This window comes from Leptospira noumeaensis (assembly GCF_004770765.1).
GTDB classification, from domain to species: domain Bacteria; phylum Spirochaetota; class Leptospiria; order Leptospirales; family Leptospiraceae; genus Leptospira_A; species Leptospira_A noumeaensis.
Window position 1 is genome coordinate 115,344 of sequence record NZ_RQFK01000028.1, and the last position, 57,671, is coordinate 173,014.

At 38.7% G+C, this 57,671-nt stretch carries 52 protein-coding genes (2 of these 52 cut by a window edge); 15 read left to right on the forward strand and 37 right to left on the reverse strand.

The genetic code is table 11. The features are described 5' to 3' along the window. Positions 1 to 27: the 5' end (the start) of a hypothetical protein gene (locus EHQ24_RS15780; protein WP_135602589.1), read on the reverse strand. It extends 438 nt beyond the left edge of the window; only the first 27 of its 465 coding nucleotides appear in the window; its start codon is at positions 25 to 27; the stop codon falls past the left edge of the window. A 189-nt stretch (positions 28 to 216) separates the two neighbouring features. On the opposite strand from EHQ24_RS15780, the gene EHQ24_RS15785 reads away from it, so the two are divergent. Then, positions 217 to 1,056 carry an SGNH/GDSL hydrolase family protein gene (locus EHQ24_RS15785; RefSeq protein ID WP_135602590.1) on the forward strand — a complete coding sequence of 280 codons (840 nt, stop codon included), beginning with the start codon at positions 217 to 219 and terminating at the stop codon, positions 1,054 to 1,056. A 77-nt stretch (positions 1,057 to 1,133) separates the two neighbouring features. Here EHQ24_RS15785 and EHQ24_RS15790 read toward each other — a convergent pair whose 3' ends face one another. From EHQ24_RS15790 to EHQ24_RS15800, 3 genes are all read right to left on the reverse strand, one after another. Further along, positions 1,134 to 1,616 carry a hypothetical protein gene (locus tag EHQ24_RS15790; RefSeq protein ID WP_135602591.1) on the reverse strand — a complete coding sequence of 161 codons (483 nt, stop codon included), beginning with the start codon at positions 1,614 to 1,616 and terminating at the stop codon, positions 1,134 to 1,136. A 219-nt stretch (positions 1,617 to 1,835) separates the two neighbouring features. Next, on the reverse strand, positions 1,836 to 3,245 hold the full coding sequence (locus EHQ24_RS15795) for an NHL repeat-containing protein (protein ID WP_135602592.1): 1,410 nt from the start codon (positions 3,243 to 3,245) through the stop codon (positions 1,836 to 1,838). 84 nt (positions 3,246 to 3,329) lie between these two features. Continuing rightward, the gene (locus EHQ24_RS15800) at positions 3,330 to 4,088 is read right to left on the reverse strand and encodes a response regulator (protein ID WP_167483092.1); all 759 of its coding nucleotides are present in this window, start codon (positions 4,086 to 4,088) and stop codon (positions 3,330 to 3,332) included. Positions 4,089 to 4,262: 174 nt separating this feature from the next. Here EHQ24_RS15800 and EHQ24_RS15805 point away from each other — a divergent pair, with 174 nt between their 5' ends. The 4 genes from EHQ24_RS15805 (at position 4,263) to msrA (ending at position 8,449) form a co-directional block, all read left to right on the forward strand. Beyond that, positions 4,263 to 5,843 (forward strand): methyl-accepting chemotaxis protein, encoded by a 1,581-nt coding sequence (locus tag EHQ24_RS15805; protein WP_135602594.1) that lies wholly within the window; start codon positions 4,263 to 4,265, stop codon positions 5,841 to 5,843. 112 nt (positions 5,844 to 5,955) lie between these two features. After that, positions 5,956 to 7,143, forward strand: coding sequence for a diguanylate cyclase (locus EHQ24_RS15810; protein WP_135602595.1), 1,188 nt, complete (start codon positions 5,956 to 5,958; stop codon positions 7,141 to 7,143). Positions 7,144 to 7,340: 197 nt separating this feature from the next. Continuing rightward, positions 7,341 to 7,721 (forward strand): hypothetical protein, encoded by a 381-nt coding sequence (locus EHQ24_RS15815; protein WP_244310475.1) that lies wholly within the window; start codon positions 7,341 to 7,343, stop codon positions 7,719 to 7,721. A gap of 47 nt (positions 7,722 to 7,768) precedes the next feature. Beyond that, entirely contained in the window at positions 7,769 to 8,449 is a 681-nt protein-coding gene (gene msrA, locus EHQ24_RS15820; RefSeq protein WP_135602597.1) for a peptide-methionine (S)-S-oxide reductase MsrA, read from the forward strand. Between the two features lie 19 nt (positions 8,450 to 8,468). Here the strand turns inward: msrA and EHQ24_RS15825 are convergent, their stop codons facing one another. Both EHQ24_RS15825 and EHQ24_RS15830 read right to left on the reverse strand, forming a co-directional pair. Next, the gene (locus EHQ24_RS15825; RefSeq protein ID WP_135602598.1) at positions 8,469 to 9,989 is read right to left on the reverse strand and encodes an HDOD domain-containing protein; all 1,521 of its coding nucleotides are present in this window, start codon (positions 9,987 to 9,989) and stop codon (positions 8,469 to 8,471) included. 196 nt (positions 9,990 to 10,185) lie between these two features. Then, positions 10,186 to 10,812 carry a trimeric intracellular cation channel family protein gene (locus EHQ24_RS15830; protein WP_135602599.1) on the reverse strand — a complete coding sequence of 209 codons (627 nt, stop codon included), beginning with the start codon at positions 10,810 to 10,812 and terminating at the stop codon, positions 10,186 to 10,188. An 82-nt stretch (positions 10,813 to 10,894) separates the two neighbouring features. On the opposite strand from EHQ24_RS15830, the gene EHQ24_RS15835 reads away from it, so the two are divergent. After that, positions 10,895 to 13,972, forward strand: coding sequence for a beta strand repeat-containing protein (locus EHQ24_RS15835; protein ID WP_135602600.1), 3,078 nt, complete (start codon positions 10,895 to 10,897; stop codon positions 13,970 to 13,972). A gap of 60 nt (positions 13,973 to 14,032) precedes the next feature. On the opposite strand, the gene EHQ24_RS15840 is transcribed toward EHQ24_RS15835, so the two are convergent. The 17 genes from EHQ24_RS15840 to EHQ24_RS15920 all read right to left on the reverse strand — a co-directional run bounded on the left by EHQ24_RS15840 (position 14,033) and on the right by EHQ24_RS15920 (position 33,564). After that, positions 14,033 to 15,073: an SMP-30/gluconolactonase/LRE family protein gene (locus tag EHQ24_RS15840; protein WP_135602601.1), complete on the reverse strand. Its 1,041-nt coding sequence runs from the start codon at positions 15,071 to 15,073 to the stop codon at positions 14,033 to 14,035. After that, positions 15,070 to 15,948 (reverse strand): acetyltransferase, encoded by an 879-nt coding sequence (locus tag EHQ24_RS15845; RefSeq protein ID WP_135602602.1) that lies wholly within the window; start codon positions 15,946 to 15,948, stop codon positions 15,070 to 15,072. Before EHQ24_RS15845 ends, EHQ24_RS15840 begins: the two co-directional genes overlap by 4 nt. 14 nt (positions 15,949 to 15,962) lie before the next feature. Next, the gene (locus EHQ24_RS15850) at positions 15,963 to 17,195 is read right to left on the reverse strand and encodes a PP2C family protein-serine/threonine phosphatase (RefSeq protein ID WP_135602603.1); all 1,233 of its coding nucleotides are present in this window, start codon (positions 17,193 to 17,195) and stop codon (positions 15,963 to 15,965) included. A gap of 3 nt (positions 17,196 to 17,198) precedes the next feature. Continuing rightward, a complete protein-coding gene (locus tag EHQ24_RS15855) occupies positions 17,199 to 17,573 on the reverse strand; it encodes a cupin domain-containing protein (protein ID WP_135602604.1) in 375 nt (124 codons plus the stop codon). Positions 17,574 to 17,575: 2 nt separating this feature from the next. Next, positions 17,576 to 18,433 carry an SDR family oxidoreductase gene (locus tag EHQ24_RS15860; RefSeq protein ID WP_135602605.1) on the reverse strand — a complete coding sequence of 286 codons (858 nt, stop codon included), beginning with the start codon at positions 18,431 to 18,433 and terminating at the stop codon, positions 17,576 to 17,578. After that, positions 18,430 to 20,211 carry a sensor histidine kinase gene (locus EHQ24_RS15865; protein WP_135602606.1) on the reverse strand — a complete coding sequence of 594 codons (1,782 nt, stop codon included), beginning with the start codon at positions 20,209 to 20,211 and terminating at the stop codon, positions 18,430 to 18,432. The genes EHQ24_RS15860 and EHQ24_RS15865 overlap by 4 nt, the downstream gene beginning before the upstream one ends. Before the next feature lies 1 nt (position 20,212). Continuing rightward, entirely contained in the window at positions 20,213 to 20,581 is a 369-nt protein-coding gene (locus EHQ24_RS15870; RefSeq protein ID WP_002974586.1) for a bactofilin family protein, read from the reverse strand. Between the two features lie 5 nt (positions 20,582 to 20,586). Further along, positions 20,587 to 20,808: a hypothetical protein gene (locus EHQ24_RS15875; protein WP_208725844.1), complete on the reverse strand. Its 222-nt coding sequence runs from the start codon at positions 20,806 to 20,808 to the stop codon at positions 20,587 to 20,589. Further along, positions 20,808 to 21,191, reverse strand: coding sequence for a holo-ACP synthase (gene acpS, locus EHQ24_RS15880; RefSeq protein WP_135602607.1), 384 nt, complete (start codon positions 21,189 to 21,191; stop codon positions 20,808 to 20,810). Before acpS ends, EHQ24_RS15875 begins: the two co-directional genes overlap by 1 nt. Positions 21,192 to 21,199: 8 nt before the next feature. Continuing rightward, entirely contained in the window at positions 21,200 to 26,914 is a 5,715-nt protein-coding gene (locus tag EHQ24_RS15885) for a protein kinase domain-containing protein (RefSeq protein WP_135602608.1), read from the reverse strand. A 9-nt stretch (positions 26,915 to 26,923) separates the two neighbouring features. Continuing rightward, positions 26,924 to 27,688 (reverse strand): SDR family NAD(P)-dependent oxidoreductase, encoded by a 765-nt coding sequence (locus tag EHQ24_RS15890; RefSeq protein WP_135602609.1) that lies wholly within the window; start codon positions 27,686 to 27,688, stop codon positions 26,924 to 26,926. Next, entirely contained in the window at positions 27,685 to 28,944 is a 1,260-nt protein-coding gene (locus tag EHQ24_RS15895; RefSeq protein ID WP_135602610.1) for an AfsA-related hotdog domain-containing protein, read from the reverse strand. Before EHQ24_RS15895 ends, EHQ24_RS15890 begins: the two co-directional genes overlap by 4 nt. Positions 28,945 to 29,046: 102 nt before the next feature. Then, positions 29,047 to 29,478 carry a universal stress protein gene (locus EHQ24_RS15900; RefSeq protein ID WP_135602611.1) on the reverse strand — a complete coding sequence of 144 codons (432 nt, stop codon included), beginning with the start codon at positions 29,476 to 29,478 and terminating at the stop codon, positions 29,047 to 29,049. A 134-nt stretch (positions 29,479 to 29,612) separates the two neighbouring features. Further along, positions 29,613 to 30,416: an ABC transporter permease gene (locus EHQ24_RS15905; protein ID WP_135602612.1), complete on the reverse strand. Its 804-nt coding sequence runs from the start codon at positions 30,414 to 30,416 to the stop codon at positions 29,613 to 29,615. Beyond that, positions 30,406 to 31,323, reverse strand: a complete 918-nt coding sequence (locus EHQ24_RS15910) for an ABC transporter permease (RefSeq protein ID WP_135602613.1) — start codon at positions 31,321 to 31,323, stop codon at positions 30,406 to 30,408. The genes EHQ24_RS15905 and EHQ24_RS15910 overlap by 11 nt, the downstream gene beginning before the upstream one ends. Positions 31,324 to 31,333: 10 nt before the next feature. Continuing rightward, positions 31,334 to 32,359: an ABC transporter ATP-binding protein gene (locus EHQ24_RS15915; protein ID WP_135602614.1), complete on the reverse strand. Its 1,026-nt coding sequence runs from the start codon at positions 32,357 to 32,359 to the stop codon at positions 31,334 to 31,336. A gap of 35 nt (positions 32,360 to 32,394) precedes the next feature. After that, positions 32,395 to 33,564, reverse strand: coding sequence for an ABC transporter substrate-binding protein (locus tag EHQ24_RS15920; protein ID WP_135602615.1), 1,170 nt, complete (start codon positions 33,562 to 33,564; stop codon positions 32,395 to 32,397). A gap of 138 nt (positions 33,565 to 33,702) precedes the next feature. On the opposite strand from EHQ24_RS15920, the gene EHQ24_RS15925 reads away from it, so the two are divergent. Genes EHQ24_RS15925 through EHQ24_RS15940 form a run of 4 tightly spaced genes read left to right on the forward strand, consistent with a single transcriptional unit; the run spans position 33,703 to position 39,250 of the window. Next, positions 33,703 to 35,160 carry an NAD-dependent succinate-semialdehyde dehydrogenase gene (locus EHQ24_RS15925; RefSeq protein WP_135602616.1) on the forward strand — a complete coding sequence of 486 codons (1,458 nt, stop codon included), beginning with the start codon at positions 33,703 to 33,705 and terminating at the stop codon, positions 35,158 to 35,160. Then, positions 35,157 to 36,446: a 4-aminobutyrate--2-oxoglutarate transaminase gene (gene gabT / locus EHQ24_RS15930; protein ID WP_135602617.1), complete on the forward strand. Its 1,290-nt coding sequence runs from the start codon at positions 35,157 to 35,159 to the stop codon at positions 36,444 to 36,446. The genes EHQ24_RS15925 and gabT overlap by 4 nt, the downstream gene beginning before the upstream one ends. An 8-nt stretch (positions 36,447 to 36,454) precedes the next feature. Beyond that, on the forward strand, positions 36,455 to 37,900 hold the full coding sequence (locus EHQ24_RS15935; protein ID WP_135602618.1) for a gamma-aminobutyraldehyde dehydrogenase: 1,446 nt from the start codon (positions 36,455 to 36,457) through the stop codon (positions 37,898 to 37,900). A gap of 42 nt (positions 37,901 to 37,942) precedes the next feature. Then, positions 37,943 to 39,250 carry a DUF389 domain-containing protein gene (locus EHQ24_RS15940; protein WP_135602619.1) on the forward strand — a complete coding sequence of 436 codons (1,308 nt, stop codon included), beginning with the start codon at positions 37,943 to 37,945 and terminating at the stop codon, positions 39,248 to 39,250. An 88-nt stretch (positions 39,251 to 39,338) separates the two neighbouring features. On the opposite strand, the gene EHQ24_RS15945 is transcribed toward EHQ24_RS15940, so the two are convergent. Continuing rightward, positions 39,339 to 40,028: an LIC_11490 family protein gene (locus EHQ24_RS15945; RefSeq protein ID WP_244310477.1), complete on the reverse strand. Its 690-nt coding sequence runs from the start codon at positions 40,026 to 40,028 to the stop codon at positions 39,339 to 39,341. 43 nt (positions 40,029 to 40,071) lie between these two features. On the opposite strand from EHQ24_RS15945, the gene EHQ24_RS15950 reads away from it, so the two are divergent. Then, entirely contained in the window at positions 40,072 to 41,313 is a 1,242-nt protein-coding gene (locus EHQ24_RS15950; RefSeq protein ID WP_135602620.1) for a hypothetical protein, read from the forward strand. Then, positions 41,314 to 41,778 (forward strand): chemotaxis protein CheX, encoded by a 465-nt coding sequence (locus tag EHQ24_RS15955; protein ID WP_002974575.1) that lies wholly within the window; start codon positions 41,314 to 41,316, stop codon positions 41,776 to 41,778. A 10-nt stretch (positions 41,779 to 41,788) separates the two neighbouring features. Here the strand turns inward: EHQ24_RS15955 and EHQ24_RS15960 are convergent, their stop codons facing one another. The 3 genes from EHQ24_RS15960 to EHQ24_RS15970 are packed head-to-tail and all read right to left on the reverse strand — an operon-like array spanning position 41,789 to position 45,363. Then, complete coding sequence (locus EHQ24_RS15960) at positions 41,789 to 42,772, reverse strand: tetratricopeptide repeat protein (RefSeq protein WP_135602621.1); 984 nt, start codon at positions 42,770 to 42,772, stop codon at positions 41,789 to 41,791. Further along, the gene (locus tag EHQ24_RS15965; protein WP_135602622.1) at positions 42,769 to 43,503 is read right to left on the reverse strand and encodes an LIC_11485 family protein; all 735 of its coding nucleotides are present in this window, start codon (positions 43,501 to 43,503) and stop codon (positions 42,769 to 42,771) included. The genes EHQ24_RS15960 and EHQ24_RS15965 overlap by 4 nt, the downstream gene beginning before the upstream one ends. Positions 43,504 to 43,506: 3 nt before the next feature. Further along, a complete protein-coding gene (locus EHQ24_RS15970) occupies positions 43,507 to 45,363 on the reverse strand; it encodes an OmpA family protein (RefSeq protein WP_135602623.1) in 1,857 nt (618 codons plus the stop codon). Between the two features lie 50 nt (positions 45,364 to 45,413). Here EHQ24_RS15970 and EHQ24_RS15975 point away from each other — a divergent pair, with 50 nt between their 5' ends. After that, a complete protein-coding gene (locus tag EHQ24_RS15975) occupies positions 45,414 to 47,054 on the forward strand; it encodes an ATP-binding cassette domain-containing protein (RefSeq protein WP_135602624.1) in 1,641 nt (546 codons plus the stop codon). Here the strand turns inward: EHQ24_RS15975 and EHQ24_RS15980 are convergent. From EHQ24_RS15980 to ompL47, 5 genes are all read right to left on the reverse strand, one after another. After that, positions 47,051 to 48,076 carry an Lsa36 family surface (lipo)protein gene (locus tag EHQ24_RS15980; RefSeq protein WP_135602625.1) on the reverse strand — a complete coding sequence of 342 codons (1,026 nt, stop codon included), beginning with the start codon at positions 48,074 to 48,076 and terminating at the stop codon, positions 47,051 to 47,053. The two genes, EHQ24_RS15975 and EHQ24_RS15980, sit on opposite strands and share 4 nt — an antisense overlap. A 41-nt stretch (positions 48,077 to 48,117) precedes the next feature. Then, positions 48,118 to 48,714, reverse strand: a complete 597-nt coding sequence (gene rdgB, locus EHQ24_RS15985) for an RdgB/HAM1 family non-canonical purine NTP pyrophosphatase (RefSeq protein WP_135602626.1) — start codon at positions 48,712 to 48,714, stop codon at positions 48,118 to 48,120. Continuing rightward, positions 48,711 to 49,061 carry an STAS domain-containing protein gene (locus EHQ24_RS15990; RefSeq protein ID WP_002974559.1) on the reverse strand — a complete coding sequence of 117 codons (351 nt, stop codon included), beginning with the start codon at positions 49,059 to 49,061 and terminating at the stop codon, positions 48,711 to 48,713. The genes rdgB and EHQ24_RS15990 overlap by 4 nt, the downstream gene beginning before the upstream one ends. A gap of 5 nt (positions 49,062 to 49,066) precedes the next feature. Next, entirely contained in the window at positions 49,067 to 49,663 is a 597-nt protein-coding gene (locus EHQ24_RS15995; RefSeq protein WP_244310478.1) for a ComF family protein, read from the reverse strand. A 133-nt stretch (positions 49,664 to 49,796) separates the two neighbouring features. Further along, positions 49,797 to 50,876, reverse strand: a complete 1,080-nt coding sequence (gene ompL47, locus EHQ24_RS16000) for a multi-beta-barrel domain surface protein OmpL47 (protein ID WP_135602628.1) — start codon at positions 50,874 to 50,876, stop codon at positions 49,797 to 49,799. A gap of 64 nt (positions 50,877 to 50,940) precedes the next feature. Here ompL47 and EHQ24_RS16005 point away from each other — a divergent pair, with 64 nt between their 5' ends. Together EHQ24_RS16005 and EHQ24_RS16010 are read left to right on the forward strand one after the other, a co-directional pair. Then, the gene (locus tag EHQ24_RS16005; protein WP_135602629.1) at positions 50,941 to 51,582 is read left to right on the forward strand and encodes a flagellar assembly protein FlaA; all 642 of its coding nucleotides are present in this window, start codon (positions 50,941 to 50,943) and stop codon (positions 51,580 to 51,582) included. Between the two features lie 83 nt (positions 51,583 to 51,665). Then, entirely contained in the window at positions 51,666 to 52,115 is a 450-nt protein-coding gene (locus EHQ24_RS16010; RefSeq protein ID WP_244310479.1) for a hypothetical protein, read from the forward strand. A gap of 54 nt (positions 52,116 to 52,169) precedes the next feature. On the opposite strand, the gene EHQ24_RS16015 is transcribed toward EHQ24_RS16010, so the two are convergent. The 5 genes from EHQ24_RS16015 to EHQ24_RS16035 all read right to left on the reverse strand — a co-directional run. Further along, positions 52,170 to 53,711 (reverse strand): hypothetical protein, encoded by a 1,542-nt coding sequence (locus EHQ24_RS16015; RefSeq protein ID WP_135602631.1) that lies wholly within the window; start codon positions 53,709 to 53,711, stop codon positions 52,170 to 52,172. After that, positions 53,692 to 55,455 (reverse strand): apolipoprotein N-acyltransferase, encoded by a 1,764-nt coding sequence (locus EHQ24_RS16020; protein ID WP_135602632.1) that lies wholly within the window; start codon positions 55,453 to 55,455, stop codon positions 53,692 to 53,694. The genes EHQ24_RS16015 and EHQ24_RS16020 overlap by 20 nt, the downstream gene beginning before the upstream one ends. A gap of 24 nt (positions 55,456 to 55,479) precedes the next feature. Then, complete coding sequence (locus EHQ24_RS16025; RefSeq protein WP_135602633.1) at positions 55,480 to 56,517, reverse strand: PIN/TRAM domain-containing protein; 1,038 nt, start codon at positions 56,515 to 56,517, stop codon at positions 55,480 to 55,482. 38 nt (positions 56,518 to 56,555) lie between these two features. After that, positions 56,556 to 57,137, reverse strand: coding sequence for a CarD family transcriptional regulator (locus EHQ24_RS16030; RefSeq protein ID WP_002978378.1), 582 nt, complete (start codon positions 57,135 to 57,137; stop codon positions 56,556 to 56,558). Between the two features lie 83 nt (positions 57,138 to 57,220). Then, positions 57,221 to 57,671, reverse strand: the 3' portion of a protein-coding gene (locus EHQ24_RS16035; RefSeq protein WP_135602634.1) for a hypothetical protein. 161 nt of this gene lie beyond the right edge of the window; 451 of the gene's 612 nt are visible here — the last part of the coding sequence; the start codon falls outside the window, past its right edge; the stop codon is at positions 57,221 to 57,223.

The following is a 57,671-nucleotide window of genomic DNA, read 5'->3' on the forward strand; positions in this document are numbered from 1 at the left end:
AAAAAAACGAAACGATTTTGGATACATTTGAACTATTGATATGAATTCATTCGAACCGTCGACTTTTTCTCAATTGGCATTTGTTTTTTCGCTTACCAAAATTCGCACAAAACAACACTTCTGTGACAATCCGAACCACTAAATTCATTCATCGTTTTTTGATTCGACATCCAAATTTTACTTTTTTCTTTTTCATCGTTTCTTAAAATGTAGCGAATGAAACTTCTATCAAAACTTTGGATCTTTAGTTTTCTTATTTTTGAATCTTGTGTTATTTTCCAAGCAACAAAAGTCCCTCCAAATAATCTCAAATCTTCCCTAGAAACCAACTCTGACAAAAAACAGAAAGTTGTATTTCTTGGAGATAGCATCACTCATGGTAGGGTCAGTTATGATTATGTAGGTTCTATCTCGAAAAATCCATCGTTAACTAATTTTCAAATAATTAACGAAGGAATCAACAGCAGATTGACTGTACAAATTTTAGAACAACTAGAGAATTTAAAAAAGTTGAATCCAGATTATGTTTTCCTTTTGATTGGAACGAATGATTTAAAAGCTACCTTATCTGAAGAAGAATACAATCGTTATGCAAACATTTGGAAATTAAAAGAACCAGTCACAGAAGAAAGTTTTGTAATTAACTTAACTAAAATCATCCAATCCATTCAAAAAGAAACAAAAGCAAAACTGATTGTATTTTCCCCACCTGTTCTAGGAGAAGATCCAAACTCAGTTCCTTTCCAAAGATCAAAAAGATTTGCGGAACTTACCAAACAAGTAGCTACAAAGGAAAAAACTATCTACAAACCACTGCATGAGACCCTATCCCAAGGCCTAGACGAATCAAAGCTAAGTTCTCGTAAACCATACACCCAAAACACTTGGGGAATGTATTGGACCATCCTAAGATACTATTCGACCACGGCTACTTGGGATGATCTCGGAGATTCGAATGGATATTATTATTTAACAGATGCAATCCATCTGAATGAACGTGGGGGAAAGATTTTGGAAGGCATGGCATTAGAGGAAATTTTACCAAACGAGAAATAGAAGGATTTTCTGTCGGAACCGATAAAACCCGACAGAATCTAAAGCCAACTAACGTTTGCTAATACGATACTCTTCAACTAAGGTTGGATCACATTGAGCCGATACAACAAAAAGGAAAGTACAATCAAATTAGAGAAGAGTATCAGTCCAAAAAATATTTGAATCATCTTTGGACTGACCTCCGTAAAAAAACCACCACCTTTCACCCTGACAAGTCCAGGATGTTTCACTAAAAACTCAGCGCCATTGTTAAAATAGATCCAATAGAAAGCGAGTGACCAAAGAGTTAAGATAGAAATATGAAAAACGATTACGAAAGGATTTAAAGATTTTATATATAAATAATCAATTAAGCTAGTTGTATATTGGAGAAGATTACCGATTCCAACAATGATCCAAGGAATATTCCCATAGACAATAATACCTTTCACCATTTTGTCATATCCAGGTTCTAACTCCGGTTTTTCTTTTATGTATTTTTGGGATCTAAACTTTAAAACTAGTGCGTTAATGACTGTAACAACGATGAACAGAATCCAAATATGATTAAAAAGAATCATTTTTCACTCCCTAAAGAAACTTAAATTCAATTAAATACACCATCAAACTATCGAATTACTGTTTCACTAACAACCATTTTAAAATTACGATTCTATTAAATATAGTTGGGACGATTTAGGAGATTCGAAGAATATTATGATTTAACCGATAGAATCCATTTGAATGAACGTGGCGAAAAAATTTCTGTTAGGTGGTTTAGTCCCCAAGAGAAGAAATCACTAGTACATTAGAATTCTATTATTGTTTACGTCTGCAATAAAGATTCCTTCTCCGTTAATGGATATACTTTGTGGAAAATCAAAAGCGGTGGCGGATAAACCCGAAGCGGAAACAGAGAAACTACCATTACCGGATTGGCCGAAAACTTTAGAAGCCGTTGTGCTAGTTCCTGAATACAGTAAGACTCGATGATTGGAACTGTCAACGATCCACACATCCCCACCAAAGGCCAAAACAGTTCTGGGTGCAACCAATGTCGCAGCACCGATCCCACCATTATTTGGTACATTTGCAGTCAGATTGGGTTGTCCATACACGCGAGTGGCGGTAGTGCTAGTACCTGGATAAAATAAAACTCTGTGATTTCCTGTATCTGCAATGTAAACTCCCTCTGAACTCACAGCAACACCTTCTGGTGATGACAATGTTGTGGCCGTGCTTCCAGCTGTATTATCAATAAAATTAGGTTGCCCATACACTCTTGTGGCAACATAACTTCCGTTTGGAAAATAAAGAACTCGATTTTGCGAACTGTCTGCAACATAAAATCCTTGGTTATCTGCTGCGAGACCATACGGTGCCGTAATGACGTCTGCAGCGGCATTTGGAGCATATACCGCCGTGTTAAAATCGACTTGGCCATACACTCGGGAAGCAGCGGTATTCGTTCCCTCAAAATACAAAACTCTAAAACTGTTAAGGTCTGCTACGTATAAACCCAAAGAATCTTTAGCAAGACCAGCAGGAAACGAAAATCCTGAACTTGTAATACTCGTACCATTTGACGTAAAGTTCGGTTGACCGATTACTCTTACTGCAGAAGTACTCGTTCCTGAATAAAATAACACTCTGTTGGTGGCAGAATCGGATACATAAATCCCTAATTCACCAGCGAGAACAGCGGTGGGAGAGGAAAGGTTATTTGGTGTTGGTGGACTAGGAGCAGCAACTGTTGTGAAATCAATCTGTCCATACACTCGTTTAGCGCTTGTTGTATGGCAAATGATTTGAATATTAGAAATTCCTAGTATTACAGTTCCTTCCGAACCGTTATGTATGACACAGACGATTGTATCTGGTTGTTTTGCAATGGACAATGTATATTTGGAACCGAATCCACTTGCGATCGGTATGGAAAAACTGGTGGCACCTGGCGGAACGGAAAGTTCAGAACCAGTATTTGATCGGAGAACCATTCCAGAAGTCGTAAGGCCTACAATGGATCCACCTAGAGACAAGGCAGTTGATACACTACAATGAGGAGAAAAGTCAGCTATCGCAAACTTCAAAAGGATTGAATTTAAAAATTCATTAGAATTCAAATCACATGAATTGGATAATTCTGATTTGTTACAGGAAAAAAAGCAGAACCCAATCGTAAGTAGATAAGCAAAAATACGATTTACCACAAATTGAAACTTATTTATTTCCTAAATTCCAAGCAAGTCTAAATCTCTGTTTACATCGATTAGGTGGTGATTTTCTAGCATTTGTCAAAAAATTAAATTCTGGAATGTCAAAGCATGAGGATTTCCATTAATATCTACAAGTTCAATGCTTAAATTGCCCTCTTTCACTTCACCGTTTCTTAATTGAAACCTTTGTTTGTATCCGGTTAACTTTCCATCTTCTAAAAATTTTTTGATTATCTCAGTTCCATCAACGGCTTGTTTATACATACCCAGCTCAATACTCGTTTTGCCAACAACCTCCTCTTTTTGAAACCCAACCAATCGTTCAAAAGCAGGATTTACATTTACAAATCTAAATTGATTGTTTATATCATGTAATGACATCGCAATGGGGCTTACTAAAAATGCTTTTTCAAAAAGTTCTTGGGCTTCTGATTGTTTTCGATAACTTTCAAATAAACGCAAAGCTAATTTGATTGATGCGATTAAAACAATTTCTCCCGTTGTTTTCAGAATATATCCATAAGAAGTAATGGATTCAGTACGATTGACAATTTCTGTTTCGGTATGGGAAGATAAAAATACTAATGGAATAGAATGTTTAGAAAGAATGATTTTTGCAGCTTCTATTCCATCAATTCCAGAACCCAAATCAATATCCATAAGGATGATATCTATTTTGTTTTCTGGATTAGACAAAAAGGAAATTGCAGTTTCTCCTGTAAGAGTATGGTGAACCACAAAACCAGCAGATTTTAAAATTCGCATCTGCATCATTGCAATGATGGCTTCATCCTCTACTAAAAGAATGGATTTACCAGTCATTAGGTTTGGTTCCATAGTCATTCGTTCATCGTAGAAACTATCTTTTCGTTTGCAAGGATAACTTATACAGACAGAAACCAATCGAGAATCAAGAAATTGATTCGTCAAATTGTAAATAGATAATAAAAAGAGTCACCTTGCAGAAGTCAGATTCACAAGAAAAGGATCCATCCAACAGGAGACTAGGAAATGTCCGCAGAAACAAATGAAATCAGCCGATTCGAAAGAAATTCATTCCGTAAAGGTGTGTCATTAATTATATACACAAAGTACGGACTCAGTGCTGTATTTTTACTTGGTGTTGCTGCCAATGTGGCAACCAAAAGTTTCATACCTAATTTAATTGGATCCCTAGCATTTTTATTCAATGGAATTATCCCTGGATACTTCTTACGAACCGGAAAAGAAGTTTCTAGAATTTGGGCCTTTACCATCATTTTCATCGACTTACTAATATTAGTTAGTTTCTTCTATTTAGATATTTATAATAACTATGTCAAAGGAGATGCAAGTAATACTGTAAACGCTGGTATTTTCTACATTATCTTTGTTTTTATTGCTATTTATACCAGTTTTCTTTTCGAATCTAAATTAGTGATGATTGTGGGAATCATCTCTACCTGCCTTTATCTGGGTGGAATTTTTTTATCAGCAAAACTTGGCGCTGCCCTTGTTGGGAAAGCCACTCCAGAAATGTTAAGGGCGAACCATATCATTGTCGCAACGGAAGTGCAGAAGGTCATTTTTTATTTTGGAGTCATTTTTAGTTTACGTTTTGTTGTGTCACTCATGCGAGAAATGCAATCCGACTTAAAAATTAAACTAAAAGATACGTTAGAGAAACAAACATTCATCACAAACAAATCCAATCAAATGGAAAAATCAGCAACCACACTTGCTGCCTCAGTTGACACCCTTCAATCAATGTCAGATGAGTTACACAACCAATCACAAAACCAAGCCGCATCCGTTGAAGAAATCTCGGCTTCCGTAGAGGAACTTTCCTCTTCCGCAGTCAGTTCTGCCAACCTAGCGGGAGACCAAGTAACAAGGGTTAAAATTGTTGACCAAGACTTTTTATCCCTACAAAATATCAGCGAAAACGTAAAAGCAAAAACCACACAAATTGCAAAAGATGTCAGTCTCTCCGCCGACTTTAGCAGAAAGGTAAAAACTTCTTCCGAGGAACTTAACACAATTTACTCGGATCTCAACAAAGCATTTTCTAAAGTAGAAGAAATCAACCAGATGATGTCAGAAATTGCCGACCAAACCAACTTACTTGCGCTAAACGCTTCGATTGAAGCGGCTCGTGCAGGAGAACATGGGCGTGGATTTGCCGTTGTGGCCCAGGAAGTTGCCAAACTGGCCGAACGTTCTCAGTCTAACGCAGGTACCATTGCTAAAATTGTAAAAGAAGCAGGACTTAAAATCAATGAAGGAACTAGATTTTCTAAAGAAGTCAAAACCCAAGTCGAAAGCCAAAACGAAGAATTACTGCGGATCGAAACTGAAATTTTGAGTTTGGAAGGCCATGTCACCGAACAAGAAAATTTGAACACCAAACTACGAGTTACCTTTTCTGAACTCCATCTGCTCTCCGAACAAATTGGAGTGATTGCACAAGAACAAATGTCTGGCAGTAAAGAAATCAACCATGCCATCACCGTCATCGATGAAACCACACAAAAACTGGCTGACTCAGTCCAACTTCTCTATGAAGAAATCAATGAGATCCATTCACAATCCAAACAATTAACAGCAAACTAAGGGATTTCCCTTTAGTTGAACTTAGTTTTAGGAATAAACCTGTCTTTACAATAGGTTGCTCTCCTAAAACGTTGGGAAATTGTAGGAAATAAATTGATCTCCTTAATTTGCCATGTTGAAAGCTAAACATACCAACCTACCCGGCCAAAGAATTGAAGATACCATCATGGCCATTTTGGAAGAGGATCCATGTCTTGAAGAATCAATCATTCAAAAGATTAGAGACAACCAATTCCATAATTTAGAAGACTCCGGGATTTATTCTGCCCTCATCAAAGTTCTAACATCCTTAGAAATTCCTGAGAATGATTCCGCAAACATCTGGCAAGAAATTATAAACAATAAACACAAATTGACTCAGTGTATGGGGCGTGAAGTCGGAATCCAGATCGCAACCTTAGATTATTTTACCAATATCAATCAAAAACTAAAAAATCCAAAAATCATCGAAATGAAACTTTTCGCTGATACCGAGAAACTAATATTAGTTGATGAACTCACAAAATTATACAACCGAAGACACTTCGAAAAAGCGCTTGTACGTGAATTCAAACAATCTACAAGATACAATCAAAATCTAACACTACTCATCATAGACATTGATGATTTCAAAAAAATCAATGATACTTATGGTCATACAATGGGTGATGAAATTCTCTCTAAAGTAGCAAAACAAATCACCTCGTGTTTACGTATGGAAGATACAGCTTGTCGAATCGGTGGAGAAGAATTTGCGATTATTTTCCCACAAACAAACGAAGAACAAGCACTCATTGCCTCAGAAAAACTCTTAGAGGCTTGCCGCACCATCGAACTCAGCGGTCGACCTGTCACATTAAGTGGCGGGATTGTATCTTATCCAGAAAAAGTGAAAAACTGTTCGGAAATGTATGACCTAGCAGATAGAGCATTGTATACGGCGAAACAATCTGGAAAAAATCAAATTGTAGCCTATTCCAATGAAAAAAGAAGTAGTTTGCGTTTTGATGCCAACTTGGAACTACTTTTTATTTTACCGGACAAAACTTTAAAAACCATTTCTAAAAATATTTCCGTCACAGGAATAGCCTTTGATACCGAAGATGACATCAAACTCAACGAATCATTCGATGTCAAACTCCGTGAATCAGAATCAAACAAAGAAATCAATGCCAAGATCAAAGTGATCCGTAAAGAAGAAGTGGGAATCCATAAGTTCCATATGGGAGCAGAATTTTTAGAACTCTCTCCAGAAGACCAAACCAAATTAACCGACCTTTATACCCTACAACGATCGAAAATTCCTAGCACAGTACTTTGATCATTAAATAAATTTTCCTTGCCGGATCTTCTAGAACAAGTTTCCATTTCATCGTGTTCGGTTTTTACCTCAGTTTCTTTTGGATTTTACTCTCTTTATTTTCACCAGAATTTACCTTTCCTAGAGGTTTAATCCCCCCACTCCAATTCCTTTTTTGGTGGAACCTTGTATTTTCATCGTTTTGGATTGTTCTGCTTTTGATTGTAGTTTTTGGACTCTTGGGATTTTTGCTAAGGGTTCCAATCCTTGGAATTTTCTTACAAGGAATTCGAAACCAAGTCACTGAAATTGGGTGGATTAAATTTTTAATCAACAGAACTACTGTTTGGTTACTCAGCCAAACTCTAATCCTATCTGGATCTTATGTTTTTGGATATAAAAACTTTACTGAATCTTGGATGTATACAGCAGCACTGATGACTGTAATCCTTGGTTATTTCATCAAACAAAATTTTTACAAACCAATGGCTAGTATTTCAGGATCTCGAAATGTTTTTATTTACCGTGGCCAAAAGGGGAACGGTTTTCCAGAAAATAGGGAGCAGTTTCCAGAGGAAAAAGACGTAACTCCCCCGTAATCCGAAAATGATTTTTGCCAAACTAAAAAAAATCCAATCTAATGGATATGGCTTCAAAAAACAAATTTACCAATCTTCCGTTTGTAACCTTGGTAGTTTTATTTTTCCTTTCGACTGTTTTCTATTTCAACTGCCAACTCTTTAACAAAGATACCAGCGTTCAAAAAGTCAATCTAGAGCCAAAACAGGGACAAAAAATAGCAGCTTTTGCCGAAGGTTGTTTTTGGTGTTCTGAACATATATTTGAATCCATACCTGGCGTGACCGAAGTTGTCTCTGGATACGCCGGAGGAAATACAAAAAATCCTACTTACGAATTAGTAAACACAGAAACCACGGGCCATGCAGAAACCGTTTTAGTCTATTACGATCCATCTAAGATAGATTATGCGGAACTTTGCCGAATCTTTTTTCTTTCCCACGATCCAACCACTTTCAATCGGCAAGGGCCAGACGAAGGATCGTCATACAGATCCATTCTGTTTTATAGTTCCGAAGAAGAACTAAAAATAGCTAAAAAAATCCAAGAAGAAATCAAAGAAAAACAAATCTGGAAAGATCCAATTGTGACGGAATACCAAGAACTAAAAGACTTTTATAGTGCAGAACAGTACCACCAAAATTTCATCCATAACAATCCGAACCAGTCTTATGTGCGTGCTGTATCCATTCCTCGGTACAATGAATTCCAAGCTCGTTACGAACTTTATAAAAAAGCTAAAAAATAATCAAGGCCAATCATAGAAATTAATAAGTTAAAAATTGTTCCTTTAGTTTGATTCGAAAAGAATCAAACTCGGATTTCCCACTAAACTTACATTTTTTTAGAATGTCTTCTGGAATCTCAGAAGATTTTGCTTCTTTAGCACTGATAGAAATAATCATATCACTCAAATAAATCGGGTAAATTATATCTGAATACACCTCATCAACAAGGAGTGGTCGATGATGAAATTCCATTGCTTTTGTATAAAGAATCGGAAAATTCCATTTTTCTCCCACCATCGCACCTAACTTTGAATGGGTGATTCCAATCGCCGACTCTTCCATACTAATGGTAGATGCAATTTCTCTAGAATTGGAATATGTTTTTATCTGAGACATATGTTGGTTATCAAAAGATAATAATAAAATTTCACCAATATCGTGTAAAAGAGAAGCTGCAATCAGATTACTAAGGTCTGATTTGTTCATTCCCATCTTTTGACCTATGGCCTTGCAATAAAATGCAGACTCATTCGATTTTTCCCAAATCGCAGTAAACGCAGGGAATTTATCTTCCAACATTTGTTTGGTGCCAAGGCTATATAATAAAGTTTGTAATTCCTTAAGCCCAATGAGTTGGATGGCACGATCTAAACTTTCGACCTTACCACCCCTCCGAAACGCAGCAGAATTGGAAAGTTTTAGAATATTGGCAGATAAAGCAATGTCCTTTTTGATCATTTCTGCAATGGTTCCAATACTAGAGTTAGGTTTGTCTATCGCATCTTGGATGTCTTTGATGGCTTTTGGAAAGGTGGGTAAATTATCAATTTGTGAAACGATAGAATCTATTTTTTCTAACTGTAAACTTTCTTTCGAAACTTTCGAAGGGATATCGATCATAAAAACAGTTTTGTTTTCGCCCGATTCAAATTTAAAAGCAGAATCACCGAGCCCGTCATTTCGAAGCATCATGAGGGTCATAATCAAACCAAGGCCTGCACCTTCTTGTTCACTAGACATATCCATAAAGGCTTCTGCTAAATCGTTATATGTTTTTGCTTTATCAATCCTTTCTTTGATTCTTGCTGATTCCGCTGATGTCAGTTGCACATTGTTCATGATTCGAATGCGCATTAAACTTTTATTATGAATGAAGGAAACAAAAACGCCAAAATTATTTTTTTGGAGAGACTCTTCAATTACTTCGCGATTTTCCAAGTATGTTTTTTTGAACTCAGCAATCTCTGCGGCATATTCTACTTCATTTTCGATATTACTTGCTCTATTTTTAAAAAAAACTCGTTTAGCATTTGCTTTGATTGCATTGGTAACTGTTTCTTTGACAGCCGCAAGAACAGAATCCCTAACAATGATTAGATCAAGCTGTAATAAAAAACGATCTAAAATTTGGTATAAAGTATTTTCTACTTCATCCGTAATTTGGAAAAACTTAAAATGGAAGGGTGCATTTTCTAAGATGGGTTGATTGATATCATCAATATTAGAATGAAGACCTAAGTCTTGTTTGTATTCCAGTGTGACTGCCTTGGGACTAGCCATAATACCTCAAATGTCAAAGTTGTGTCAAAAGGGAAACCCCTTCACAAGCGAATTAGACGACACTTCTAAACCATTCAAAGCGAATATTTTGCCGAACGCAAGCGTTTAACAATAAATCGACGGAACATGATTTTATGTGATAAGTACGAAACTCTTTTTGCATCAAATCGCTGATTTTGCTACGATTCAGTACTAATCAATCAAAGATTTTAATTTTAGGTAATCCTAAGTTATAACGAACAGCCACAATTCGAATTCCAACAACAACAGTAGCAGAGATTACTAAATTTGCATTGTCATTGATTTTCCATACATTCAAAAGAATGTACAAAACAGATCCCACCAAACAGGCAGTAGCATAGATTTCTTTTCTAAAAATAAATGGAACTTCATTCATGAGTGTATCGCGAATCACTCCACCAAAAATAGCAGAGATCATTCCAAGAAGTGCAGATGCAAAATAATTCACTCCATGATCCAAAGCAATCCTTGTTCCAAGCACTGTATAAATCCCAATTCCCAAGGTATCGAATAAAAAAAGTTCCTTACGTAATTTGGCAAGCATTCGTGGCAAAAGAATGACAAGTAAAAACCCAACAAAGATAGCCCAAAGAATATTTTCATCCCGAACCCAAGAAACAGGGTAATTTCCTAAGGTGATGTCTCGGAGAGTTCCTCCACCAATGGCAGTGATGAATCCAGTAAAAAAAACACTAAACAAATCATGATGATGGTCTTTATGTTCTAGGGCAGCAAGCGCTCCCGACATCGTAAAAACCACGATACCTGAAAGCCCAATGTAATCATAAAAACTAAATTCCACTGATTATCCCCTATATTTATCATTTAGACGGAAAAAAAATGACATTCTCCCCTTCTTTCAATTGTTGTATAAAGTAGAGAGTATGATCCAGTCTGCAAAAATTCTACGGAATACCATTCTCATTCCCATCTTTTTATTCCAGGCTTGTATCCCGAGTTTGTCCAAAGGAATTTTACAATCGGTCACTGACTTCATCCAACTCCGTACGTTAGTCAATCCTGCACCAACTGGGCCTTATTACGTTTCAGCAACTGTTTCTGGTCTTCTTGGATCTGGACTTGTTTTGGATTTGAATTCCGGAACAGAAAGTATAGTTGTAAATGCCAATGGATCTTTTGACTTTAAAACCGCTCTTAGTACTGGAAATAATTTCAATGTAACGGTAAACACACAACCCACTCTCCCGGCGCAAATTTGTTCTGTGAGTGGCGGAATGGGTGTGGTCGCTTATGGAAATATCAATTCCATCATTGTGAATTGTGATCCTTTACGTTATACCGTTGGTGGCACCATCACAGGCCTTGATGGAATCACTGGCCTTGTTCTCACGAACTCTGTAGATGGATCCACGCTGAACGTAGCTGTTGCATCCGGATCTTTTGCTTTTACACAAACCTATTTGGATGGAACCACTTATAACGTGTCAGTCACCACGCAACCAAACCATCCAGTGCAGAACTGTATCACAACCAATGGGGCAGGAACCATTGCTGGTGCCAATATCACAAATATTGCCATCGCGTGTACATCCACTGCATTTCCAATCGAAGTGACTGCTGTGGGGATAGCCTCTGGAACACTGAGTATTAGGAATAATAATTCGGAACTACTCACCATTTCAACCAATGGATTACATAGATTCCCCACGAATATCATAACGAACAATACTTATAGTTTGCAAATTGTTGGTACACCGGCAAACCACAATTGTGTACTTTCTGCCACTGGCGGCACGGTCACCAGCACCATATCGATTACTGCGAATTGTTTTAGTGTGCTTAGTTTTAGTCCGTCCAACGGTGGAATTTTACAACCAACAGAAAGTTTAAAATTACAATTCTCGGCTGAAATTAATGCGGGAAGTTGTATCGGTTCCACTGGAACTCTCAATACAGTCATGAGTTTACCGATTCAATTTGCGGTGTCCACAACCTCCATCACAAATGACACTCTGATTGTCTCACCAGCCGCCACCGATTCCTGGCAAACTGGTCACAAAATCCTTACACTCAATTGTAATAGTGTTTCTGGCCATCCGCTTTCTTCAACTGTCAATCTCCTATATCTAATTCCATCTAACATTCGCTATGTTTCAAATTCTGGTAATGATTTAAATAATGGATTAACACCAACAACACCCAAACGAAATATCCAACTTGCCATAGATGACTTTGGAGGTTGTGCGACTGGCGACTGCGCCGTACTCGTGGAAGACGGTTCTTATGACCCTGCTTATACCGGTGGCGCCATCCATCTTGTTTCCGGAATTTCTCTTTATGGTGGTTATCAACCGACAACCAGCTTTAGTGTTTGGAGACCAAATTTACATGGCTCTGTGATACTGATGGACACAACACCACCTGGTTGTTCGGTCGCAACAATTACCTCACCATGTGCCTCTATTATTGGAGATGCCACCGTCACTAGTAATGTTACCATATCTGGATTTCGTATCCAAGCAGGACCAGATATTGCACCCTTTATGGCCGGAGTTTTTTTAGACTCCACAAACAATGTCCGTCTCATCAATAACGAAATTGATGGGGGAGTTGGAACCAATGGTGTAGCCGGAGTTCATGCCATCAATAGTTCTCCTTATTTGATCCAAAACGTGATTGTCGGTGGATTTTGTTCCGCAGCCAGCTGCGACTCCGTTGGTGTATATATTTCAACGACGGTTCCTATAACTCCGATTATTTTCGTTAATTCCATTTCGGGAGGAACACCGACAGGTTCAGGTGTTACTTCCAGGGGAATTCGTTATGCTGGAACTGCTGCCATGACAGTCTCCAATATCATTGGAAATATGATCACAAGCAAAAACTTAAATAAAGCAACAAGTCTTTTCAGTATAGGATTTGATATCAATTCAGGAACAGGTTTAACTGGAACCTTAGCTGGGAATATAATCACCGGGGGTGAAGGTGGAACTTCCATTGGTTTAAGAGTCCAATCCGCCACTACGATCCAAATAGGTTCCCCTACACAAGGAAATCAAATTACATCCAGTGATGCGTTGACTGGTACCTATGGATTGTATTTAACTGGCGGACAGACTGTACGAAGAAATGTAATCAAATTTGGAACCGCCATGAGTGCAGCCGTTGCAACCGCTACAGGAATTTATGCAACAGGTGGCGGAACACAAATCATTGAAAGTAATTCCGTCCAAGATGGAAATGTTTCCTCTACTGGGGCCACAGCCACTCTCAATGGAATTTATTCAGCAAACGCAAGCGCTGCTTCGAGTATTACTGGAAATTATATCCGTATAGGAAGGTCAGAGGGTATCAATTCTACAGCGACAACAACCGCAGGAATTTCTTTAAATACCCCTCAAAATGCACTCATTGCCAACAATTGGATCCAAAATGGTACTAGTGATGTGAATGCGAGGGGATTGGAATTTAAATCAGTATTTTCAGGTCTCAGAGTCTATCACAATACAGTCAGTAGTGGAACAGGCGTTAGTAACGAAACACCCGTTTTTATTGGCTCGGGTTCTTCCGCGATTGATATTCAAAATAATATTTTGTTGCTAAACAATAATTCAGGATCTAACGCTTGTATCTATAATGCTGGTGTTGGTCTACAAGCAGCCATTAAATTCAACGTTCTATTCAACTGCACAAGTTTAGTTTACCAAAATGCATTGAGTTATACGAATCTTTGTGCTGGTGGAATTCCAAGTGCCCTTGGCTGTTTGACACCGCTCGGATTAGCCGCAAATTTTGGAGACAACCTAAATCTCGATCCTAACTTTGTGCTGAACTTCGGAGTGATTTCTGTTTATACACCCACAACAGCCACATCTTGTCTCATTACTAAATCTACCAATGCTCTATTGACCGATAGTTATAATGGAGCTGGAACTAGACCTGGGACTGATGGAGCCGTAAGCCTTGGTGCTGTGGAATACGACCAGGCCTGTACACCTTAACCAAGTAAATGAGAAAGATATACAGAATTTGATTATTAATTGAGTCGCTTCTTCCTTAGATTAGGGTAATACATAAATCCCTACTCGGTCGTTGTATAAACTTCCAATGTAAAGTTGTCTTTTCTTTTCCAAAACACTCGTGACTTCTTTTAGGTGTTCGCCGCCAGGATCTTGTAAAGTCATCAGAACCTTTCCATTTCCATCAATTTTTAATGCATATCCATAAGGTTCTGCCTTTGGCCAAAGGAATTTTGGTAAAAAGGAAATCATTCTTTTGACCACAGGAGAAGGATGCATATTGTCCATCCTGTCATTTCTCACGGTAAAAAGTGCGACCCAGAAATCTCCGTTTTCATTACGAGTGATGTTGTCTGGAAAACCGGGAAGATTTTCTATCACAGTTTCCTTTTGACCTTTTTTAGCACCTTTTAACCAAAGTTTGGTGATTTTATACCGATAAGTTTCGTTCACCAAAAGAAAATCTTCATTTTTGGACAAAGCAATTCCATTGGCAAAGTACAATTCGTCCGCAAGTAGTACCGTTTCTTTTGTTTTAGGATCGTATACAAAAACTCGTCCATAAGGCCGTGCTTCTAATAGATCATATAAATATTCTTTTTGTTCATAAACGGAAGCATCAGAAAAATATATTTTCCCATCTTGGGCAATGTCTACATCATCTGTAAACTTGAACGGTTTTCCTTTGTATTCGGAAACAAGGACAGTTATTTTTCCTGATTTATCTAAAGACAAAAGGCCACGATAGGCATCTGCTATGATGAGATTTCCTTGTTTATCAAATTGAATTCCCAAAGGTCTGCCTGATGTATTGGCAATGGCTTTGATTTCTCCTTTGAGTGTGATACGAATGATGCGGCCATCCTTATCACCGCCATAAATATTTCCATCGGCATCCACATCCAGTGACTCCAAACCCTTCACTTTTCCAATAGCGAGTAAAATGGACTTTTGTAATTCCGTATTGGGTGCAAATACACCAACTGACTCCGGTTTTACGGGAGGTTCGTAAGATACTGGATCAAAGGTTCGGCAGGAAAATAATAAGAAAAAAACTGATAAATATAATAAAAACTGTTTCATTGGGAACTTTTCTCCTTTTCGATCAAAGCATCTTTTATAGCCCATCTTTCATCCACCCATCGTTTCATTTTTTTAGACATAGGTGCAAATTGTTCGTTCTCTTCCACCGGAACAACGGATGCAGGAATCACATCCACAAACACTTTGAGTTTGCGGATTTTACCTTGCATCAATTCTAAAAAACTAGGATTTTCTGTTGGATAAACTATCGTTAGATCAATAAAAGCATCAAGCGAATTCTTTAGTGTTGTGGACACAACAGAGATCCCACCACTATGGGGTCTAAGTAAATGTTTGTAAGGATTTTTTTTCAATAATTTCTGAACCCGTTCCGGAGTTCTACGGTGGCCTTCTAAAAAATTCAAAATGGAAAAAGGCATCCCGGCAAATTTAGCGCAAACATTTTTTACATTTTCCAAATCTTTGTTAGCAAGTTCTGGATTTTTTTTCAGTTGTTCTTTTGTGCTTCTTTTTACAAAAGGAAAGTCAAGAGCAAGCCAAGCATGACCAAGAATAGGAACATATTTTAAAGAATCTTTGATGAAAAAACGAATGAGAGGGATTTTTCTATTTAATACAGACTGAATGATATAAATATCAGACCAGGATTGGTGGTTACAGATGATCATATAACGTCCATCTTGTTTTAAATCTTTATAAGCATCGCCAACCACTTCAAATTGGACACCATACAACATTCTCGAAATTCGGTAGTTGTTTTCGATCCAGGCTTCACCCACTTTTAATAGTAGTCTGTCACCTAACCTTCTTGTTGAACCTGTTGTTACCAACTTCCAGATATAAAGGGGATACATCGTTGGTATGATCGACAATAAATTCAAAAGAAACAAAATATAAGCAAAAATTAATCCCAAAACAAATCTCCTATTTAATACGTAGTTCCGATTCCAAGAATCGTCACATCATCCATCATTGAGGCGTCCCCTCGAAAGGAATGAAAATCATCCATTAACAAATTGATAGTCTCTGCTAAGTTAAGATTCATACTTTTAGCTGCAGTCAAACTGGAAAGTAATTTGGTTTCTCCGAGTAGAATTCCTTCTCCGTTTTCCTGTTCCAAATAACCATCCGAAATCATAAACAATCGATCCCCGAGTCCAAAAGCAAGGGAATGATTGGAATATTCCACATCTTTCTCTAAACCCAACATCACCCCTGATTCGGCCAGGGGAATGATTCCGTCTTTTGTCACTACATATGGTTCATTATGACCCGCGGAGGAATAAGTCAATTGGCTTTCTTCCATGTTCAAATCCACAATGACTGCCGTGAATTGGTTGGACTTTTTACCATACCGATCCATAAAAATTTGATTTAAGGCATAAAGAACATCTGCTGGGTAGGGCGTGTTGTGTTTGATATGATCATACTCAGCTTTAATGGCCATAGTGATGAGAGCTGCTTGTACACCGTGACCAATGGCATCGGCCAAAAATAATCGAATTTTATTTTTTCCCAAACGAACCACGTCAAAAATATCTCCACCCACTTCTGCCATTGGTTCGAATCGAGATCCAAAATCTAGGTGGGCTACATACTTAAGACCCAGTGGTAAAATATTTCTTTGGATGGTTTTAGCAGTTTCCAAATCTTCTTGAATGATTTTCAAAGATTGTGTTAACTTGGCAGTTCTTTCTTTTACCATCTCTTCTAAGGTTTCATTTTGCAGACGAAGTTCTTTGTTTTTTTGAATGAGTACCTGGTTTTCTCTTTGTTCTGCATTTCGAATTCGAGCAGTTAACAATTTCAAAAGAGTTAAGGTCATGTCGGGACTTGTTTGGATCAATCGATGAAAATCTTCTCTTGTTAACTCATAAAGAACAGAATCTTCTTTTGCCGAAATGTTTACAGTTCTCGGTGCCGAGTCAATCAGTGCAATTTCACCGAAATAATCACCAGAAACTAAATCACCAATGACGAGTATTTCTTCTTTGGTTTCATCCAAATACTTCCAAACTTCGACAGTCCCAGATTCTATAAAATAAAACGAATCACCTAACGAATACTGCTCGATGATTAGAGAACCTTTCCCAAATAAGGCGCGTTTCATTTCTTTTTTTAAGAAACTTAAATCCGCATTTGGTTTCTCCGCAGATCCCATAAATCAATTACCTTCGGATGTATCTTCCCGATTGACTAAGTCCAAAGCAAAGGCCGGCTTACATACAGACCAATATTCTGCATCGTCGGCAAAAGGATTGGAATACCTCACCCTTGTCCCCTTCTCTATCAAAATAGACTCACCAGCAGATAGGATGACGATTTTTCCATTAATTTCGATTTGTTTTTTACCCCGAACCATAAGTGTCCACTCATCGAAGTTAGGTGTTTGAAAAGGTTCTCCCCAACCACTTGGTGCCACCATATGAGCAATCGATATATCAGAATTACCCGCTGAAGGAATCCCAAAATGTTCAGAAATTGTTTTTCCACCAGGAACGGGAATTTGGATTGGATTTGTTTGGTGTTTAAATCCCATATTTAAAATCCAGGGAATTTAAAACTAAATTTATGTTTCAAAAGATCTTCCGTATATGACCATAAATTCCTTCGGGCTTGTATGTCATAGGACGGATCTGAACTCTTTGTTATTTTACTTTTTACAAAATACTGACCGGAAACAGAAGATACGGAAGGATCTGTAACAAGAAAAATAGAAGTTTTGGCACCTTTTTCTTCGGAAATGGCGAAAAGATTCTGAGCAAAAGTCAAAAGAATTCTCGCCAAACCATCATTATTTTGTCCAAATTTGGTTTTCACAAATCCTGGATGCAAACAATTGACTGTAATTTTTGTTTGGTTCAGTCGTTCAGCAAGTTCGTAAGTGAAATAAATATTCATTAGCTTTGATCTTTGGTATTGTTTCCAACCAGAATAATCTTTTTCACCTAACAGATCATTAAAATCAAGAGATACACCCATATGGGCACGTGAAGCCACATTGACAATCCTCGCCTCACCTGCTTTTTTTAAAGAAGGAAGTACACCAAGTGCCATAATAAAATAGTTCAAATGGTTTAATGCAAAAGTAGACTCTAACCCTTCTTTGGTAAGAGTATGTTTATCAAAATAGGCTCCCGCATTATTTAGTAGAACGTCAATTTTTGGATGGTTTTTACGAATTGTTTCTGTTAATAAAAAGGTTTCTTTTGCAGAAGATAAATCCGCCACATAAGAATGAACCACAGCCCCTGTAACTTGTAATGAATAAACAAGAGCCGCTAATTTATCAGCATTACGACCCACTAAAATTAATTCGTCTTGGTTCTTGGCGAAGGACTGAACACAAACTCGCCCGATACCATCAGTGGCACCCGTTACTAAAATTGTTTTTTTCATGAGATAATCTCCTCTTTCATCTTTTTGGGAATGGTAAACACAAACCGGGAACCAGAAACTCCATCACTATCAGCAAACAAAATCCCACCATTCACCGAAACAAATTCATGGCAAAGTAAAAGGCCGATTCCATTTCCTGTTTCCCCTTGAGTACCTGTAGATTTAATCACTTCTCCCACTTTGAAAAGTTTATCGAGAATGGCCCGTGACATCCCTACTCCTGAGTCGATCACAGAAACTTGCCAATCTCCACCAACATCTGTTGCTTGGATCAAAATTTGACTATTGTTATGACTAAACTTCAATGCATTCGAAACTAAATTTCTAACCACTGTAATGATCATTCGATCATCACAAAAAACCATGGCATGAGAAGGAATATCTACTTCCAAATGAATACCTTTACTCGATGCACTGAGTACAAAAAGTTCCAAACATTCTCTAACAATATTATCTAACCGGTAATAATGTGGACGGAATTGTTCTTCCCCTCTTTGTAATTTAGACCATTCTAAAAGATTTTCTAATAAAGAAAAAACAGATTCTGTGGCATCAACGAGGGACTGAGTCATTCCAGCAAGAGCGTCCTCTTTTTTTTTCATATCCTCATTCAAAACTTTGAGTAACATTTTGATCCCAGCGAGGGGCCCACGTAAGTCGTGGGAAATGATCGATAAAAACCTGTCTTTGGTTCCATTGGCAACCATCAGTTCACGGTTGACATTCGACATTTGTTTCTCTAAGTTTCTTTGTTCGGTGCTATCTCTAAAAACAAGAACCATCCCGATTTTTTTTCGGTTTGCGTCTCTGATCTGTTTGGCGGTAACTTCCCAATATTTCCCGTCTTTTTCCCAAATCCACTTGGTGAGAGTTTTTTTATCTGACAAATGATCCAGTTTGGAAATGATCCCAGGTGCCGAAGCAAAAAAATATTTATGAGAGAGTAAGGTAGAGTTTTTAGAGGCAATTTGGAATAAATGTTCTGCTGCCATATTCCAATCTACAATCCGATGATTAAAATCGAGAATGACAACAGCCTCGTCTAATTCATCGACAATTTCGCCTCGCACCAAAGGCACCAGGTCAAACATTCTATAATATCCAATGGCAAAAAAAATCAGAATCACCTGCATGGTGCTCATCACCGAAGTGATGTTAAGTCCAGGTAATGGTCTAAATCCAGCCTTATGTAAAATTGCTGTTACCCAAATAAATAAATAGGAAAACAGAATGAGCATATACCTTCTACGTTCAGTAGACTTTGATACAAAGATTCCTTTGATTAGTAAGTAAGCCACGAACGCAGACCAGAAAAATGAAAAAAAATAAGAAACAACAAATCCACCCGTATTGGTTTCTTGAATCCACTGGATTCGCCCATTAATGTTTACCAAATAAGTATCGAGTGTTAAAGTTTTAAAAATAGGATCTAAAACACAAACTGCTAGTGTTGAAAGTGGTTGGATTGTGAGTAACACCCAAAACTTTTTGGTTAACAGGTGTTTGTTTTGAGTAAACTCTAAAGAAACAAGAACCATTCCCAAATTGGCAAGGGAAACACCAATATACAATAACGAAATAAAGGATCTATGTAAGTCAGGACTTATGAATACAAAATCTAAACCATAGAATCCGGTCCACATCATGGAACCGAAAACTAAAATCAGTAAATATTTAACAAGATCTAGGCGGAAGGATTTTAAAACGAATAGCCCCAATACAAGATTGAAGCCGAATGCTAAAAATAGAAGTAGACTATAAGGATGGAATTGCCACAAACTAAGTTTCTTCGCTGCTTAGCATTTCACAATTTCCGTCAAATACAACACCATCGGCAATTTGTAGTTTTGCGGTACGAATGTTACCTTGTACTTTTCCAGTAGATAACATTTCCAATCTTTGAGTGGCAGTTACGTTTCCAATAATAGTTCCACCAACAACAACTGTTCCTGCTTTGATGTTAGCTTTCACACGCGCACCTTCGCTAATCACAAGATAACCATCGGAAATGATTTCTCCGGTAAAGTCTCCAGAAATTTGTAATGGTTTTTTAAAGGCTAAAGTTCCGCTAAATGCTGTTTCTTTTCCGAGGATTGTAGCAATGACTCCGTGTTCGGTGATGGTTGTTTGCATTTCTTTTTTTGACATAGTTCCTATTTAGTTTTCATATTGTATACCCCGTCCCAGTCTTCTGGTGGGGGATCTGCGATGTAATCATCACAACGTTCAATATATAGTTTCGTCGGGCCATCTTCAGGATGAATCGCGAGTCCTTTTTTGAACTCTTCTTTGGCTTCTGCGAACTTTCGCGATTTATACAAAGAAAGGGCATGGTTGTAGTGAACCAAAACTGCCTTCATTTTATCACTAACGATCATCTGGGCTCCTTATAAAAAACGACAACTGCTGTTGCGTAGTGGTCAGCATGGCTGATGGATACGGAACTGCTAGTAAATCCTTTCTCTCGGAAAAACTTCTCAGTTTTCCCATGGATGACTAGCGTTTTTTTACCAAAATTTGTCCCGGCAAGTTCAATCTCTCGCATATCGGCCACTTCCCCAGGATTTAGGTTTAAGGCCTTAATGACGGCTTCTTTGCAGGCAAATCGACCTGCAAGAAAGGGAACTGGGTCTTTGTGTTTGTGGCAGTATTCCACTTCCTCATCGGTAAAAACTCGCTTTAAAAACCGATCCCCGTGTTTCTCTAGAAGTTCACGAATTCTATGGTTTTCGACGATGTCGTTCCCGACGGATAACATAAGATGATTTATTTTCGCCGAAGTTCCAAGAGTCGAGCAAATAAAATATTGTTTTCTTTGTGGTAGGGGCGCCTAAGTTGCACTCTTTCCGAATAATCAAAGGCAGCAGAAAAATCCCCATTTTTAAACAAGGCTTCTGCAATATAAAACAATGTTAGGCTGTCTGATGGATTTTTTTGGACATACCCTACTGCAAATTCTAAAGGGAACGCAGACATTCTATGTTCCGTATATAAGTAAATTTTTTGGACCGAAAGTGGTGCTTCATGGATCGATTCAAAATTGCTGGATATGATTCGTTCCACCTCAGTCCATTTTTTTTGTTTGTATAAAGTGAGGGCTCTAAGGTAAACAAAATGTTTTGGATGGTTTGTCGGCACATGAATGGGTGATCCCTCACCAGTATATTCCACGCGGATGAGTGACAAATCATCGATCAATTCTCCGTGACTTTTAATGGCATCTCGAATGGATTCCAAATCACCTTGACCTTCCAAAGTTGTTTTTAAGAACAATTCATCATCTTCATTGACTTCCATTTCCACTTCGGAACCAATTAAAATATCATCGCGGCCGTCAGATCCAATGAGCAAAACATCGCCTCTTTCTAATTGGAAGGTATTAATTTGGAGAGCTTTTTTGGAAGCAAGTAATCCAAGTTTCGCACATACATAGTTATGTGGCAAAAAAGAAGTGCGATCATTTCGATAAATCACAGGCCTTGGATGTTCTGCATTTAGAAAATAAAAAAATCCGGTTTCATCATCAATCAAACAAAGAAACATAGAGATAAGCATAGAGCCATCAAAAGTAACAAGTGTATTATGCAATTCTATATAGGCATTACTCACCCATTTTTCTGGTGTGATATCACGGACTTCCTCTGACTGCCCATTTCTTTTGATGATGGCTTCAAATACGGAACCAATGACAAGTGCACCACTAGCACCTTGCATGGATTTTCCCATGGCATCACCATTCAATACAACAATGTATTTTTTGTTTTGTAACTGAATGGAAGAAGATACACACAAGTCCCCACCAATTTCCGAACTCCATTGTTTATAAGAAAATTTCTTTTTTTGTTCGGTAAGGAACTGAATTTTCATATTCGATGAACTTGCTAAGTTCTGAGTTAGCGGTTCAATGAGTAAAGATGCTAAAAAATAATCCCCATCTTGTTGTTCCTTCAAACCTTTAACTTCAGTTAAAGCAGAGTTTAACTCTTTGGTTCTTTCGTCTACTTTTTGTTCCAAATTGGTATAAAGAAGAGAATTCTCGATGGAAACCGCAATCTGCGAAGATAAAATTTTAAGTATTTCCACTCGTCCCGGAGTGAAGGCATCTGTTGTTAAATTGTTTTCCAAATATACAATTCCAACTACTGTTCCGTGACTTAAAATGGGGTAACAAAGTAAGGACTTTGGTAAGGTTGATTTTACATAAGGATCATTTTTAAAATCACCTTCTCTCGCAGCATCTCCACAAATGACAACAAGGCCAGTTCTTACCACATAACCAATGATTTGTGAAGGAATTTTGTTTTGATTTATATAGGCCACTGGCTCTAAAAAATCAATGGAAAAGGGAGATTCCGAATAAACAAAAACAGATTCTTTTTCGGCTTCTGATTCTGCCAATACTTGCCAACCAGAATCCGATTTTAAAATAAAATAACCTCTTTCCGCGCCAGCATTTTCTATTAGAATTTTCATCATCTTTTCCAAAAGACGGTTGAGTTGAATTTCCCCAGAAATGGTTTGAGAGGCCTTGATGACCGTGTTGATATCTAAAGAAGAACCTACATCTCCAAAAATATCTTTAGTGGTGCTAAACAAAGATAGGCTATCTGTTGAATCTGTTCTAAAGTTTCTTCCAATGTATTTTTTTAGGGCAATATGGTTTGCCTCAAGTTGTTTTACCTTCGATAAAAATCCATATTTCCCATAACGGTAATGTGCTTCCACCAAATGCAGGTTACTGTATTGTTCAAACCCCGTCTCCTTCCACATTCGAACCAAAAATTCATTTGCTATGGCTTCTTCTAAGATAAAATTAAATTCACGTGCAGAAGAAATGGCAGCCTTACAAGCGATTACGGCTTGTGTTTTTTCATTGGCCAAATAAAGGATTAAAGCAGAAATAATTTCGTATTTGTGGATAAAATTTTCAGGTGAACTTTTCGCCCAAACCTTCATTCGTTTTTCAAATCCAAGTAATCTTTTTTTTAGATTTACTTTTGTGGTTCCCGGTGGTGTCACATCGTCAACAATCAATGAAAAGGCGACCAGAGCTCCAAAAAATACATGTTCAGGAACAAACATCATTCCAAACATAGCACCTTCTAAAGAATCCAGTTTTAGTGAATATTCATAAGCCTTTTGTTTATCACCTAAAAAATATTCAATTCGTAACTTACATAAATTATAATCAAATAAAGCGTTTGCATTTCCTGTGGTTAACCATTCAGAAACTGTTTCTGATTCCGAAAAATATCTACCTTCCAAATTCATTGGGTCGGGAGACTCACCCCTCATGTTTTCCACTAATTGTAAGTTCAATCGGTGTACTTGGTAAGCATGATTTTGGCGTAAACTTAAAAGAGAAGCATCATAACGCAGTTGGCTTTTGTATAAATCTTCTAAATTTTCTCTAAATAACAAACCTTGGAAGTGGATATTATTTAATGAATACGCAGAGTATTGTAAATCCCCTGTTTCCATTCCGGCAAGAAAACTATCCCAAAATATAGAACGACCATCTCTCGCATGATTTTTCCAAGGAGCAATCATACAAGCGAACATAAACAAGGTTCGGCATCTAAAAGTTCTTGCATCAAGGGAATCAAGTAATCTTACACCTAACTGACCGAATTTGAGTCCATCTTCATAATTTCCAAGTCCAGAACCCTGAATGATTCCCATAGCACAAAATCCAAAGGCACTGATTTCACATAATCCGTATTTTAAAGTATGATTGACTAATTTTAAAACAATCACAGGAAATAAATTTGGTTCCGCAAGAAAAGAAGGTGCAATACAAGCATTCAGAATTCGCATGATTGCAAGATACTTTGGATCTTCCGATACAGGAAGTTTTTCCAAACTTTCAATGGATCTTCTTCCCAACCTAATTTTAAACTTTAAAATCTCAGGGAGAGGAGACAGAGGTGTAGCTTTATTTGGCAACCTAACACCTACAAGTTTTAATGCTTGTTTTAAGGTTTCCAACACCTCTTTCATCTTGTTTTGAGTCACAAGCATAGAAGACTGGAGTTCATAAACCAAAATTTTATCTAAGTCGTTACGAACAAAGTGTAGAATGTAATTAAAACTTTTTTCAGCAGCTTCAAAATTTTTAGAAAGGTAAGCTGATCTTGCATAAGCCAAATGGAGTTTTAAAGTATTTTCATACTCCGTTTCCCATTCTTCATCCGTCATGAGTCCGACCATTCGATCAAAAAATGTAAAAGCAGCATCATAGGCAGAAGAGTTTAATGCCTTAAAACCAGCCTTTTCATTTAAAATTCGTAACTCAGCCAGTTCTTCACTGGTTTTCATTTGGGAAGCACCCAAATTCAACTGGTTTACGATTGTAAACAAATGATCTTCTAGTTTGTATTTATAAAGAATCGAAAGGTATGTTTTTCCAATTTTATAATGGAGTTGTGACTTTTCTTCTGGGGAAATGATTTTGTAGATTGCTTCTCTAATTTTATCATGAGTGAAGTTTGCATCTTCCATTCCCAAAATGAGGAACTCTTCATTGGCAAGTGCCACCAAATCCATAGAAGCTTTATGATAAGGTTTTTCTGCAATGGTGGCATAAATATCATGGCGAAACCAGTTTCCAATACAAGCAGTCAGTTTGAGTGCTTCAATGAGTTCTGCCGATTGGAGATTAATTTTATCAATGATTAAATCGATGACATTATCTGAAATGTTTACCGCATCAATTTTATCTTTATCCCAAGACCAATGGTCATCAGAAAAATAAATATAAGATCTTTCATAAAGATTCTTAAACATCTCATTTACATGAAATGGATTTCCTTTTGTTTTTTTCCAAAGAACTTCTGCTATGGGCCTAATTTCAGACTCAGGCACAGCTAAAGTTTCAGAAACAAGGAGAGCCACATCACGTTCGCGTAGTGGTTCCAACCGAATTTCGGTAACAGGGATTTGGTATTCTCCCAGTTCTTCCAACAAACGAAAAAATGGATCGGTAGGAAATACTTCATTGTCGCGATAAGATAAAATAATAAAAAAATGCGAAATTTCAGGATCGGTAATTACTTCTTTCAAAAGTAAAATACTAGAAGAATCCGCCCATTGTAAATCATCCAAAAATAATACAACCGGATGATCTTTGTTACAAATTGTACGCAAAAACTTTCGGAATACCAAATGGAACCGGTTTTCCGTTTCTAAACTATCTAACTCTGGTGGAGCTTGTTTTTCCCCTAAGAGTTGTGATAGTTCAGGAACAACGTCAATGATTAGTTTTGCATTTGCACCGAGAGCATGGTTTAGAACTCGGTTCCATTCTTTGACAGAGGATTCATTTTCAGAAAGTAACTGACGAACAAGTCCTTGTAAGGCCAAATTGATGGCACGGTAGGGAATGGATTTTTTATATAAATCAAATTTACCGGAAGTAAAGTAAGCCTTTTCCCTTGTCACCGGTTTTTGAATTTCGTTGATGAGTGCAGACTTGCCAATTCCGGAACGTCCGGAAATTAGAAAAATTTCTATTTTTCCTTCTGTTGCATCCAAAAATTTTTCTTCAAAAACTCGAAGTTGGTTTTCCCTTCCATAAAGTTTTTTAGGAATTTGAAACCTGGAGGATTTATCATTTTTTGCCAGTTCCATTTGGAATTGGTGTAATGATTCACGTCCATTTTCCAAAAGCACAGATTGGATCGCTGATAAATCAGAAAGTAAACCCGTTGCTGTTTGGTAACGATCTTCTGGATTTTTTTCCAAAAGTTTCATAATTAAGTCAGAGATAATTTTTGGAGCTCCCGTTCTCTCTTGTGGTGAAAGTGGAGTTTTTGCTAAATGGGCGTGAACCATCTCTAAACTATCTGTGTATAAAAAAGGAAGATCTCCGGTGATTAACTGGTATAAGGTGACACCAAAAGAATAAAAATCTGTTCGATAATCTACAGTTCGATTCATCCTTCCCGTTTGTTCGGGAGAAATATGAGCCAAAGTACCGGTTAAGTTTTGGTTCATAGGAAGATAAAAATTTCTATGGGTTAATAGAGTGGCCGAACCAAAGTCAATAATCTTCAATGCTCCGGTATCAGGATTATAAATTATATTCTGTGCTTTGATATCATTATGAACTATTTTTGCTTTGTGAATATCGATGAGTGCTTTACAAACTTCTATAGCTATATTTAAAAATGTTGCAATATTGCTATACTTTCCACTTAACTGTAATTTGGCGAGGTCAGTAAACCCTACATGGGGGAAAACAATCGCCACTGTATTTTGATAGGATTCTAAATCTAAAGGTTTTAGTGTATATGGTGAATCGATGGATCGTAGGATTTCAAATTCACTTTTAAATCTGGTGATTTCTTGGTTATCAGGATAATCACGATTGAGTAGTTTGATGACAACGAGACTTCCAGTGGCGGACTCCCCTGTATACACGGAACTCCTTTTCCCTAAATGAAGTTCCTTAATCGCTTTATATTTTCCTACAGTAAACAATGAAATTCCTTATCTAGCTGTTTTACCACCGTCAACCGGTATGACAGCTCCTGTGATAAATGCAGCCCCATCAGTGGACAACCAGACACAAGTTTTTGCAACTTCTTCTGGAGTTGCCATTCTACCCAGAGCGTAAGATTTCATCCTTTCCTTTTTTATTTCTTCTGGATTAGGAACATTGGCATAAAATACATCGTCCATTTCTGTTTGAATCCCACCGGGACAAAGGGCTACCACACGAATCCCAGCAGATCCGTATTCTAAGGCCGCAGATTTTGTGAGTCCGATGATTCCGTGTTTTGTCATGGAATATGGACCCGCTTTTTCTTTTCCTCGAACACCCAATGCAGAAGATACATTGATGATGACACCACCATTCCCTTGGCTTAGGAATTGTTTTAATTCAAATTGCATGGAAAGAAAGGTTCCTTTTAAGTTTACGTCCATCACAGAATCAAAAATATCTAATGGATAATCCGCAGTGGCTTTCAAAACTCCGGAGATACCTGCATTATTGACGGCTACATCAATGGATCCATATTTAGAAACAATTGATTCAACAAAATTACGAACTGCTTCCGATTGTGTGACATCACACTTAACAAACATTCCAGTCCCACCCTGTTTTTCAAGTAGAGCCAAAGTTTCTTCGCCTTCTTGTTTCCTTCTTCCACAAAATCCAACCACATAACCGGCGTTTGCAAATTCTAGAACGATGGATCTTCCAAGTCCAGAAGTTCCACCTGTCACTAATGCTATTTTTTTTCCGCTCATTGGATTTCCCTTTCTTCGATCAAACGTCCATAACGATTGATTGCTTCCTTTACATTTGCCCGGTCGAGTTCTGAAACGGATTCAAAACGAAACCCAGCAAAAAAAGTGTCTTCATTATTATCGTCTTCTTTGACCCATAATAAAATACAAGTTCCATGAACGAAACCGACAATATCGAAATGCATAAAAAATTCAAGTTGCCCGCTGTTGGCTAAATCACCTGGATGGATTCCCGAACACCGCACCATAAATCCAGAACTGGAAATATTTTCAATGGTAGAGACAATATTACGTCCGTTTTCCCTAACTGAAATATTATTTTTAAATTGATCCAAAATTCGAAATCTTGGATCAATTTCATACACTTCTTCCTGCGTGCTTTTTAAGCGTTTGTATACTTTTAACGGCAGAATACTGGCAGCCATTTCAATGCGAGTGATTTCCTGGTTTTCCTGATAAGCAGTGATTTCCAACTTCGAATAATTCCAATACCCGGATTTACTATATTTTAGCTCTTTTGCGATCGCACGAAGTTTGATCGGCATATTCATCTTTGCATATTGGAAAAATTCAGAATTCAAATATAATAATAAAAAGGTAACACCTTCAAAAGGAACTTTTCCGTACATATGATTACAAGAAATTCCAAATTGTCTAGCAGCTTCTACAATCTGCATTCCAGAAATATGTTTTAGATTGGGTGGTGAAAAAAATTTATGACTAGGAGGAATATAAAGATTTGCGAAAAAAGTATCTTTTTTAGGAATTTCTTCAAATGGTTCGAAGATTGCAGAGATTTTTGACTTCTCTACATTCCCAACATAGTAATCCCTACGTTTGATAATTTGAAGGATTCGAATTTCATCTGATTCCGTAACCTTGTCGTTTAGAACAAAACTTTGTAAATCCTGATCAAAATGATAGAATGTACTAATAAAGTCCTTTTGTGTATCATCTATATCTGCTTCTGCTAAAATTCTTTCAGCCGATTCTTTACGAATGCGATAGGGAATGGTTTTGAGTTGGTAATGTGTTCCACTAGTATCTTGTCTTTTTGCGTAGTATTGTAGCAGAAAGTCAATATCGTCTGGATTAAGTTTAGGAAAAACATGTTCTTCCATGATAACCGCAGAGATCATCCTCGGAAGAGCACGTCTTATGTTCGAAACAAAACTATCGTCTTGAAAATAAGTGCGAGTGTATCGTTTATCGAGAGGTAAAACTGAGGGGAATTCTTCTTTTTCAAAAACCTTCATATGAATCAACCGGAAATCTGTTCTAGGGTTCGTCCGTAGATTCCGATAAGATAGAATTCAGCGCAACTAAATTAACAAGGAATTGACAAATTTATGTCAAATTCACCTAACTATCGTTACTGAACATGGTGCATAATGCACAACACGATCAGATACACTTCCCATAATGAATCTTCCTAAAATTCCATGACCTCGGCTACCAATCACAATTAAGTCTGCTTTTTCTTTTTCAGCTAGTTTGCATATTTCTTCAGCAGGATAACCTTCTAAAATCACACGTTCCCATTTTACTGTTGTCTCATCCAGAATTGGATGTATTTTTTCAAAACGTTGTTCGGAAATCCATTTCACACGGTCTTTGCCCGCAGGTGCTGCATCATAATATCCTGGCAATGGACCAAAATCCTCAATCACTTCTACAATGTAACACTTTGCATTGCTTGCTTTTGCGATTGCTAATCCAAATTCCAACGCTTTGGCAGAACTAGGAGAGCCATCGATGGGGATGATCAGTTTTTGAATCAATTTTTCCATACAAGAATATTAACACCTTCTCCGTTTTCGGAAAGTGAAATTCCTTTGATAAATGTCAAAATCTCTGGATCAAAACCTGTTTTTAGGATTCTATGAAAATGAACTTGGGTATTTAGTTTAAGTTTTGAGTGGGATTATTTTTTCCCACCCTCATCTTCTTTTGTTAAGTAATAGGCTACAAGAATCGGTAATGTTGTGACAAGAATCACAAACACAGCAACCACATTTGTGACAGGCCTTTGTCTCGGACGAATGAATTCTGTTAACATCCAAATGGGAACTGTGGATTGTTGGCCTGCAGTGAATGTAGTGACGATCACTTCATCAAACGACAATGCAAATGATAACATACCACCAGCTAACAATGCCGTGGCGATATTTGGCAAAATCACAAACCGAAAGGTCTGCCATGGATTAGCACCGAGATCCATTGATGCTTCTACCATAGAATGAGAACTTCTTCTGAGCCTTGCAAGTACATTGTTATACACAGTCACAATACAAAATGTGGCGTGCGCAATCACAATGGTCCAAGTGCTAAAAGGAATTCCAAAAAGAGACATGGCAGAACGAAGAGAAATCCCTGTTACAATTCCCGGAAGTGCAATGGGTAAAATCACAAGAAAGGAAATGACTTCCCTTCCAAAAAACTTACTACGATACACAGCAAGACAAGCTAAGGTTCCGAGAATGATGGCCATAAGCGTAGAAATGGTTGCGACTTGAGAAGACAGGATGATTGCTTCCCAAATGTCATTTCTTTCCCATGCCACTCCAAACCACTTGAGTGTAAATCCTGGTAATGGGAATTGGAATGTTTTTTCATCTGTAGAAAAAGCATACATGATGATGATAAAGAGAGGGATATGAATAAAAAGAAACCCAAGGGTAGTGGCAACTTTTAGTCCAATGGTTCCGAGATTCCATTTAGAGGGCATCAAAAGCTCCTAATCGTTTTGCGATCATGAGGTAAACCATCATAATGATGATGGGTATGACAGAAAATGCAGCCGCCAAAGGAATGTTACCTGCTGTTCCCTGGTGTGTGTAAACGGCCATCCCAATAAAATAACTAGAATTTCCAATGATGGTAGGAATAATATAATCACCTAACGTAAGCGAGAAGGTAAAAATAGAACCGGCCACCACTCCTGGGAATGCTAGTGGTAATATCACTTTTCGAAATGTTTGCGCCGGGCCTCCACCCAAATCGGCGGATGCCTCGAGTAAAGATTTAGGAATACGTTCTAACGAGGCTTGGATCGGAAGGATCATATACGGAAGCCATATATAAACAAAAACAAGAAACATCCCAATGTAAGAAAATGATAGAGACGTTCCCCCAATCACGGGAATGGAAAGAATCACATCAAGTAGATGCAAAAGCCCAAGTTCGTTCAAAATCCAAGTTAAGATCCCTTCTTTTGCCATAATCAGTTTCCAGGAATAAACTTTTACAAGGTAACTTGACCAAAGTGGCAACATCACACCCAAATATAGAATGGGTTTTAACTTTGGACCTGCATACATCGCCATATAATAAGCAATAGGAAAGGCAATGATGGCACTCACAACCGTAACAGTAAATGCCATAGTTGTGGTACGAATGATGATATCCCAATTCGTACTTTGGCGGAACAGATCATAATAAGATTCTAAAGTAAATTCTCGTTTGATGACTCCCGAAAAAGAATCAATGGAGAAAAAACTTTGGATGAGGAGAGTGAAAAGCGAACCCAAATACACAACCCCAAGCCAAAGGAGAAGGGGTGCGAGTAATAAAAATATCGCAAGGCCCTTACGATAGAATAGAAAAGTAAAAAACTTATCAAAGGTACTAGTCATTTACAAATCCTCAAAGTAAATGCATGTCAGAATCTTTCCAACCCACAAGAACTTCCGAACCAACTGCAATGTGATCTGCAGAAATTTTTAGGTTTTGAGTGGATGCAATGATACGAGAACCATTCGGAGTTTCAAAATGCATCTTAGAAGTAGCACCTGAATACACTTGGCTTTTCAATATGGCTTTAAAAGTTCTATATCCTGTGGAGTGATTGTCTTCTTTAGCGTTGGCAAATACATGGACTCGTTCGGGACGGATCATTCCTTTCCCATTTTGACCCGTGAGTCGTTTGGTCTCTTCTATAGAAAGAATATTAGAAGTTCCTACAAAGTTGGCAACAAATTCTGTTTTGGGACGATCGTATAATTCTTCTGGTGTCGCAATTTGTTCCACCTTACCTTTATTAAAGACGGCAATGCGATCCGACATAGAAAGGGCTTCCTCTTGGTCGTGAGTGACAAAGATAAAAGTAATCCCTACTTCTTTTTGGATGGCCTTGAGTTCCAATTGCATCTCTTCTCTAAGTTTTAGATCGAGGGCACCCAGCGGTTCATCTAACAAAAGAACACCCGGACGATTGATAAGCGCTCTTGCCAGTGCAATCCTTTGTCTTTGTCCACCAGAAAGTTCAGAAGGTTTACGATTTCCCACATCGGGCAAACGAACCATCGCAAGCATTTCTGAAACTCTCTGGTTCACTTCATTTGTAGGAGTTTTTTTGATTTTTAATCCATAACCCACATTTTCCGCAACCGTCATGTGGGGGAATAAAGCATAGTCTTGAAAGACTGTGTTCACATTTCTTTTGTAAGGCGGGATGCCTGTGACATCAACACCTTCCAAAAGAACCCTTCCTGAAGTCGTATCTTGAAACCCTGCCACCATACGGAGACAAGTTGTTTTTCCCGACCCGGAAGGGCCTAACATCGAAAAGAATTCACCTTTTCTAATCCCGAAGGAGACATCATCCACCGCTATAAATTGATCGAATTTCCTTGTTACATTTTGAAATTCAACATCGTAAACTTGGTCCATTCCTTCTCCTTCAGAACTCTTATAATGTTAGGATCTTATTTACTTCCAATGATGGAAATATAGTCTTCAGCCCATTTTTTGTAAGGTATACATTTTCTTCCACCGGAACAATCTTCTTTTGGAGTTCTCCAGAAAGAGATTTTTTCAAAGTTGTTGAATCCGTTAACCGCACAACCTGTGTCTCCAAGAAGAGCGTTTCCTTTACAAGCAGAAGGAACGGAAGGCACTGATCCAAACCAAGAAGCAAGATCTCCTTGTACTTTTGGAGAAAGTGAATGTTCAATCCATTTGTATGCACAGTTTACGTGTTTGGAATCTTTATGAAGCATGGTGCTATCTGCCCAACCAGTCGCACCTTCTTTCGGAACGATAGAAGCAACAGGTTGTTTTTCACCAACCAGTAGGTTTACTTGGAATGGCCATGTAGAAGAAGCAACAAGTCCTTCTTTTTTAAAGTCATCCACTTGCACCATTGCATCATGCCAATACTTTGGAACGAGTTGTCTTTGTTTTTTTAATAATTCAATAACAGCTGCATATTGTTTTTCATCCAATTCGTAAGGATCTTGGATTCCGAGTTCTGGTTTAGCTTGTTTTAAATACAATGCAGCATCTGCGATGTAGATTGGACCATCAAACGCTTGTACTCGGCCTTTGTTTGATTTTCCATCAGCCAATACTTGTTCTTCAAAAACGACATTCCAACTTGTAGGAGCTTTTTTGAAAACTTTTGTATTGTACATAAGAACGTTTGGACCCCATTGGTAAGGAACACCGTAATGTTTTCCTTCCACTGTATGCCAAGGAGCATTTTGTAAACGAGAGTCTACGTTTTTCCAACTTGGGATAAGGTCGGTATTGATCTCTTGTACCTTACCACCAGCAACCAATCGAAGTGATGCATCACCAGATGCAGTGACAAGATCAAATCCACCTTCATTCATGAGTGCTACCATCTCATCAGATGTAGCGGCAGTTTTTACATTTACTTTACAGCCAGAACTTTTTTCAAATTCAGTGACCCAGTCATATCCTTTGTCTGTTTCACCACGTTCAATGTACCCCGGCCAAGCTACGATGGAAACTTCTCCTTCGCCTTGTCCGATTTCGGAAACCTTAGTTTCTTTTTTGCCGCAGGCAACCGTGAATGCGATTGCGAGAACTGCAACAGAAGAAATCACTCGTTTGTATGAATCGAATTTCATAAACCTATGTGCTCCTGGTTTTACTTATGTCAGGAATTAGATACCAAGAATTCAAAATTAAGCAACCACTTCCTAGGTTTTCAAAAAAAAGGTAGGAATTTTTCTGCCATGGGATTTCGATGAAAGCACAGGTTTCGTATGAAATACATCAAAGACAAAGACCTTTTCCGACAAGAAAACTTCATTGGTGGGGTATGGTGCCCTGCAGAAAACAAAAAAGAAATTTTAGTAAATAACCCAGCAAACGGTGAAATCATCGGAAACATTCCTCTTTCTGAAGAAAAAGATACAATGGCGGCGATACGTTCTGCAAAACTAGCACTTGCGGATTGGAAATCACGTCCTGCAAAAGAAAGAGCAGGAATTTTACGCAAATGGTTCCAACTCATGATGGACAACCAAGAAGACCTTGCCCTCATCATGACACAAGAACAAGGGAAGCCCCTAACAGAAGCTAGGGGAGAGATCGCTTATGCAGCATCTTATATCGAATGGTTCGGCGAAGAAGCAAAACGTTCTTATGGAGATATCATTCCATCTCATAGAAAAGATACAAGGATTTTAGTTTTAAAAGAACCAATTGGTGTGGTGGGAACCATCACACCTTGGAATTTTCCTGCGGCTATGCTTGCAAGAAAAGTAGCACCAGCCCTCGCAGCAGGTTGCACCGTTGTTTCGAAACCAGCAGAACTCACTCCCTACTCTGCTTTGGCAATGGCAGTTCTTGCGGAAAGAGCAGGCCTTCCCAAAGGCGTATGGAATGTATTAGTGGGTGATCCAATTAAAATTGGGAAAACCATTTTAGAAAGTAAAGAAGTTCGTAAACTTAGTTTTACAGGATCCACAAACACAGGAATTTATTTGATGGAAAAATCAGCGGCCACTTTAAAAAAACTCTCACTCGAGTTAGGTGGCAATGCTCCCTTTATTGTTTTTGAAGACGCTGATATGGACGAAGCCATCAAAGGAGCCATGTTATCCAAATATAGAAACACAGGACAAACTTGTGTCTGTGTAAATCGTTTCCTAGTCCAAGCATCCGTTGCGGAAGTGTTTTCTAAAAAATTAGCAGAGAAAGCGAAAGAACTTGTGGTTGCGAATGGAATGGAACCGAATGCACAACAAGGCCCACTCATTAACGATGCCGCTCTCGCAAAAGTAAAATCACATATTGCCGATGCTCTTTCCAAAGGAGCAAAAGTTTTGACCGGTGGAAAAGAACACACTCTCGGTGGTAATTTTTTTGAACCTACCGTGCTTTATCCCGTAAACTCTTCCATGGTTGTCACAAAAGAAGAAACCTTTGGACCAGTCTCTTGCATCCAAACTTTCCAAACAGAAGAAGAAGCCATTCAATTGGCCAACGACACTGACTTTGGACTCGCTTCCTATTTGTATACAAAAGATATGGCTCGCATTTTTAGAGTCGCCGAACAACTAGAATACGGAATGGTGGGAATTAACGAAGGACTCATTTCTTCAGAACAAGTTCCTTTCGGTGGTGTCAAATTCTCTGGAATGGGACGCGAAGGTTCTAAATACGGACTCGATGATTATACAGTAACCAAATATCTCTGCCTCGGAGGAATCACATGACGGGCAATCAAAAACAAACCAACCAAACCCTATGGGAAAGAAGACTGGCAAACGTTCCCAGAGGTGTTACAACCGCCTATCCAGTGTTTGCTGAAAAAGCAAAAAATGCAGAAATTTGGGATATCGAAGGAAAAAGGTTTATCGACTTTGGGGGTGGGATTGGTGTCCAAAACACTGGACATTGCCATCCGAAAGTGGTAGCTGCCATCCACAAACAAGTGGACCAAGTTTTGCACACTGCTTTCCAAATTATGCCTTATGAACCTTATATCGTTCTTGCAGAAAAACTAAATGCCAAAGCACCAATTGAGGGCGGAGCCAAAACCATCCTTTTTTCATCGGGAGCAGAGGCTTTAGAAAATGCAGTGAAAATTGCAAGAGCAGCTACAGGACGACCAGGGATCATTAGTTTTCTTGGCGGGTTTCATGGAAGGACCATGATGGCCCTTGCCCTCACAGGAAAAGTAGTTCCTTATAAAAAAGGATTTGGACCCTTTTCGAGTGATGTTTACCACATCCCCTTCCCTATGGAATACCATGGTGTGACAGAAGATGACTCCATCAAAGCCCTAAACAATTTGTTCAAAGCAGACATTGATCCTTCTCGAGTGGCAGCCATCGCCATTGAACCCGTGCAAGGTGAAGGTGGATTCTATATTGCTTCTCCAAGTTTCCTAAAAAAACTCAGAGCCATTTGTGATGAACATGGAATCCTTCTCATTGCTGATGAAGTACAATCCGGATTTGCAAGAACAGGAAAACTGTTTGCGATCGAACATTCGGGAGTCAAACCAGATCTCATCACGACTGCAAAATCACTGGCAGCAGGGATGCCTCTTTCTGCGGTGATCGGAAAAACTTCGATTATGGATGCAGTAGAACCAGGTGGACTCGGCGGGACCTATGCCGGAAACCCAGTGGCTTGTGCCGCAGGGATTGCTGTGATGGATCTAATCGAAGAAGAAGGAATTTTAGAGAAGTCTGTCAAACTCGGTAAACTATTAATCTCTGAGCTAAACGAAATCAAAAAATCTTATCCTCATATTGGCGAAATACGTGGGTTAGGTGCTATGGTAGCTTTCGAACTAGTAGAAAATGGAGACGCAAATAAACCTTCTGCTGATTTAGCAAAAAAATTAACAGCAAAAGCTTTGGAACATGGACTTGTTTTACTCTCTTGTGGTGTGTATGGAAACGTAATTAGAATTCTTGTTCCGATTACCGCGGAAGAGTCCATTGTTAAAGAGGGCCTAAGTATCATAACAAAATCACTAAAGGAAATTTAATAACTTACATGAAAGAATATAAACTTTGGATTGATGGGAAGTGGACAAACACAAGCGGCGGAAAACTCATGGACATCGAAGATCCCGCGACTGGCAAAAAAATTGCCAAGGTGATCGATGCGAGTGTCGCCGACGTAGACAAAGCAGCCAAGGCCGCTCATAAAGCTTTTTATGATGGAAGATGGTCGGGACTCACTCCAGGCGAACGTTCCAAAGCCATTTGGAAACTTGCCGATCTTTTAGAAGAAAAAACCAAAGAGTTTGCAAAAGCAGAATCTCTGAATGCAGGAAAACCCTATAAAAACTTAAGCCTTGCAGGAGACATTCCTTTTGCTGTGGATAACATCCGTTTTTTTGCAACGGCAGCTCGTGATGTACATGGAAGCCGTGCGAACGAATACCAACCGGGATATACATCCATTTTACGTCGGGAACCGGTTGGTGTGGTTGGTCAAATTGCTCCTTGGAACTACCCTCTTCTTATGGCAGTTTGGAAATTTGGACCCGCTCTTGCCGCCGGTTGTACAATCATTTTAAAACCAGCACCAGGAACACCAATCACCTCTCTTATGTTAGCTGAGCTAACAAAAAAAGCAGGAATCCCTGATGGTGTGATCAATATTATAACAGGTGGAAATGCCACAGGCCAAGCGATTGTCGACCATCCACTTGTCAGAATGGTATCTCTCACAGGTTCCACGGGAACGGGAAAAAATATTATGAAGTCGGCTTCTGATTCCCTAAAACGAGTGCATTTAGAACTCGGGGGGAAAGCGCCACTTCTTGTTTTTGATGATGTGGATGTAAATCTTTTTGCCGCCAAAGCAGCATTTGGTGCCACTTGTAATTCAGGACAAGATTGTACAGCCGCGACAAGAATCATTGTTCCGAAAGCCTTACAGAAAAAAATCACCGATGCTGTTGTAGATGCAATGAAAGCTATCAATGTTGGTGATCCCTTTAATGACAAAACTGAAATGGGCCCACTTATCTCTGCCATCCATAGAGAACGTGTCTTAGGGTTTATGGATCGTGCAAAAAAACAAGGGGCAAAAATTCTGACTGGTGGAACCATTCCTAAGGGCCTAGACAAAGGATACTTTTTTGCACCGACTGTCATCACTGATGTCAAACAAAACTATGACGTCGTGCAGAACGAAATCTTTGGACCAGTTCTTACCATCCAATCGTATGAGAAAGAAGAAGAAGGAATTAGACTCGCAAATGATGTCAATTACGGCCTTGCTTCTTCCATTTGGACAAAGGATGTAGCGCGCGCTATGCGAGTTGCGAAACAATTTGAATTTGGAACCGTTTGGGTCAATGACCACCTTCCACTTGCTTCGGAAACTCCCCATGGTGGATTCAAACAATCCGGATTTGGGAAGGATCTCTCCATTGAATCTGTAGGTGATTATTTAATCACCAAACATGTAATGGTGGGCGGGGTTTAAAAACTTAGTTACAAATAAAGCCAATCGGATGTCTAAGAGACTATGGCATCTCAAAAGAATCCGATTGTTTCTATTTTTCAATGGTTAGCACCAAGATTCCATCTCTTTGATGATTTGGATAAACCAGGCACGATTGAGTCCATCAAAAAAGGTGCTGAACTAAAAGGATCCAACCTCTGGACTTTGATCTTTGCCATTTTTATCGCAAGTATCGGACTCAATGTCAATTCCACCGCGGTCATCATCGGTGCTATGCTCGTTTCTCCTCTGATGGGACCCATTGTGGGGATTGGATTTGCTGCGGCAACAAACGACTTCGACAACTTAAAAAAATTCCTTCGCACATTGGCACTGGCCACACTCGCAAGTATAACCACTTCCTTTATTTATTTTTCCTTATCACCCATTAGCGAAGCACAGTCGGAACTACTCGCAAGAACCTCACCAACCATTTACGATGCCCTGATTGCCATCTTTGGTGGTGCCACAGGAATCATTGCCAACACAAGAAAAGAAAAAGGAACTGCCATTGCAGGTGTTGCCATTGCCACGGCTCTTATGCCCCCACTCTGTACTGCGGGGTATGGACTTTCCCAAGGGAACTGGTCTTATTTTTTTGGGGCTAGTTATCTTTACCTAATCAACTCCATCTTTATTGCCATCACTACTTTTATTTTTGTGCGGTATATGGAATTTCCAAAAGTGAGTTGGGGTTTGTACAAAGAAAAAGAAAGAAAGGTCAAAATTTATTTAGGAATATTTACACTGATTCTTCTCATCCCATCCATCTTCACTGCCTATCAAATTGTAAGGACATCTTACTTTAAAGGAAAAGCAGAAGAATTCATTCGCAGTGAAATTTTGATTGATAACCGGCGAGTACTCGAAAAAGAAATCAGATACGAAAAAAATCCGACAATTGAACTCACGATCATTGGCCCAAAAATTGATGAAACACATGAGAAAGAATTACAAAACAAATTAAGATATTACAACCTAACAAACACTAAACTCGTTTTACACCAAGACCTATCTACGACGAATGTAGATAAATTAAAATTCGAAATCCTTTCTGAAATTTATAAAAACCAAATGAATTATGGGCAAACAAATACAGAAATGATTTCAAAAGAAATTCAGATTTTTTTCCCAAATCTAGTTTCTGCCAGTTTTACAAAAACCAAAAAGTTTGCTATGAACGAAAACGTATATTTGGATTCCAATCTTTTTGATTCGGAATGGACCAAACTCCCAACAGCGAATGAAAAGAAAAAATTAGAAGAGTATATCAAACTAAGAACGGGAGAAGAACAAATCGAACTGATTACAAGAGAAGTGTTAAAAAAATAAACGGAAGCTGATTAGAATTAAAATTCTATTTTAAAATTTCAGAGAATGATTTTAAGGATTCTATCTAGGGATTTAAGACAAAATGCCTTTAAACTAAGGCAGCTTGTTTTAAGAAGTCTTTAAAGGTATCGATGTCTTTTGTGAAAAATACTGGTTTCGGTGCTTTTGTTTCCTTCAAAAGAAAAACAATTCCTTGGTTGTGAAGAACCACCTGTTCCAATTCTTCTGGAGTGTAAGTATAAGTTACATTTCCTGAATGAAATAGAAACTTTCCATTTTCTTCTTTTAAAGTCCCTGAACCAATACGTTTGAAATTCTTCAGGCCATCTTCCATAGAATCAATGTCTGATGATTCTTCACCAAACGTAAGTTTACCGGAATAGTCCAAAAACAAAGTGCCTTCAATTTGAAACCGACTTTCTTTCGGAGCCGGTGGTTCCTGTTCCAAATTTCCATCTTTTGTGGGGAGTAGAACTTCGGATTTTTGAACTACCGAAGGAGTGACCTCTTCGGGCAAAGAATAAGATAAATGTCTATCATCAGAAATGGCACGTTCCCTTCGGATCCTTTCATCCAATTGTGGAGAAACAGAGGGAGTACTTGGCATTCGATATTGACCCGAATTTTGGGGTTTCCGTGTCTGGTAGGCTGCAGGTTTGGATTTTTGTGGGGATAAGGCTACGTATAAAAAACATAGGACACCCACAAGGATCATAGCAAAGGCAGCAAACAACATACTACCTATATTATCTTGCCAAACGACGATTCCCTTGATCACATTTTTTCTTTACAAGGGCTTCGGAAACGGAAACGCTTCCTTTATGTTCGAAGAAGAACCCTCTACCCTCAAAGAAAAAATCTATCGTGTGATTATTGCTGTCTTTTTATTCATTTTGGTCGGAACCCTTATCATCACTTTTTTGCCTGGGGACGCTGAACAAAGTCTTGTGGGCGCCATTACAGGCCAAAATTCGACCAAAGCAGGGACAATTGCTGGCCGCAGTATCCCCGTCGATTACTTCAATGCTGCCAAACGGGATTGTTATTACCGGTACCAACAATACGGCAGAGAAACCGCCCAAAATCCGGAACTTCTCAATTCCTGCGCCTTTTCTACTGTAAAAGAAATATACATAGCCAATGACATCGCCACAGCCGTGGGATTCCAAGTATCGGAAATCAGCATCAAACGTGAAATGTCCAAACAAGCACGTGAAGTGCATAAAGAATCGGTTTCGCAAGCTGGATACGGAGAAGAAGATTCTCGTTCCCTTTCCGAAATTTACCAACAAATTTACCGTTCTGCTCCAATGAATTACCGCATTGATACGGCTACGGGATATGCACTCTATCCAAACTTTTTGGAACAACCTCTGTCTCCTACGGAAAACGAAGTGGAGTTGGAAGATGAAGCCAAACGTGCGAAAATTTCTTTCCGAGTTGTTGCCATTTCCGAAGTCAACCTATTGAACGCCGTAGAAGCAAAGATCAATATTTCTGATGCAGAGCTACTCAACGAATACGAAAAGGAAAAAAAGGATGGTTCTCTTTCTAAAGATCCTTCTGGAAACTTTGTTAGTTTTGAATCCAGAAAACCCCTCCTACTTTCCAAAATGAAATTTGATCGCAAAAGAAAAGAAGTAGAGACTTGGAAAGGACGAATTGCTTCTAAAGTTTCCGAACCAAATGCACTGGAAGCCATTGCGGCGGAAACCCTCCAACCCATTGAAACCGTCTCTAATGTTTCTTTGTCTGACTTAAAACTAGTAACCTCCAACCGTGGCAATAGCTACCGTTTGGCGAACTCCGCAAAATTTTGGGAAACCCTCGCGAATGATCCTTTTGGCAAAAAAACGGTAGTAGGCCCTTTCTCCGACAATGACAAACAGGTCTATGTGGAATTTGGAGACCTAACTTACGGACAAACCACAGCCAAAAAACCCGCGGATCAGGCTGCAGATTTTTTGAAACAAAGGCAACTTCTTAGCTTTTTTCTTGAAATAAACCAGTCCATAGCAGCAGAATACAACGTAGAGAAAAAAGGCCTTCTCTCTTTAGAATAAATGCAAATTAAAGCCGACTTCATAAACCCTTTCCTGGAAGCAGCTACCATCGTTTTTCGCGATGTGTTACAACAGGATCTCATCCGAGGTAAAATCGGAATCAAAGATTCTCCGGCACCGAGCCATGAAATTGCAATCATCATCGGTGTGGTGGGTTCATTCAGTGGTGAAGTCGTTTATAGCATGAATTTAGATGCAGCGTATAAAGTGTCCCGGAAACTAGTTCCTGGCCTTTCCGATGAAGACGTAAAAAACGAATACAAAGACATCCTCGGTGAGATTGCCAACATGACCACCGGTAATGCAATGAACATTTTTACCTCTGCTGGCCAATCTGTAGAGATTACAACACCTAACATCCAAGAAACAAACAACACTTCGGTTCGGTTCAACAAAAAACCAACACTCTCCATCAACTTATATTCTAAGTTTGGCAGAATCGAAGTGAATGTTGCTATTGCTTAAATTTTAATTCTTAAATCGAAGAACCTAAAACCCGCAGTCTCTCGCGGGTTTCTTTTTTAAAATCATATCCAGGCATGGGAGTTTTCCCTTCCACACCATTCATATAGAGTTGGTAATACTTTAAAGAACGTTCCAAGTCTCTTTCTTCCCAACTACTTTCATAAACCTTTCCTAAGTAATGATGAGCCGGAAGAAACTCTGAGGATTCTTTGAAATTTTTGATGATATTCACAAGTTGGTGGGCCGCAGAACGAAATTCCTTTTTACGAATGAGAAGGATGGCCATCGCGTAATGCGACCTAGGTGTGAGTTCGGGATGTTTCGGGAATTCAGTCACAAGTTTTAAATATTCTTTATATGCCTTTTCTTCTGAATCGGGATTCCCGATGCGATCTAAAGAACGTGCCAGTTCAAACTGTGTTTTGATTTTGAGATCAGGGTCTTCTTGTTTTTCGACAAGACCCGAAGATTCTTTTTCCTTTCCATCCAATCCAAAAAGATTTGTGTTTTCCACTCGAGAAAACTTTGCCGCATCCCCTTCTTTCCCATAAGAATCAGCAAACTCTGATTCGGCGGACTTCTTTTGGTCTCTTGTCAAATAGGCTTTTCCTTTTTGGAAAGAAGCTTGGGAAGGATCGATCACTTCCTTCTTTTTTTTCTTTTTATCTGCCGGTTTTGATTTTGTTACAGAAGGAGTTTGATTCGCCACAACGGCAACATTTGAACCTGACTCGGCGTTGTTTGGATTGGGAGCAGAAGTAAGTGTTTTAGAATTTGTGTTGGAATCCGAACCTTCACTAGATAACCCATTGGAATTGTTCGTTACAGAATTTTCTTTTTTATCAGTATTAGAGTCTTGGTTCCAAGTTTCAGGAAAGGGCAAAAACAATTCGGTAGTTTCAGCCTGAATTCGAGAAACGCTGCTAATGATCATCAGTAAAAAAAATAAAGAAATTCTAAGGAACAGCTCCAAACAAAAATACAAAACCTTCATCGTAGATTTTTTGGAATTCGCTCCAAACTTCTAGGTTTTCCAAGACCTTCATTCGATTCCGTTGGTTTCGGTAACTTTAAAGTTTCCAAATTCTTTTCTTCGTTTTTTGCCTTCACTTTTTTTTCTAAATCAGAAACTCGGTCGAGCATCCTTTGCATCCGAAGGTCTGACTCAGAATCGGAATCAGATCCTGATTTTGTATCTTCTTTTGGGGTTACTGGTTGTACATCCAAAGGTGAAGGGATCAAACCATCACCTGACGGAGTGTAAATGGGAGGAACCGATGTATCTTCTGCTTTTCTATTTCTAAAGTCGTATTCTTTTCCTAAAAAATCTTGTTCTTCAGGAATTGTATCGTGGGTGTATCCATTGGATTCCCTTTCGCTGATAAAATCAAATTGCATCCTTCGGTTGGATTCGTATTTTAAATCTTCAGGATCGGACATACGAACGTCTTTCCGTTTTCGATTGTAATCCCTTTCAATTTCCAAAAGAAACAAACTTCGAGTGTCTTGGGCCAGTTGCATCCCTTGTGGTTTTGCATTTTCCCAACCATTGGTCCAACCCACATAAATCGCCATAATGAGAAAAAATACAAAAAGTGAGATGGCGATTTTTTTGAGTAGGTCTTGGACTTGCGATGGGATTTTGTCTACAAGTCCATCGACAGCACCCATCATTTTTTGGGTGTCTACATTGACTTTGGGTATGTTTATATTTTTAATATCCACTGGTTACTCTTCCGAAATTTTAAAGACAACCCTTCGGTTTGTCCCACGACCTTCTTCGGTCTGGTTGTCCGCTAATGGAACCGAGGGCCCGTGCCCCATCACAGCAATCCGTGTTTCTTCTATTTTATGTTTAGACTTTAAATAATTAGCAACCGAATTTGCTCTTTCCAGGGACAACTTTTGGTTGGCCGATTTGGTGCCGACATTGTCTGTATGCCCTTCAATTAAGATCTTTAAATTGGTCGATTTACGTAAAATCCCTGCCAATCTGTCTAATTCCGGCTCTGATTCTTTGGTGAGTTCGGCAGACCGGAAGGCAAAAAACAAATTGTTCATCACAATTTGGTTTCCCTTTTTCAACTTGGGTAGAACGAGCAGGACTGTTTTTTCTTTGTCTTCTTTTTCTTTTCCCACCAAATTGAGGTTTTGTGAAACTGGAAGGTATCCTTCCTTTTCTCCGTAAAAGCCGTAGTTTTCTTCATAAGGAAGGATGATACTAAACTCACCCGTCTGCGGATCACTCACAGTCGAGCCGATGGATTTTTTTCTAGTTAAAGATTCATACTGCACAAAGGCAGAAAGAGGTTTTCCTTCTTCATCTACCACTTTTCCTTTGATCACAACCACAGGTTCTGGTTGGAAATGATTTGGGATGGCAGCCATATACAATTCACCTTCCCTAGAAACATAGGCCCAGTTCCCAACGGCAGGAATGCTGAAAAAATTAACACCTCTTAGGTTAGGAGATAACTCTTGTGGTTCTGACCAAGAAGTCCAAGTATCATTCAACCTTCTTGTGATAAAAATTGAAATTCCTTCTTTTCTTCCGGACGAAGAAAAATATAAGGTTTTGTCATCAGGAGCAAGGAAAGGTGCCATCTCCTCTTCACCGGTATTTAAAGTATTTCCTAAATTGATCCCTTCTTCAAATACACCAGAATCATTTTGTAAACTTACATACAAATCCAACTTACCAAAATTTTTCTTTTGTTGGGCCGAATAAAGTAAAGTTCGTCCACTTGTGGCCAATGCAGATCCACCAAATACCTGTTGGTTTGGATTGTCTGCCTTTCTGTACCAATTGTAAAAACTTGGAAAGTTGATCGGAGTGGGCATTGACCAACCTGATTCCGTTTTATGAGTTTTATACAAAGGAGCGCGGTTTTGAATTTTATCAGTTCGTTCCTTATATTCTGATTCTAACTTAGTTAAAACAATATGAAACTCTTTTGGATTTTGGGCTTCCCTGGATGCAATTTGAGATTTGTACATCATCTCTCGTTTTAAGTTATCCAACATCTCTTCTTCACCAAAATTACCAAAAACAAATAGTTCGTTCCCACCGGGGAGAGCCGAAATCACAGCTGATGGGAAACGGTTATTAAGTGGTGTGGGGAGTTGTTCTCCTGGCATCCAAAATCCGTATTGGTCTCGTTTGGCGGCCCAGATTTTTTGTGTGGATCTTCCCCCTTCTCTGACAAGTGCCGTCCAAAACAAAATTTTTCCATCGGGAGTACACTGCGGGTTAAAAGAAAAAAGTCCACCTGTCACATAACGAGGGATTTTTTTCAAACTCCAATCTGGTGTTTTGCCAGATTCAAATGGTTCTACTTCATAACGAATGGGATTACAAGTCTCTGTTTGCACATCGCATAACATCCGTACCTTTTTCCCAGCCAAATAAGCCAATTCTTCTTGTAAAACACCTGACTGAATCCGAAAAACTTGTTTGTCTGTGCGGAGGAGATGTCCGGTATTTAAGAGGTCACCCTCCAAAACCTGGATTCCATTTTTTACACTTTGTGAGCTAATGAGCCCATTCCCAAAAAGGAGGAGAATGATGATGAGAATCCGTGCCATACCATACGAAATGTCGGTTGAAACCTCCGATTCCCTTAGAAAATTGACCTATGATCCAAGCTAGCGGCATTACAGTCTCCTTCGGGAAAAAACCCCTTTTCGAAAACGTCTCTATAAAATTCAAACCGGAATGCCGTTACGGTCTGATCGGAGCCAATGGTTCCGGAAAATCGACCTTTATGAAGGTTTTAGCCGGTATTTTACAGCCCACAGCCGGTTCTGTCGTCGTCGACAAAGACAAAAAGGTAGGATACCTCAAGCAGGATCACTACGAATACGAAAATGAGACCGTTCTGGGCACCGTCCTACGGGGAAATCCGGAACTTTGGGACCTTATGTCGGAACGTGATGCCATCTACGCGAAAGAGGACATGACAGACGAAGAAGGGATCAGAATTTCTGAAATTGAAGAACAATTTGCCGACATGGGTGGGTACGAAGCCGAATCTGTTGCCGGTGAACTTCTAGAAGGTCTGGGAATTCCCACCTCGGCCCATAGCCGCCCTTTAAACTTCCTTACGGGTGGATTCAAACTCCGAGTGCTTCTCGCCCAAGTATTATTCTTAAAACCTGATGTTCTCCTTCTAGATGAACCAACGAACCACTTAGATATCAAAACCATCCACTGGTTGGAAGAACTCCTTATCAATTACGAAGGTGTGGTTATAGTCATTTCCCACGACCGTCACTTCATCAACTCCGTTGCCACTCACATTGCCGATTTGGATTATAATACCATCCGTATGTTCCCTGGAAACTATGATGACTTTATGATCGCGGCTGAACAAACTCGCGAACAACTCATGAGTGATAGTAAACGTGCAAAAGAAAAAATTGCCGACTTACAAGAGTTTGTTTCCAGATTCTCTGCAAACGCCAGTAAGTCAAAACAAGCCACTTCCCGCCAAAAGATGATCGAAAAAATAAAAGGAGAAATGGTGGATGTAAAACCATCTTCTAGAGTGGCACCTTACATTCGTTTCAAGGCAAAACGAACTCTTGGAAAGGATGTATTTGAAGCAGTCAACATCTCCAAAGCCTATGATGGAAAAGCAGTCATTAAAGAATTTAGCACCTCCATTACCAAAGGCGAAAAGGTGGGGATTGTTGGAACCAACGGTGTTGGAAAAACCACTCTCCTCAAAATGTTACTTAAAAAATTAGAACCAGATTCTGGTCAGGTGAAATGGGGAGATTCAGTAGAAACTTCCTTTTTCCCACAAGACCACCGCGAAGCGATGGAACCAGATGCGGACACTCTCGTGGAATGGTTGTTACGTAACTCTCCCCAAGGAACCGAAGTACAAGAAATCCGTGCCATCCTTGGTCGAATGCTTTTTTCCGGTGATATGGCAAACAAATCGACGACAGTTCTTTCTGGAGGTGAAAAATCACGGATGATCATAGGTAAGATGATCCTTGCTTGTGACAACGTGATAGCCCTCGACGAACCTACAAACCACTTGGATTTAGAAACCATTGAAGCACTCAACTACGCCTTATCCTTGTTTGAGGGAACAGTGATTTTAGTTTCCCACGATAGGGAGTTTATTTCTTCCCTCTGTACTAGAATCATCGAAGTGACACCAGAAGGGATCAATGACTTCAAAGGAAACTATGAAGAATTTTTGGAGAGAGAAGGAAACGACTTCTACAAACGTCTGACTGGTGGTGCCGTAATCACAACTTAAAATTGTTTTTGCAGGGAGAGGTTGATCGATTGGATCTCTTTCCCTGCCATTAGTTCCGTTACTAAACTATAGTCACCCTGACCAATCTTAAAACCCAAACTTCCATAACCAAATCCCGATCTGTGATTGTGCCTTGTTGTTAGTCTGATCCCGATAGCACTCGGATTCGAACCAAAATCATCAGGATTTTCCTTTGTAGAAATGGCAGCAAAACGTGTGACCTGTATGGCCGTATAACCATGATTATAAACAACACCGATCCCAGGAATGATGGATAAAAATCCAATCGTATAGTTGTATTTTAAATCTAAAGAAACAGATGTAATTCTGGATTGATAAAACAAATCGTTTTGACCAATCCATCTTCGTTTATCTCCATCAATTCGAAACTGGGTAGGCCTTCTGTCATAAGCGCTGAGATAAATATCTTGGTTGGTTTGAAAAACTCCTATTCCAAAAGAAAACCCTGAATCAACCGGGAAATATCGAAGTACGGCCCCATAATTGAATACACGCCCATTCACATCCGTGTTCCGAATTTTTACGAAAGGAATATTGGCTGCACCAAACTCGTAAGGGAAAAAATGTGTAGTGAGGTTCCACTGTTTCGCAGTAGATCCATTCAACCACTCGCCTAAATTCACAGTATAACTAAAAGAAGGTGAAGCTGCTACTCCAGCCTTTGGTAGAGTCCTAAGTTCCGAATTTTCATAATAAAAATCTCGTGCTTTCTCTTGACCGCGAGAAACTGTATACCCAAGTCCTAATCTGTATCGATTCACATTAGAACCACCAGATTGGTTAGAGTTTAAATTTTGTAGTACTGCATTGTCACCCATGGAACGTAGGAATCCGTTGGTATATACACGATCAAAAACTGGCTCTGCAAAATTCCCGAGTATTTTAAATTCCATTGGAATATTGGAACATTCAGCTCCCACACAAACAACTTGTGCTTCAAGTTTCGTTCCAATGAAAGAAATCAAAAAACTAAAAAATAAGAGGGAAAAGGAAAATCTCATAATGACTTGCGACAAATGTTCGCGGTGCAATCTAACTTTTGTTATTTTTGATTAGAAAGCCAATCTAAAAAAAGTTCCATTGCTTTTTTGCGATGGGACACTGTATTTTTTTCTGATTCAGGGACCTGGGAAAACCTTTTGCTGAAAGGAGGATAGAAAAATATAGGATCGTATCCAAATCCATATTTTCCTTCACCGTCATAGTCTTCACTAATGATACCATCAACCCGGCCTTCAAATGAAACGGCGTTACTGGCATCAACATAACTCACTACGCAGGAATAGTATGCCTCACGATTTGTATTTCCACCTAACTTTTGTAAAAGAAATTCAGCCCGTTCCCTGTCTGTAAGGCCTGGCCCACCAAATCTTGCCGAAAACACTCCAGGTTCTCCACCGAGAGCAGGCACAGAAATCCCCGAATCATCAGCAAGCGAAGGAAGACCCGTTAGGCGAAAGAGTTCTTTTGATTTGATAAAAGAATTTCCAGTAAATGTATTTTCTGTTTCTTCTGGTGAAAATGAAATTCCTAAATCCTTGGGAAGGACTAGTTCATACCCGTGGGGAGAAAGTAACATCTGCATTTCCTTCCGTTTGTGTTCACTTCCGGAAGCAAATGCCAAAGTTTTTTTTGTCAGTGGGAATCTTCCTCGTCGAGTTGGAATCCTTCCATAGCAGCAGATAAATCTGGGAAAATTTCGAATACCTTATCGAGCATAGTAATTTCAAAGAGTTGGATCAAATCTTCGTCTACAACGATAACCTTGATATCACCATTCATTGGTTTTAACTTACGTTTGGTGGCTACAAAAATACCAAGTGCAGTGGAACAAATATGGTGCACTTTGGTTAAATCTAGAATGATTTTTTTAACAGAGCTTTGTGTGAGTTTAGAAAGTTCTTTTTCAATTTCATCGGAATCAACCTTTAGGATGGCCCCAGAAAACTTTATAATCCTAATGTCATCCTTGACTTGAACATCCATTCGATTCAATCACCCCCGCTTAACAGTAAAACTACGCAGGTCACCTTCCGAACGCCAGTTTGTTTGTACAACCTAGCGATTTCATTGACTGTGGCACCTGTCGTAAATATATCATCTACGATTAGAACATGAAGTCCTTCCATGATTCTATCACTTTTTGTGAATTCGAACGCCTTTTTTGCATGAAAAAACCGTTTCTCAAACCCTAAGGCCGATTGTTTGTCCGCTGAAATCTTACGCAAATTAGTATCTCTCCTGATTTTCCAAAGTTTTTTCCATTTTTTGAGGAGGGAATCGGAAGCATGATAGGGCCTTGGGCTGGATTTAGGAGAGGAAGGAACGAGTGCAATTAGGTCGGGTGGGTCATCTTTTAAAGATTTTAAAATGATTCTATGTCCCAAACAAAAATATTCAGAAAGTAACCTTTCATTTTCAAACTTTAACGATTGGAAGAGTGACTTTTCAAAACTACCCCTCTTCTGCAAATAAAAGGTTTGGTCGTAAAAAACAAACCGATCCGAGGGAAGGTTGGTTGGTTTTTGGTTCCGATTTTGTATTTGCGGGAGATAATTTCGTTTTGCACAAGGTTTGCAAACCGCCATGATTTCCGAAAAAAAATCATGGGAACCACAACTCACACAAAATTTGGGAAAAACAAAAGATAAAAAGAAAACCCCTCTCATAATGAAAGGGGTTTCTATCCGCTACGTAGCGGTTCTATTTTTTTTGGTAAATTTACTTAGCAGGAGTTGTCGCTGCTGGAGTTTCCGTTTCTACCTTAGGTGTTTCTGTTGATTTTTGGATCGTTGAAGTTGGAGGAGTTAAGTCTACAGTGAGTTTTACTTCCACAACATCAGATTGATTACCAACATTGTCAACAGCCATAGCTTTGATGACATGGTCACCTTGAGTTTCAATAGCAATTGCTTCTACGTAAGGTTTGTATTCTTCTTCATCAACTTTTACTAAAACTTTTTTGATTCCAGATTCTTTATCAGTAGCATTCACATAGAATACGTTTCCTTTTCTTTGGAAGTTTTTTCCATTGATGTCAACAAGTGGAAAAGAAGGAACGATTTCTACAGTTGGTTTTACATCATCTACCGTAATGATCAGAGAAGATTCTGGAGAAGAGTTTCCTGATTTATCAGTTGCAGAATACTTTACTACGTTTGCTCCACCGTTTTCCAATTTGATTGGATCAGCATAAGCCTTAGTAGCTTCTTGGTTGATGCTGAATTGAATTTTTTCAACACCAGTTTGTTGGTCTTCTGCTACAAGAGTGTATGTATTGTTTTTAGAAGCAAACGGAACTCCGTCTAAAACAAAAAACTGTTCTTGAGGAACTAAACTCACTCTTGGTGCTGTGTTATCCACATGAACCACTAAAATTTTAGGAGTTTCTGCGTTTCCCACTTTGTCAACGGAACGGTAATATACTTCAGTAAGACCTTCTTCAGCAATACGAATTGGTTGTGTGAACTTTCTGTATTCGCCGTTTTTAGGTTTCCACTCGATAAAATCGATTGTAGAAGATTCGTCTTTTGCATCTAATGAAAAAGTAGTTTTACTTGTAATGAAAAGAGCCGATGCATCAGAAGTAGAAACTCCTGATTCTTTTTTGTCACCCAATATGTCTTTTACAGTTGTCTCAACTTTATCAACGCCGTCTTTGGCTTGAGTAGAAGTGGACTCTGTTTTTTTGATTGCCTGGTCTTTTGTGGAAGTAGTGGCTTTTGGTGCAGCAACCTGTGCTGTAATTTGGCCTGCGAAAGATATTGTCAGTATGGCCAAAAGATATTTGTGCGCCTGCATTTGTATAAGTCTCCTTTTTACAGATAAAACATATATATCCCCCTTCTAAGGAATTATTGTCAACATGATTGCACTGAGAAACTTCGGGAAACTCGCACTTTTTCTTTTTCTTTATGGAATGGTTCCGATTCTGGCTGAGGCCGGGGTTTGGAGAGAAATTCTTCTCGAAAACTTTGAATTATCCAATTACAATCAGGAAAACTTACGTACAAAATTAGAAAAAGGAACTAAACTTCCGGAAATCACTCTTTCCACCAATTTTACAGCCCCTATCCCTGGGTCCAAACAAGCTCTGGTTTTAAGAATTCCCAAAGATGCCAATTTCCCTTTTTCTTTATATTTCCCAAAACCAATTGAAGTAAATGCTTTCATCAAAGAAATCACCATTCCCCTATATTCTTCCCAATCCAACGGGAACCTAACACTGATCATAGAATCGCAAGACGCAGAAGTCAGACAATTAAACTTAACTTCCTTAAACTATCGCGGATGGAAATCCATCACCGTTTCCATATCCAAAAATTTTGATCAAAATGATCGAGTTTTTCTACAAAAGAGCTCCATTCGAATCCTTGGATTCTTTTATTTGCCATATGAAAATAATGATCCCAACCAAGAGGTTCTCATTGCCATTGATGACATAACTGCCATTGTGCGAGACAAATATAGACCCCTCCGAAACAAAGAAATCCTTCTCGAAGACTGAATTTTCGTTAGATCGAACGAAGTCTCTGCTTAAAAAAACTCTTTTCTTCCCAACCTCATGACCGAACCTGATCCTAAATGCAAATGGAACTGTCCCTAGAACAATACGAAACCCTGCTCAAGTTAGTATACATGGGAGATTGGGTCATTTCCACCTTGCAAGCCAAGGATCGTTCAGAAGACGAACCCGACACGGACTCTCGGTTTGCTGATGTAGTACGTCATGTTTTTGCACAGGCCGACAGCGCTGGTCTTGGAAATATTGTTCAAATTGATCAGAACAACGGAGAACCATATTTAACTCGAGAATTTGAGGAAGAAAGTGGACTCGTCGATATTTTAGAAGATTACGAGGACGAAGTTTTCTGGCAAGCTCTGATTGAAAGACTGGCACATAGGGATTTTTTACGTCACTACGGAGAAACTGCTATCTCTCAAATGGCAATCGAAGAACGAATCGAAAAGGAAACTCCTTTCCATGACAAGTGGGCAACCGAGTTTCACGAAAACGGTCTCGAAAATTTAAAAATCTAATTTGTATTTCAGGAAAAGAAATCGCGCGGAAATCATCACAAAACAACCGCTATATTAAAAACCTTCTTGTTGTTTTTTAAGTTTAGGCCAAAGTAGTTTATCTTCTCTTTCTTTTTTCTTCATCATTGATTCACTGAGTCTTGTGCGTAAAATATATTCTATTTGGTCTTTTGTATGAGCGGTTATACGTTCAGCATCCGTTACATTTCCCAAATCTCTTAACAATAATTCAATATTCTCATAAGCATTTTCATTCAAAAAGTCTCCATTGGATGGTAATCCCGGAATTCGGTTCCAAGTTTTGATGGCTTCCGATTGGAGTTTAGAATCCTTTCTTATGGTGCCTGATTCCCAAAGGACACGTCCTTTTTCAAAGTATCCATCCTTTAAACGATAACCTTTCGGTGATTTCGAAATCAATGTTTCTAAAATATCAATTCTTTTCTTAGAATATGCTTCTTCTACATCTTTGTTCGTGAATAATTTTTTATCTTGTAATAGTTTCTTATATTTTGTTTCCACTCGCCTGAGCGTTTCATAACGTAAAGTTTGTTTTTGTTCCGGTGTTGCCACTTTCAAATATTCTTTAGCTTGGAAGTATTGTTCAAGAGCACGGCCTTGAATTTCATAAATGTTTTCGATTGTGAAAAGGATTTCTGTACCGGTATTGGTTCCAAGATTTTGGGACAAAGCTGCCATCATTTGGCGAAGGAAATCTTCTTTGTTTAAGTTCTCTTGAAAATAATCAATGGCAAAATAACTAGGATCACCACTGAAAGGATAAGCTAACCTCTGCAAGTTTTCATAATACAAATCACGAACAAACAGGTTCAAATCCCCTTTGTCTGGATCGTAACCCATATAACGAGAGATAAATTCATCCAATTGTTTTTCTTTTTTTTGTTTTAGAGTTTTGTCCAAATATTTGTTTCGATCTTCTTTGGACATAGAAAGTGGAGATTTTGGTTCCGCTTCTCCTTCTTTGGAAACTCGCATGGTAATTGGAGGAGATAACTCTTCACCTTTGCGAAACTCCTCAATGATTCGGTTTCGTTCTTTGTGCACAAACAAATTGTCTTCAGCTGTTTCTATATCTATTCGAAAAGGGTCACGAATCCCTTTTACTGTAGGGAGAACGTCTTTAACAATGATGTCTTCATAATCACGGTTTCTTTTGATATAGGAATCAGCAACACCCGAGTTCTCATTGATTTGGTCATAATCATTCTTAAATTGTTTTCGTAAAGAGGAGGTTCCCTCCAAATCTTTGACTAACTCTTCCCACTGGCTTCCCTTGTATTTGCCTTTGGAAAATCCGTTCCCGTCGCCCCCTTCTCCCTCTTCGCCTTCACCAGGTTCACCGGCAGAATCTGAATTTCCAGTTTCGCTCATCGAATTTCCAAAACTCATTTGAAAACTGAGCTCTTTTTCTTCTTCCCTTTCGTAAATCCAAGGTGGGCCACAAAGTGTTTTTTGGTAAGGAGAGTCTGAATGGTTGAAAGAATAGATAATTAATGTTATGTGGGAGACTACAGAAATATAAAGAGCAATATAAAATCGACTATCAAATAGAAATTTACGAATTCCTTTTAACATAGAAGTAAAACACTAAACCAACAATACCCATATACAAATAAGAAAGTAAATTTCCATACAATCTGTAAAAAGTCATTTCACCAGGAATTACTTGTACTTTTTTGCGAATGACGGCAGATGTTTCTATAGGAGTAAAATCATTATCTACATTACTACCAAGATGGTCTGTAAATACAGACGTACCTGAGTTAGTGGAACGAACAATCCATTTACGAAATTCGATCGCACGAAGCCTACCCAAGGTATGGTGTTGGTAGGTTTCTACGGAATTTCCATACCATTTATCATTTGTCACATTGACAATAAAATCAGGATCACCCGAAAACTTTCTTACGAATTCAGAGATGATGACTTCATAACAAATTAAAGGTAAAAAACTTCCGATCTGTTTTTCTTCCGTTTTGTCTTTGGAATAGTATTCGCGAACTCCAGCCGGTCCTATGGTTACCGTATCTTCAAAATGAAGGTTTTTTGTTTGGGAAGAGGGAGTTTTTCTTGCTTCATAATAGGGAATCAAACTCAAACTTGTTCCAGGTGCAAACTGTCCGGTTTGTCCAGATAAAGCATACATCCACTCGAAAGGCATATACTCACCAAAGATCAGTAAAAAAACTTTTTGGTAACTGTTCCTTCTTTCGCCATTGGGATTCATTAAAACAGAAGAGTTATACATTCGAACATCTCGTCTGGAAAAACGGCCAGGAAGGGCTTCTGGGACAACATCTGCATCTAACTCATTATAGAATAAATTGGTTCCATGCCTTAGAGCAAGGATAGCCATTAATGATTCAAACTGGTGCCAATAAATCCTACTGTAACGAGTGATTTCCGTATCGTGGGTTGTAAAAAAAGGAATTCCCGACTCTGGTAAAACCACTAGATCCACTGGTTTCTCTGCAAGTTCACGTTCCACAATGGAATCAATCCGAGTCATAAGATTTCGAATTTCTTCTACAGGATTTCTACCATCCCGAAACTCCAATGGTGCATTGGGTTGGACAACTAACACTTCTCTTTCGGAGATTGGTTTTACTTTGGACCATTTTTGGAATAAATAAAATCCGTTCCCAAAAAATAAAATCAGAACCAAAACAAAACTGAGGCCACCAAATAAAATTTTTTTTTGAAACCCTTTGTGTTTAGAAAGAAAATTTGTCAGTAGCCGAAAAAACGTTTTTGGTTTCCTGAATGAAAACAAATAATAAGAAACAAAAAATAAAAAAGCAGACAGGCCGTATGCGCTCGCATACTCCGCGTTTTGTGCCAAAATTTGATTTTCTGCCACAACATTTCCAAAATACCATGGAAACACTTGGGGAGTAAAAAATTCAGCAAATAGAATGGATACAGAAGCAATGACAGGGAAAAATTTTCCCACTCGTTTGGCTAAAAAAGAAAAAACCAAAAGATAAACTGGAAATTTAAAATTAAGAAGGATCGCAGAGCCAATAAATATGGGGACTGCCAAATACCAATCAAATCCACCGAAAACAGTGGTCATATGGTAAACCCAATGGAAGGAAACTAAATAAAATAGAATAGAAAAACCAAACCCGTGATAGATGAGTTTTTTCCATTCACCTCTGTTTCTTTTTTCAATGAGAAAGAGACCAAAAGGAGCCACCCAAACAAAAAATGGTAGGTTTAAGGGAGCAAAAGAAAGGAAGGAAAATACAGCGGTGAGCGAATAACAAAAAACGGATATGATACCTTCGCGTGAAATTAAAAAACGTAAGAGTTTCATATCCGTTAGACTACTAAAAATAAATTACGATTTGTTGTAGTTATTGTTACCGTTTTGTACTTTTGTGAAAATCATTTTACCGGCAGCAGTTTGGATGATACTTGTGACAACCACTCTTACATCTTTTCCTACCAAGTGACCACCGTTTTCAATCACAACCATGGTTCCATCTTCCAAATAACCAATCCCTTGGTTTTCGTCCTTTCCTTCTTTGATGACGGAAATTTGGAACTCTTCACCAGGAAGTACCACTGGTTTGAGTGCATTTGCAAGATTGTTTAAGTTCAGAACACGAACTCCTTGTAACTCGGCAACTTTGTTTAGGTTGAAGTCGTTAGTGACAACTGCTCCACCTGTATCACGTGCTAGTTTGACAAGTTTTGCATCCACTTCTCTTGTGTCTGAATAATCGGTATAAGTGATCTTAACTTCGATGGAACCCTTTCTTTGGAGTTTGTTTAACATCTCAAGACCACGTCTTCCGCGAGCCCTTTTGATTGGATCCGATGAATCAGAGATCAGTTGGATCTCACGTAACACAAAGTTTGGAAGGATGAGTGGACCATCTAGAAAATGAGTGTCAGCAATATCTAAAATACGACCATCGATCACAACAGAAGTATCTAAAATTTTATCTTTGATTTGGGTATTGGCAGTATCTAAACCGGGAATTTGAAAACTAGAACCCGCGGCCCCACTTCCGCCACCAAAAATACCAAGGCCTGGTTTTTTTGCAAAAGCCACTCCGGTTTTGATTCCTGTTAAGAAAAAAAGAACCGCAACAAAAATAGCAATGGATTTATATCCGTAATCGTTTAAGAGACTGATAGGAAATGCAGCAATGGACAATCCAAGAAGGGCGCCAACGCTTGCACAAAGTACTAGATCTGCTTTGATTTCAGGGAATAATTTTCTTTCACCTAATACGAGCACTAGGGAATAAATGAAAATGATTCCAGCAAGTACCCCCGCCAAAACGAGGTTTTGCGATTCCGAATATAAGAAGAAAAACGACACCGAAGAGACTAAAATTGTCCCAAGGGCTGAAAGTAAATGTTTCATAACTCAATCCTTGTAAAAGAGTTGAGTAAAACGGAAGTTTATTCTAAATCTAGATCATCATCCAATTCTTTTGGAGGCGGTGCTGGAGCCAATCCCTGAACCGAAGCCGCTAACACATCAGAAACGATGTTTCCTGCTTCTTCCTGGGGTACACCTTTACTAAGTGCAATTTCCATCTTTACTAAATTATAGGCACTCTCATAGAGTTTTCTTTCCATAATGGAAAGTTCTTTGCCATAGGCACGTCTGTAAAGATTACGGCAAACATCAGCCACCTCGAAAATGGAACCAGATTTGATCTTGTTCATATTGTTCTGGTAACGGACTTTCCAGTCCTCTTCCGTGTCGACCTCATCCTTTTTTAGGAGAGTGAGAACTTTTTTGATCTCTTTTTTATCAATGATCGACCGGATACCCACATCCATTGCGCGATCCACTGGGATAGAGACCTTCATTTTGGAACCTTGAATTTCCAAACTGTAACAGTCTTTTTTCTTTCCCAGAATCAGCTTTTTAGCAACTTCTGTGACTTCACCTACTCCATGGATAGGGTATACAACGTAATCCCCTACCTTGAATTTAGGCTCTTTAGTTTTTTCGTTTAGTTTTTTTGTAGCCAAGTAAGTATAATAACTTCCGTAAATACTCTTGCCCTGATTATACCTGGAAATTGACGAATGTCAAGGAAGTTGGTAAAAATAGTTTAGAATCGAATGGTTTTTACTTGAGCATCGGTAAGTGAAGGGAGTTTTGCTTTAACCGCTTCCAAGGTTTCCTTGGCATCATCCAAACGATAGAAATAACCTGCAAAAAGTTTACCAGTAGAGGTACGAAAGATCCGTCCTTTTAAGCTAGGATTTGTATCAATGAGTTGTTTTCCGACTGCCACTGCTTCTTCCGGTGTGAAATCCCCAATTTGTACCATATAGTTGATTTGGTCATTTTTAGGAGGGAATTTCAAAGTGGCTGGAAACGGGGATCCAGAGGGTGAATCAGTTCCTTGTGAACGTGTTTCTTCCTGGTTTCCTCCATCTTCCTTGGATTCAGCCAATTGGGGTGCTGGTAATTTGTGAGAACCTACATTCGAAAAAGAAGTTTCCGAGTTTTCTTTGAATTTGGTTTCCTTTTGTCCGAGTTGGATTCCGACCACCATA

Excerpts from the sequence above, each read along its gene's own strand:
- EHQ24_RS15910 (WP_135602613.1), bottom strand. The coding sequence starts at position 31,323 with ATGACTAGTACCTTTGATAAGTTTTTTACTTTTCTATTCTATCGTAAG.
- EHQ24_RS15915 (WP_135602614.1), bottom strand. The coding sequence starts at position 32,359 with ATGGACCAAGTTTACGATGTTGAATTTCAAAATGTAACAAGGAAATTC.
- EHQ24_RS15970 (WP_135602623.1), bottom strand. The coding sequence starts at position 45,363 with ATGGCACGGATTCTCATCATCATTCTCCTCCTTTTTGGGAATGGGCTC.
- EHQ24_RS15850 (WP_135602603.1), bottom strand. The coding sequence starts at position 17,195 with ATGGGATCTGCGGAGAAACCAAATGCGGATTTAAGTTTCTTAAAAAAA.
- EHQ24_RS15835 (WP_135602600.1), top strand. The coding sequence starts at position 10,895 with ATGATCCAGTCTGCAAAAATTCTACGGAATACCATTCTCATTCCCATC.
- EHQ24_RS15905 (WP_135602612.1), bottom strand. The coding sequence starts at position 30,416 with ATGCCCTCTAAATGGAATCTCGGAACCATTGGACTAAAAGTTGCCACT.
- EHQ24_RS15900 (WP_135602611.1), bottom strand. The coding sequence starts at position 29,478 with ATGGAAAAATTGATTCAAAAACTGATCATCCCCATCGATGGCTCTCCT.
- EHQ24_RS16015 (WP_135602631.1), bottom strand. The coding sequence starts at position 53,711 with ATGTTAAAAGGAATTCGTAAATTTCTATTTGATAGTCGATTTTATATT.
- EHQ24_RS15855 (WP_135602604.1), bottom strand. The coding sequence starts at position 17,573 with ATGGGATTTAAACACCAAACAAATCCAATCCAAATTCCCGTTCCTGGT.
- msrA (WP_135602597.1), top strand. The coding sequence starts at position 7,769 with ATGGCTTCAAAAAACAAATTTACCAATCTTCCGTTTGTAACCTTGGTA.
- EHQ24_RS15925 (WP_135602616.1), top strand. The coding sequence starts at position 33,703 with ATGAAATACATCAAAGACAAAGACCTTTTCCGACAAGAAAACTTCATT.
- EHQ24_RS15785 (WP_135602590.1), top strand. The coding sequence starts at position 217 with ATGAAACTTCTATCAAAACTTTGGATCTTTAGTTTTCTTATTTTTGAA.
- EHQ24_RS15810 (WP_135602595.1), top strand. The coding sequence starts at position 5,956 with ATGTTGAAAGCTAAACATACCAACCTACCCGGCCAAAGAATTGAAGAT.
- EHQ24_RS15995 (WP_244310478.1), bottom strand. The coding sequence starts at position 49,663 with ATGGCGGTTTGCAAACCTTGTGCAAAACGAAATTATCTCCCGCAAATA.
- EHQ24_RS15940 (WP_135602619.1), top strand. The coding sequence starts at position 37,943 with ATGGCATCTCAAAAGAATCCGATTGTTTCTATTTTTCAATGGTTAGCA.
- EHQ24_RS16005 (WP_135602629.1), top strand. The coding sequence starts at position 50,941 with ATGATTGCACTGAGAAACTTCGGGAAACTCGCACTTTTTCTTTTTCTT.
- ompL47 (WP_135602628.1), bottom strand. The coding sequence starts at position 50,876 with ATGCAGGCGCACAAATATCTTTTGGCCATACTGACAATATCTTTCGCA.
- EHQ24_RS15805 (WP_135602594.1), top strand. The coding sequence starts at position 4,263 with ATGTCCGCAGAAACAAATGAAATCAGCCGATTCGAAAGAAATTCATTC.
- EHQ24_RS15895 (WP_135602610.1), bottom strand. The coding sequence starts at position 28,944 with ATGAAGGTTTTTGAAAAAGAAGAATTCCCCTCAGTTTTACCTCTCGAT.
- EHQ24_RS15800 (WP_167483092.1), bottom strand. The coding sequence starts at position 4,088 with ATGGAACCAAACCTAATGACTGGTAAATCCATTCTTTTAGTAGAGGAT.
- EHQ24_RS16010 (WP_244310479.1), top strand. The coding sequence starts at position 51,666 with ATGGAACTGTCCCTAGAACAATACGAAACCCTGCTCAAGTTAGTATAC.
- EHQ24_RS16020 (WP_135602632.1), bottom strand. The coding sequence starts at position 55,455 with ATGAAACTCTTACGTTTTTTAATTTCACGCGAAGGTATCATATCCGTT.
- EHQ24_RS15890 (WP_135602609.1), bottom strand. The coding sequence starts at position 27,688 with ATGAGCGGAAAAAAAATAGCATTAGTGACAGGTGGAACTTCTGGACTT.
- EHQ24_RS16025 (WP_135602633.1), bottom strand. The coding sequence starts at position 56,517 with ATGAAACATTTACTTTCAGCCCTTGGGACAATTTTAGTCTCTTCGGTG.
- EHQ24_RS15980 (WP_135602625.1), bottom strand. The coding sequence starts at position 48,076 with ATGAGATTTTCCTTTTCCCTCTTATTTTTTAGTTTTTTGATTTCTTTC.
- EHQ24_RS15840 (WP_135602601.1), bottom strand. The coding sequence starts at position 15,073 with ATGAAACAGTTTTTATTATATTTATCAGTTTTTTTCTTATTATTTTCC.
- EHQ24_RS15860 (WP_135602605.1), bottom strand. The coding sequence starts at position 18,433 with ATGAAAAAAACAATTTTAGTAACGGGTGCCACTGATGGTATCGGGCGA.
- EHQ24_RS15790 (WP_135602591.1), bottom strand. The coding sequence starts at position 1,616 with ATGATTCTTTTTAATCATATTTGGATTCTGTTCATCGTTGTTACAGTC.
- EHQ24_RS15990 (WP_002974559.1), bottom strand. The coding sequence starts at position 49,061 with ATGGATGTTCAAGTCAAGGATGACATTAGGATTATAAAGTTTTCTGGG.
- EHQ24_RS15960 (WP_135602621.1), bottom strand. The coding sequence starts at position 42,772 with ATGAAGGTTTTGTATTTTTGTTTGGAGCTGTTCCTTAGAATTTCTTTA.
- EHQ24_RS15870 (WP_002974586.1), bottom strand. The coding sequence starts at position 20,581 with ATGTCAAAAAAAGAAATGCAAACAACCATCACCGAACACGGAGTCATT.
- EHQ24_RS15955 (WP_002974575.1), top strand. The coding sequence starts at position 41,314 with ATGCAAATTAAAGCCGACTTCATAAACCCTTTCCTGGAAGCAGCTACC.
- EHQ24_RS15975 (WP_135602624.1), top strand. The coding sequence starts at position 45,414 with ATGATCCAAGCTAGCGGCATTACAGTCTCCTTCGGGAAAAAACCCCTT.
- acpS (WP_135602607.1), bottom strand. The coding sequence starts at position 21,191 with ATGTTATCCGTCGGGAACGACATCGTCGAAAACCATAGAATTCGTGAA.
- EHQ24_RS15920 (WP_135602615.1), bottom strand. The coding sequence starts at position 33,564 with ATGAAATTCGATTCATACAAACGAGTGATTTCTTCTGTTGCAGTTCTC.
- gabT (WP_135602617.1), top strand. The coding sequence starts at position 35,157 with ATGACGGGCAATCAAAAACAAACCAACCAAACCCTATGGGAAAGAAGA.
- EHQ24_RS15825 (WP_135602598.1), bottom strand. The coding sequence starts at position 9,989 with ATGGCTAGTCCCAAGGCAGTCACACTGGAATACAAACAAGACTTAGGT.
- EHQ24_RS15935 (WP_135602618.1), top strand. The coding sequence starts at position 36,455 with ATGAAAGAATATAAACTTTGGATTGATGGGAAGTGGACAAACACAAGC.
- EHQ24_RS15950 (WP_135602620.1), top strand. The coding sequence starts at position 40,072 with ATGTTCGAAGAAGAACCCTCTACCCTCAAAGAAAAAATCTATCGTGTG.